The organism is Actinomadura roseirufa, assembly GCF_900659635.1.
Lineage (GTDB): Bacteria > Actinomycetota > Actinomycetes > Streptosporangiales > Streptosporangiaceae > Spirillospora > Spirillospora roseirufa.
Window position 1 is genome coordinate 1 of sequence record NZ_CAACVB010000030.1, and the last position, 52,010, is coordinate 52,010.

General features: G+C 73.5%; 50 protein-coding genes. 17 read left to right on the forward strand and 33 right to left on the reverse strand.

Annotated features, from left to right (window positions below):
* From E1291_RS09485 to E1291_RS09505, 5 genes are all read right to left on the reverse strand, one after another.
* On the reverse strand, positions 1–414 hold a 414-nt coding region (locus E1291_RS09485), incomplete at its 3' end, for an ATP-binding cassette domain-containing protein (protein WP_242614044.1).
* Positions 411–1,244: an ABC transporter permease gene (locus E1291_RS09490; protein WP_131737370.1), complete on the reverse strand. Its 834-nt coding sequence runs from the start codon at positions 1,242–1,244 to the stop codon at positions 411–413. The genes E1291_RS09490 and E1291_RS09485, both read right to left, overlap by 4 nt.
* Positions 1,245–1,257: 13 nt before the next feature.
* Complete coding sequence (gene modA, locus E1291_RS09495) at positions 1,258–2,046, reverse strand: molybdate ABC transporter substrate-binding protein (protein ID WP_207400649.1); 789 nt, start codon at positions 2,044–2,046, stop codon at positions 1,258–1,260.
* A gap of 25 nt (positions 2,047–2,071) precedes the next feature.
* The gene (locus E1291_RS09500) at positions 2,072–2,491 is read right to left on the reverse strand and encodes a TOBE domain-containing protein (protein WP_131737371.1); all 420 of its coding nucleotides are present in this window, start codon (positions 2,489–2,491) and stop codon (positions 2,072–2,074) included.
* 143 nt (positions 2,492–2,634) lie between these two features.
* Complete coding sequence (locus tag E1291_RS09505) at positions 2,635–3,795, reverse strand: nucleoside 2-deoxyribosyltransferase domain-containing protein (RefSeq protein WP_131737372.1); 1,161 nt, start codon at positions 3,793–3,795, stop codon at positions 2,635–2,637.
* A gap of 109 nt (positions 3,796–3,904) precedes the next feature.
* On the opposite strand from E1291_RS09505, the gene E1291_RS09510 reads away from it, so the two are divergent.
* Entirely contained in the window at positions 3,905–4,528 is a 624-nt protein-coding gene (locus E1291_RS09510) for a hypothetical protein (protein ID WP_131737373.1), read from the forward strand.
* A 32-nt stretch (positions 4,529–4,560) separates the two neighbouring features.
* On the opposite strand, the gene der is transcribed toward E1291_RS09510, so the two are convergent.
* The 14 genes from der to E1291_RS09580 form a co-directional block, all read right to left on the reverse strand.
* The gene (gene der, locus E1291_RS09515) at positions 4,561–5,949 is read right to left on the reverse strand and encodes a ribosome biogenesis GTPase Der (RefSeq protein ID WP_131737374.1); all 1,389 of its coding nucleotides are present in this window, start codon (positions 5,947–5,949) and stop codon (positions 4,561–4,563) included.
* A 32-nt stretch (positions 5,950–5,981) separates the two neighbouring features.
* Positions 5,982–6,644: a (d)CMP kinase gene (gene cmk, locus E1291_RS09520; RefSeq protein ID WP_242614045.1), complete on the reverse strand. Its 663-nt coding sequence runs from the start codon at positions 6,642–6,644 to the stop codon at positions 5,982–5,984.
* Positions 6,645–6,814: 170 nt separating this feature from the next.
* The gene (locus tag E1291_RS09525; RefSeq protein ID WP_242614050.1) at positions 6,815–7,873 is read right to left on the reverse strand and encodes a prephenate dehydrogenase; all 1,059 of its coding nucleotides are present in this window, start codon (positions 7,871–7,873) and stop codon (positions 6,815–6,817) included.
* A gap of 115 nt (positions 7,874–7,988) precedes the next feature.
* Positions 7,989–8,351, reverse strand: a complete 363-nt coding sequence (gene aroH, locus E1291_RS09530; protein WP_131737375.1) for a chorismate mutase — start codon at positions 8,349–8,351, stop codon at positions 7,989–7,991.
* Between the two features lie 35 nt (positions 8,352–8,386).
* Entirely contained in the window at positions 8,387–9,118 is a 732-nt protein-coding gene (locus E1291_RS09535; RefSeq protein WP_131737376.1) for a pseudouridine synthase, read from the reverse strand.
* Entirely contained in the window at positions 9,115–9,693 is a 579-nt protein-coding gene (gene scpB, locus E1291_RS09540) for an SMC-Scp complex subunit ScpB (RefSeq protein ID WP_131737377.1), read from the reverse strand. Before scpB ends, E1291_RS09535 begins: the two co-directional genes overlap by 4 nt.
* Positions 9,686–10,549: a segregation and condensation protein A gene (locus E1291_RS09545; RefSeq protein ID WP_242614051.1), complete on the reverse strand. Its 864-nt coding sequence runs from the start codon at positions 10,547–10,549 to the stop codon at positions 9,686–9,688. Before E1291_RS09545 ends, scpB begins: the two co-directional genes overlap by 8 nt.
* Positions 10,550–10,680: 131 nt before the next feature.
* Positions 10,681–11,223 (reverse strand): SecDF P1 head subdomain-containing protein, encoded by a 543-nt coding sequence (locus E1291_RS09550; RefSeq protein ID WP_131737378.1) that lies wholly within the window; start codon positions 11,221–11,223, stop codon positions 10,681–10,683.
* 192 nt (positions 11,224–11,415) lie between these two features.
* Positions 11,416–11,679, reverse strand: a complete 264-nt coding sequence (locus tag E1291_RS09555) for a hypothetical protein (protein WP_242614052.1) — start codon at positions 11,677–11,679, stop codon at positions 11,416–11,418.
* A 20-nt stretch (positions 11,680–11,699) separates the two neighbouring features.
* Positions 11,700–12,566, reverse strand: coding sequence for a ParA family protein (locus E1291_RS09560; RefSeq protein ID WP_242614053.1), 867 nt, complete (start codon positions 12,564–12,566; stop codon positions 11,700–11,702).
* Between the two features lie 146 nt (positions 12,567–12,712).
* Entirely contained in the window at positions 12,713–13,681 is a 969-nt protein-coding gene (locus E1291_RS09565) for a site-specific tyrosine recombinase XerD (RefSeq protein ID WP_242614046.1), read from the reverse strand.
* A gap of 180 nt (positions 13,682–13,861) precedes the next feature.
* Positions 13,862–14,500, reverse strand: coding sequence for an NUDIX domain-containing protein (locus E1291_RS09570; RefSeq protein WP_242614047.1), 639 nt, complete (start codon positions 14,498–14,500; stop codon positions 13,862–13,864).
* Complete coding sequence (gene pyrG / locus E1291_RS09575) at positions 14,497–16,200, reverse strand: CTP synthase (RefSeq protein WP_131737380.1); 1,704 nt, start codon at positions 16,198–16,200, stop codon at positions 14,497–14,499. Before pyrG ends, E1291_RS09570 begins: the two co-directional genes overlap by 4 nt.
* A 998-nt stretch (positions 16,201–17,198) precedes the next feature.
* A complete protein-coding gene (locus E1291_RS09580) occupies positions 17,199–18,833 on the reverse strand; it encodes a coiled-coil domain-containing protein (RefSeq protein WP_131737381.1) in 1,635 nt (544 codons plus the stop codon).
* 421 nt (positions 18,834–19,254) lie between these two features.
* On the opposite strand from E1291_RS09580, the gene pip reads away from it, so the two are divergent.
* From pip to ehuA, 9 genes are all read left to right on the forward strand, one after another.
* On the forward strand, positions 19,255–20,217 hold the full coding sequence (pip, locus tag E1291_RS09585; RefSeq protein ID WP_131737382.1) for a prolyl aminopeptidase: 963 nt from the start codon (positions 19,255–19,257) through the stop codon (positions 20,215–20,217).
* 522 nt (positions 20,218–20,739) lie between these two features.
* Positions 20,740–21,288, forward strand: coding sequence for a diaminobutyrate acetyltransferase (ectA, locus tag E1291_RS09590; RefSeq protein ID WP_131737383.1), 549 nt, complete (start codon positions 20,740–20,742; stop codon positions 21,286–21,288).
* Between the two features lie 61 nt (positions 21,289–21,349).
* Entirely contained in the window at positions 21,350–22,612 is a 1,263-nt protein-coding gene (gene ectB, locus E1291_RS09595; RefSeq protein WP_131737384.1) for a diaminobutyrate--2-oxoglutarate transaminase, read from the forward strand.
* A gap of 46 nt (positions 22,613–22,658) precedes the next feature.
* A complete protein-coding gene (locus E1291_RS09600; RefSeq protein ID WP_131737385.1) occupies positions 22,659–23,054 on the forward strand; it encodes an ectoine synthase in 396 nt (131 codons plus the stop codon).
* Positions 23,054–23,959, forward strand: a complete 906-nt coding sequence (gene thpD, locus E1291_RS09605; RefSeq protein WP_131737386.1) for an ectoine hydroxylase — start codon at positions 23,054–23,056, stop codon at positions 23,957–23,959. Before E1291_RS09600 ends, thpD begins: the two co-directional genes overlap by 1 nt.
* Positions 23,960–24,225: 266 nt before the next feature.
* Positions 24,226–25,119: an ectoine/hydroxyectoine ABC transporter substrate-binding protein EhuB gene (ehuB, locus tag E1291_RS09610; RefSeq protein ID WP_131737387.1), complete on the forward strand. Its 894-nt coding sequence runs from the start codon at positions 24,226–24,228 to the stop codon at positions 25,117–25,119.
* Positions 25,120–25,122: 3 nt separating this feature from the next.
* Positions 25,123–25,842 (forward strand): ectoine/hydroxyectoine ABC transporter permease subunit EhuC, encoded by a 720-nt coding sequence (gene ehuC, locus E1291_RS09615; RefSeq protein WP_131737388.1) that lies wholly within the window; start codon positions 25,123–25,125, stop codon positions 25,840–25,842.
* On the forward strand, positions 25,842–26,495 hold the full coding sequence (ehuD, locus tag E1291_RS09620) for an ectoine/hydroxyectoine ABC transporter permease subunit EhuD (RefSeq protein WP_131737389.1): 654 nt from the start codon (positions 25,842–25,844) through the stop codon (positions 26,493–26,495). Before ehuC ends, ehuD begins: the two co-directional genes overlap by 1 nt.
* Positions 26,482–27,306 carry an ectoine/hydroxyectoine ABC transporter ATP-binding protein EhuA gene (gene ehuA, locus E1291_RS09625; RefSeq protein WP_131737390.1) on the forward strand — a complete coding sequence of 275 codons (825 nt, stop codon included), beginning with the start codon at positions 26,482–26,484 and terminating at the stop codon, positions 27,304–27,306. The genes ehuD and ehuA overlap by 14 nt, the downstream gene beginning before the upstream one ends.
* A 54-nt stretch (positions 27,307–27,360) precedes the next feature.
* On the opposite strand, the gene E1291_RS09630 is transcribed toward ehuA, so the two are convergent.
* Complete coding sequence (locus E1291_RS09630) at positions 27,361–28,014, reverse strand: HD domain-containing protein (RefSeq protein WP_131737391.1); 654 nt, start codon at positions 28,012–28,014, stop codon at positions 27,361–27,363.
* Positions 28,015–28,111: 97 nt separating this feature from the next.
* Here E1291_RS09630 and E1291_RS09635 point away from each other — a divergent pair, with 97 nt between their 5' ends.
* Positions 28,112–29,134, forward strand: coding sequence for a GlxA family transcriptional regulator (locus tag E1291_RS09635; RefSeq protein WP_131737392.1), 1,023 nt, complete (start codon positions 28,112–28,114; stop codon positions 29,132–29,134).
* 187 nt (positions 29,135–29,321) lie between these two features.
* The gene (locus tag E1291_RS09640) at positions 29,322–32,195 is read left to right on the forward strand and encodes a type 1 periplasmic-binding domain-containing protein (RefSeq protein WP_131737393.1); all 2,874 of its coding nucleotides are present in this window, start codon (positions 29,322–29,324) and stop codon (positions 32,193–32,195) included.
* 90 nt (positions 32,196–32,285) lie between these two features.
* Here E1291_RS09640 and E1291_RS09645 read toward each other — a convergent pair whose 3' ends face one another.
* The 9 genes from E1291_RS09645 to E1291_RS09685 all read right to left on the reverse strand — a co-directional run bounded on the left by E1291_RS09645 (position 32,286) and on the right by E1291_RS09685 (position 40,532).
* Positions 32,286–33,137 carry a sugar phosphate isomerase/epimerase family protein gene (locus tag E1291_RS09645; RefSeq protein WP_131737394.1) on the reverse strand — a complete coding sequence of 284 codons (852 nt, stop codon included), beginning with the start codon at positions 33,135–33,137 and terminating at the stop codon, positions 32,286–32,288.
* A 97-nt stretch (positions 33,138–33,234) separates the two neighbouring features.
* Positions 33,235–34,362 carry a hypothetical protein gene (locus E1291_RS09650; RefSeq protein WP_131737395.1) on the reverse strand — a complete coding sequence of 376 codons (1,128 nt, stop codon included), beginning with the start codon at positions 34,360–34,362 and terminating at the stop codon, positions 33,235–33,237.
* Positions 34,359–34,847, reverse strand: a complete 489-nt coding sequence (locus E1291_RS09655) for a SigE family RNA polymerase sigma factor (RefSeq protein ID WP_131737396.1) — start codon at positions 34,845–34,847, stop codon at positions 34,359–34,361. Before E1291_RS09655 ends, E1291_RS09650 begins: the two co-directional genes overlap by 4 nt.
* A gap of 110 nt (positions 34,848–34,957) precedes the next feature.
* Positions 34,958–35,566 (reverse strand): response regulator transcription factor, encoded by a 609-nt coding sequence (locus tag E1291_RS09660; protein ID WP_131737397.1) that lies wholly within the window; start codon positions 35,564–35,566, stop codon positions 34,958–34,960.
* The gene (locus E1291_RS09665) at positions 35,563–36,738 is read right to left on the reverse strand and encodes a sensor histidine kinase (protein ID WP_131737398.1); all 1,176 of its coding nucleotides are present in this window, start codon (positions 36,736–36,738) and stop codon (positions 35,563–35,565) included. Before E1291_RS09665 ends, E1291_RS09660 begins: the two co-directional genes overlap by 4 nt.
* A gap of 38 nt (positions 36,739–36,776) precedes the next feature.
* A complete protein-coding gene (locus E1291_RS09670) occupies positions 36,777–37,190 on the reverse strand; it encodes a hypothetical protein (protein WP_131737399.1) in 414 nt (137 codons plus the stop codon).
* Between the two features lie 171 nt (positions 37,191–37,361).
* A complete protein-coding gene (locus E1291_RS09675; RefSeq protein WP_207400650.1) occupies positions 37,362–38,720 on the reverse strand; it encodes an FAD-binding oxidoreductase in 1,359 nt (452 codons plus the stop codon).
* Between the two features lie 133 nt (positions 38,721–38,853).
* Positions 38,854–39,900, reverse strand: a complete 1,047-nt coding sequence (locus E1291_RS09680; protein WP_131737401.1) for an SGNH/GDSL hydrolase family protein — start codon at positions 39,898–39,900, stop codon at positions 38,854–38,856.
* A gap of 131 nt (positions 39,901–40,031) precedes the next feature.
* On the reverse strand, positions 40,032–40,532 hold the full coding sequence (locus E1291_RS09685; RefSeq protein ID WP_131737402.1) for a GNAT family N-acetyltransferase: 501 nt from the start codon (positions 40,530–40,532) through the stop codon (positions 40,032–40,034).
* Between the two features lie 83 nt (positions 40,533–40,615).
* On the opposite strand from E1291_RS09685, the gene E1291_RS09690 reads away from it, so the two are divergent.
* The gene (locus tag E1291_RS09690; protein ID WP_131737403.1) at positions 40,616–41,518 is read left to right on the forward strand and encodes a phosphotransferase enzyme family protein; all 903 of its coding nucleotides are present in this window, start codon (positions 40,616–40,618) and stop codon (positions 41,516–41,518) included.
* Here the strand turns inward: E1291_RS09690 and E1291_RS09695 are convergent.
* From E1291_RS09695 to E1291_RS09705, 3 genes are all read right to left on the reverse strand, one after another.
* Positions 41,508–42,296: an alpha/beta fold hydrolase gene (locus E1291_RS09695; RefSeq protein ID WP_131737404.1), complete on the reverse strand. Its 789-nt coding sequence runs from the start codon at positions 42,294–42,296 to the stop codon at positions 41,508–41,510. The genes E1291_RS09690 and E1291_RS09695 overlap by 11 nt on opposite strands.
* A 392-nt stretch (positions 42,297–42,688) precedes the next feature.
* Entirely contained in the window at positions 42,689–44,806 is a 2,118-nt protein-coding gene (gene uvrB, locus E1291_RS09700; RefSeq protein ID WP_131737405.1) for an excinuclease ABC subunit UvrB, read from the reverse strand.
* 176 nt (positions 44,807–44,982) lie between these two features.
* Entirely contained in the window at positions 44,983–46,134 is a 1,152-nt protein-coding gene (locus tag E1291_RS09705; protein WP_131737406.1) for a sensor histidine kinase, read from the reverse strand.
* A 198-nt stretch (positions 46,135–46,332) separates the two neighbouring features.
* Here E1291_RS09705 and E1291_RS09710 point away from each other — a divergent pair, with 198 nt between their 5' ends.
* The 3 genes from E1291_RS09710 to E1291_RS09720 are packed head-to-tail and all read left to right on the forward strand — an operon-like array spanning position 46,333 to position 48,988.
* Positions 46,333–47,346: a hypothetical protein gene (locus tag E1291_RS09710; protein WP_131737407.1), complete on the forward strand. Its 1,014-nt coding sequence runs from the start codon at positions 46,333–46,335 to the stop codon at positions 47,344–47,346.
* Positions 47,347–47,359: 13 nt separating this feature from the next.
* Positions 47,360–48,085 carry a hypothetical protein gene (locus tag E1291_RS09715; RefSeq protein ID WP_131737408.1) on the forward strand — a complete coding sequence of 242 codons (726 nt, stop codon included), beginning with the start codon at positions 47,360–47,362 and terminating at the stop codon, positions 48,083–48,085.
* Positions 48,086–48,118: 33 nt separating this feature from the next.
* Entirely contained in the window at positions 48,119–48,988 is an 870-nt protein-coding gene (locus tag E1291_RS09720; protein ID WP_131737409.1) for an inositol monophosphatase family protein, read from the forward strand.
* Positions 48,989–49,014: 26 nt separating this feature from the next.
* On the opposite strand, the gene E1291_RS09725 is transcribed toward E1291_RS09720, so the two are convergent.
* Positions 49,015–50,400 (reverse strand): ArsB/NhaD family transporter, encoded by a 1,386-nt coding sequence (locus tag E1291_RS09725; RefSeq protein ID WP_242614049.1) that lies wholly within the window; start codon positions 50,398–50,400, stop codon positions 49,015–49,017.
* Here E1291_RS09725 and E1291_RS09730 point away from each other — a divergent pair.
* Positions 50,399–52,010 (forward strand): TIR domain-containing protein (locus tag E1291_RS09730; RefSeq protein ID WP_131737410.1); only part of this gene is annotated, 1,612 nt, incomplete at its 3' end. The genes E1291_RS09725 and E1291_RS09730 overlap by 2 nt on opposite strands.

The following is a 52,010-nucleotide window of genomic DNA, read 5'->3' on the forward strand; positions in this document are numbered from 1 at the left end:
GTGCTCGGCGAGCCCGACGCGCTCCAGCCATCCGGCGGCGGCGCGGCGGGCGGCGCGCCTGCCCGCGCCCTGGCAGCGCGGCCCGAACGCGACGTTGTCGAGCGCGCTGAGATGCGGGAAGAGCCGGTAGTCCTGGAAGACCATGCCGATGCCGCGCCGCTCGGGCGGCAGCGGGCGCAGGTCGGTTCCGTCGACCCGGACGTGCCCGCCGGCGAGCGGGACGAGGCCGGCGAGCGCCCGCAGCGCCGTGCTCTTGCCCGCGCCGTTCGGGCCGAGCAGCGCGACGACCTCGCCGGGCGCCGCGGTGAGGGTGAGATCCAGGTCGAACGCGCCGCGCCGCACGACGAGCCGCGCGTCCAGCCCCGCGTCCGGCCCCGCGTCCAATCCCGCGTCCGGGCCGCCGGTGCCGGTCACGTGGTGCTCACCCACCGGTCGCGCAGCGCGGCCAGCACGAGCACCGAGACGGCGAGCAGCACCAGGCTGAGCACGATCGCCGCCTGCGGGTCGGTCTCCAGCGCCAGGTAGACGGCCAGCGGCATGGTCTGCGTCCGGCCGGGGAAGTTGCCCGCGAACGTGATCGTCGCGCCGAACTCGCCGAGCGCGCGGGCCCAGCACAGGATCGCGCCCGCCGCGATGCCCGGCGCGACGAGCGGCAGCGTGACCCGGTGGAAGATCGTCCAGCGGCTCGCGCCGAGCGTGGCGGCGGCCTCCTCGTAGCGCAGGTCGGCCGCGCGCAGGGCGCCCTCCACGCTGATCACCAGGAAGGGCATCGCGACGAACGTCTCGGCCAGCACCACCCCGGCCGTGGTGAACGGGAACGTGATCCCGAACGTCTCGTCCAGCCAGCGGCCGGCCAGCCCGCGCCGGCCCAGCGCCAGCAGCAACGCGACGCCGCCGACGACCGGGGGAAGCACCAGCGGCACGGTGACCAGCGCCCGGACGAGGCGCGCGCCCGGGAACGGCACCCGCGCCAGCACCCACGCCAGCGGCACGCCGAACAGCAGGCACAGTCCCGTGGCGAGGGTCGCGCTGACCAGTGACAGCCGCAGCGCCTCCAGGACCTGCGGCTCCCCCAGCCGGGTCCCGAGCGTCGACCACGGCGCGCGGACGAGCAGCCCCGCGAGCGGCAGCACGAGGAAGGCGAGCCCGGCCAGGGCGGGCAGGACGAGGATCCACGGCGGCCGGCCCGGCAGCCGGTCGGCCGCCGGAGCCCGGCCCGGCGGGCGCCTCCGGAGGCTCACCATCGCCCGGACGGCCTCACGGCGACTCGAACCCCGCCCGCGTCAGCTCCGCCCTCCCCACGGGGCCCAGCACGAGCTGGACGAACTCCTTCGCCAGCGCGGCGTGCGGCGCCTTGGCCACCGTGGCGATCGGATAGTCGTTGATCGCCTTGGCGGACTCGGCGAACTCCACGCCCTTTACCTGCCCGGTCGCCGCGCGCGCGTCGGTGCGGTACACGAGCCCGGCGTCGGCCTCCCCGAGCCGCACCTTGGTGAGGACGGCCTTGACGTCCTGCTCCTGCGAGGCGGGCCGCACCGTGACACCGGCCGCGCCCAGCGCCTTCTTCGCGGCGGCGCCGCAGGGGACCTGCTCGGCGCACAGCACGACCTTCAGGCCGGGACGGGCGAGATCGCTCACCTTCGCGACCTTGCCGGGGTTGTCGCCGGGAACGGCGATGACCAGGCGGTTGCGGGTGAAGACCTGCGGCGCGGCGGCGTCGCCCGCGTCGGTCACGGTCTTCATGGTGGCGGGGCTGGCGGCGGCGAACACGTCCGCGGGCGCGCCCTGGGTGATCTGCTGGGCCAGCCCGGAGCTGCCGCCGAAGTTGAACTTGACCTTCACCCCGGGGTGGGAGCCCTCGAAGGACTTCCCGAGGGCGGTGAAGGTCTCGGTGAGCGAGGCCGCGGCGAAGACGGTGAGGGTCCCGCCGCCGCTCGGGCCGCTCGGGCGGGACTCGTCGTCCCCGCCGGTGTCGCCGCAGCCCGCCGCGCCCGCGAGCACGGCGGCCGCCAGGGCCGCGACGGCGGCCGGGATGCGCTTGAACACGTGTCCTCCTCGGGGGGAGCCGGGGTCAGCCCGGCTCGGCGACTTCGACGACGACGTTGGTGGACTTCACGACGGCCTCCGCGACCACGCCCACGCGCAGCCCGAGCTCGTCGGCGGCCTCCCGGCTCATCAGCGAGACCACGCGGAACGGGCCGGCCTGGATCTCCACCTGGGCCATCACCCCGTCCCGGACGACCTCGGTGACGATGCCGCGCAGCCGGTTGCGCGCCGAGGAGAACCGTTCGGCCTGGTCGGGCGGGCCGGCCGTGCCCGCGCCCTGGCGCGCCTGGCCGCGCACGAACGCGGCGAGCTCGGTGCCCGGGACCCGCCGGTGGCCGTGCTCGTCGCGCTCGGCCGGCAGGCGCCCGCCGTCCACCCAGCGCCGGACGGTGTCGGCGCTGACGCCGAGCAACGCCGCCGCCTCACTGATCCTGAACGTCGTCACGCGCCCAGGTTAGCGCCTCGCTTCTGCGAGCCCTGCATCGCCTCAAGGCTGGAAGATGCAAGGCCATCGGTGCGACATCTCTGGCATCTGCGCTACCCATGGACCTTCGGGACAGCGCCCGTCAGCCCTTCCCATCGGACCGGTCAGCGGGCCGTCGCGCCGTCGCTCGGATCCGGCCGGACGGCGAGCACCTGGGCGATCATTCCGATCGTCGCCCAGTCCACCAGCCCCTCCCGGACGATCCGGCCGAACGGGCGGACCTCGACGCGGGTGATCTCACCGTCGGCGGCCACGCCCTGCGGGCCCGCCGCGCGGAGCCGTGCCAGCTCGCCCGCGGTGACCTCGGCGGAGAACAGGTGCGCCCGGTGCGCGGACGTAGTGGCGGCGACCTGGCGCGCGCCGTGCGCGCGCAGCCGGTCGGGCGCGAGGACCAGCCCGGTCTCCTCGGCCACCTCCGCCACCGCCGTCCGCAGCGGCCCGCCCGGCCCGGACCCGCCGGGCAGCTCGTGCACGAACCCGTCCGCCGCGGCGCCCGGGACGCGGAACTCCCGTACGAGCGCCACCTCGGTCTCCTCCGGCGCGGCGGGCGGGCCGTGCAGCACGACGACCGAGATGTCCGGCCGCGCGATCACGATCTCGTTGTCCTTCACCCGGTCCTCCGCCGCGACGTGGACCCGCGCGTGCAGGCCCCAGTACACGCCGAAGCGGAACACCACCCGCGCGCCGACCAGGACGTTCCCCGCGCCGCGCTGCGCCGCGTACCAGCGCTGGAACGGCTCGCCGCGCCACAGCAGCAGCGGCACCTCCCGCTCGCCGCCCGTCCGCGGCGCGCCGGTCCCGATCCGGTCGAGCGCCGCCGCCACGGTGCCCGGCAGGTCGTCGGCGACGGGCACGCCGCGCTTGCGCGCGTAGTGCAGCAGATAGCGGTTGCCGGGCGCGTCCGGCGGGGCGCCGAACACCGCGCGGCCGCTGTCGTGCCACATGCCCCACTCCACGTTGGTCGTGAAGGCGGGCATGGTCACGGGCTCGCGCGGCACGTAGAACAGGACCTCGTCCGACAGGTGCAGGCAGCGCTCCTCCCACTCGACCTGACCGGTGTAGTCGGCGTACCGCCGGCGTGGGTCCTCGGGCACGAAGACCACGAGCCGCCCGCCGCGCCAGCCGCGGCGCAGCTCGGCGACCGCGTCCGGCCGCCAGGACGGGACGGCGGCGTCGCGGGGCGTGGGCCCGGCCAGGAACACCGCCGCGTCCCAGGCGTCCGGCGGCTCCTCCCGGGCGTGGACGACGTGAACGTCAGGCGCCATGAAGCCGGTTTCCTCTCAATGCGCCGTAGAGCGTCGCGCTTGGGGCGGTCCGCTCCGGGTAAAGGGGTTTCACACCAAGAATCACACAGCCGGATCAAGAGGAGCGATCATGGCTGGGACCAGACGGGCACCGCGCGCCCGGAGCATCACCGCCGGGATGCTGCTGGTGGTACTCGGGCTGTGGGGCGGGTCGCTGCCCTTCGCCGGCCCCTACCTCGACTTCGGATTCGCACCGGACGACCCGTGGGTCTTCGACACCGGCCGGCTGCAGCTCAGCATCGCGCCGGCCGCGGCCACCGTCCTCGGCGGCCTCGTCGTGCTCGCCGGGGGCCGCCGCGCCGTCGTGGCCGCCGGCGCGGCGCTCGCGGTGCTGGGCGGGGCCTGGTTCACGGTCGGCGGACCGGTCGCCGCGCTGTGGGACGTCCACGGCGTGGGCGATCCGCTCGGCGCGCAGGAGGGGCGGCGGGTCGCCGAGCAGCTGTCCGGATTCACCGCCCTCGGCGTCGTCATCGTGTTCCTCGGCGCGCTGGCGCTCGGCCGCGCCACCGGCGCCGGGGCCCGGGAGGCCGAGGCGTCCGGCGAGCCGCCCGAGGGCGACCACAAGACGACGCAGCCGCTGGTGTACGGGCGTTACGCCCGGCAGAACACCCCGCCCGGTCCGGTGCCCCGCCCGGCGCCGCCGTTCCCGGGCGACCGGCCCGTGGCGGGCGAGCGGGGCCGTCCCGACCTGTAGCCGCCCCGTCCGTGACCGGGCCGGGCGGCGGGCTACTTCCTGGCGTTCTTGCCGCGCTTCTCGCGGATCTTCATCGTGATGTCCAGCGGCGTGCCCGCGAAGCCGAACTCCTCGCGCAGCCTCCGCTCGATGAACCGCCGGTACCCCTCCTCCAGGAACCCGGAGGTGAACAGCACGAACCGCGGCGGCCGCACCCCCGCCTGCGTCGCGAACAGCACGCGCGGCTGCTTGCCGCCGCGCACCGGGTGCGGGTGGGAGTTGACCAGGTCGGCGAAGAACTGGTTGAGCTTGGACGTCGGGACGCGGGTGCTCCAGCCCTCCAGCGCCGTCTCGATACCGGGAACCAGCTTCTCCATGTGCCGGCCGGTCTTGGCGGAGACGTTCACCCGCGGCGCCCACCGCGCGTTGTGCAGCTGCCGGTCGATCTCGCGCTCCAGGTAGTGGCGGCGCTCCTCGTCCAGCAGGTCCCACTTGTTGTAGGCGACGACCAGCGCCCGGCCCGACTCCACCACCATCGTGATGATCCGCAGGTCCTGCTCGGCGAGCGGCTCGGCGGCGTCCACCAGCACGACCGCGACCTCGGCGCGTTCCAGCGCGGACTGGGTCCGCAGCGTCGCGTAGAAGTCGGCGCCCTGGTTCTCCCGGTGCCGCCGCCGGATGCCCGCCGTGTCGATGAACCGCCAGGTCCGGCCGCCGAGCTCGATCATCTCGTCGATCGGGTCGCGGGTCGTGCCCGCCACGGCGTCCACGACGGCGCGGGTCTCCCCCGCCAGCTGGTTCAGCAGGCTGGACTTGCCGACGTTCGGCCGGCCCAGCAGCGCCACCCGGCGCGGGCCGTCCGGCTCGCCGAACGTCTCGGCGGGAGCCGGGGCGGGCAGCGCCGCCAGCACCGCGTCGAGCAGGTCGCCGCTGCCGCGCCCGTGCAGGGCGCTGACCGGGTGCGGCTCGCCGATGCCGAGCGACCACAGCAGCGCCGCGTCCGCCTCGGCGCCCACGTCGTCGACCTTGTTGGCCACCAGCACCACCGGCTTGCCGGCGCGGCGCAGGATCTCCACCACGGCCTCGTCCACGTCGGTGGCGCCCACGGTCGCGTCGACCACGAACATCACGACGTCGGCGAGGTCGACCGCGAGCCGCGCCTGCTCGGCGATGGCCGCGGCCAGCCCGGACGCGTCCGGCAGCCAGCCGCCGGTGTCGACGACCGTGAACCGCCGTCCCGACCAGGTCGCGTCGTAGGCGACCCGGTCGCGGGTCACGCCCGGCACGTCCTCCACGACGGCCTCACGGCGCCCGAGGATGCGGTTGACCAGGGTGGACTTGCCGACGTTCGGGCGTCCCACGACGGCCATGACCGGCGCGGGGCCGGTGTCCTCGTCGACGTCCTCGACGACGTCGACCGTCTCGATCTCGTATTCGCTCACTGTCTCGTCCCCACGGGCCTGCGGGCGCCCGCTCACTCCTGCTCTTTGGCGAGGCGGACGACCGCCTCGATGACCTCGTCGAGCGTCAGCTCGGTCGAGTCGATCTCGTGCGCGCCCGCGGCCACGGCCAGCGGCGACGCCCGGCGGGTGGAGTCCAGCCGGTCCCGGCGGGCCTGCTCGTCCAGCGTGACGGTCACCGAGGCGCCCGGGTCGGCCGCCAGGTCCTTCGCGCGGCGCCGCGCGCGCACCTCGTCGCTGGCGGTGAGGTACACCTTGACCGGCGCGTCCGGGGCGACGACCGTGCCGATGTCGCGGCCCTCCACCACGATCCCCCCGGCCCCGATGATCTCCCGCTGCAGCTCCACCAGCCGCGCGCGGACCGCCGGGACGGCGCTGACGGCGCTGACGGCGTTGGTGACCTCGCGGGTGCGGATCGGCCCGGACACGTCCGCGCCGTCCACGGTGATCGTGGGCCCGTCGGGGTCGGTGCCGGACTCGAGCACCGGGTCCTGGGCCCGCGCCGCCACGGCGGCGGCGTCCTCCACCGGCACGCCGTTGCGCAGCATCCACCACGTCACGGCGCGGTACATCGCACCGGTGTCGAGGTAGCGCAGCCCGAGCGCGCGGGCGACGCCCTTGGACGCGCTGGACTTGCCCGACCCGGAGGGGCCGTCCATGGCGATGACGAGCGGCACGATCGCTCCTTCTCTCTGCGTGGGTGCCCGCCGGCGGCGGGCGGGCGGCGTTCAGCGCCGCGCCGGTGCGTGAGTACGTGTCCCTCGTACAGGTCCCTCGTACAGGCCCCAGCCCATCAGGCTACCGGGCCGCGGCCACCGCCACGGCCCGTCCGGGCCCCGGGAGGCCGCTACCCGGGGACCGACCAGCCGCGGCCGCGCAGCTCGGTGGCCAGCCGCTCGGCCTCGCCCGGCACGACCGAGATCTCCAGGACGCCCAGCGGGCGGCCCGGCGAGTGCTCGATCGTCACGTCCTCGATGTTGACCCCGGCGATCCCCGCCGCCTGGAAGATCATCGCCAGCTCGCCGGGGCGGTCCGGGATGACCACCTGGACGGTGGCGTAGGCGGAGGCGTCCCCGCCGTGCTTGCCGGGGATCCGGGACCGGCCCGCGTTCCCGCGCAGCAGCAGGTCGGCGACGTGCCGGGCGGCCTCCTCGCTGCCGTCGCGCAGCAGCGAGGCGGCCACGGCCAGGTCGGTGGCGACGGCCTCCAGCACGTCCGCGACGGACGCCGCGTTCGCCGACAGGATCCCGATCCACAGCCGCGGGTCGCCGGCCGCGATCCGGGTGACGTCCCGCACGCCCTGCCCGGACAGGCCGAGCGCCACGTCGTCGGCGCCGGTGAGGCGGGCCGCGACGGCGGCCGACACCACGTGCGGCGCGTGCGAGACGAGCGCGACGGCCCGGTCGTGCTCGGCCGCGTCGACCGTCACCGGCATCGCGCCGCAGTCCCGGGCGAGGGCGGTCACGGCCGCGACCGCCTCCGGCGCGGTCCGCGGCGTCGCGCACAGCGCCCACGGACGGCCGAGGAACAGGTCGGCGCGGGCCGCCGACGGCCCGGACCGCTCGCTCCCGGCCAGCGGGTGCCCCGGCACGAACGCGGACAGGTCGCAGCCCAGCTCGGCGGCCTGCTCCAGCGGCAGCCGCTTGACGCTGGCCACGTCGGTGTAGGCGGCGGCCAGGCCGCGCTTCTGCGCGTCCAGGAGGCCGACGGCGACCGCGGCGGGCGGCACGGCCAGCACCGCCAGGTCGGCGGGCCGGTCCAGGGCGCCGTCCGGCAGCGGTTCGCCCGCGCCGAGCTCCACGGCCATCGCCAGTGCCGCGGGGTCACGGTCGGCAAGCAGGACCTCGGCGCCGCGCTCGCGCACGGCCAGCGCGATCGAGGTGCCGATGAGCCCCGTCCCGATCACGACGACGCGGCCGAGCGCGCCGCCTCCGGGCTCGCCGCCCGCGCCCGCGGGCCCGGAGGCCCCCACCTGGTTCACGCTGCCCTCGTCCTCGCTGCCCTCGCTCACGGCGGCCACCCTACTGCGCGATGTCGAGGCGCAGGGCCGTCGCGCCGCGCAGGTACACGTGCTGGATCTCCGACCGCGGCCGGGCGGTCTCCACGTGCGCCATCAGCCGGATCACCCGGGGCAGCGCGTGCGGGACGCCGATCTCGGTCGCGCACAGCAGCGGCACCTCGTGGAACCCCAGCTTGCGCGCGGCGAGCGCCGGGAACTCCGCCGTCAGGTCCGGCGTCACCGTGAAGATCACGCTGATGACGTCGTCGGTGCTCAGCTCGTTGCGGGCCATCACCTCGGCGACCAGCTCCGCCGTCGCCGAGAGGATCTGGTCCCGCTCGTCGGCGTCGATCTGCGTCGCCCCACGGACCGCGCGTACCGCCACAGCTCGTTCCCCTCCTCGTCCTCGGTCCGCCCGGCCTACAGGCCGACGGCCTTGTACAGCTCGCCCACCTCGTGGACGGTCAGCGCCCGCATCGTCCCCGGCTTCAGCGAGCCGAGCTTGATCGGGCCGAACTCGATGCGCGCCAGCTGCTGCACCGGGAAGCCGACCTCCTTCAGCAGCCGCCGGACGATGTGCTTGCGCCCCTCGTGCAGGGTGATCTCCACCAGGATCCGCCTGCCGACCTGGTCGAAGATGCGGAACCGGTCGGCCTTGGCGGGGCCGTCGTCCAGCGTCACCCCGGCCCTGAGGCGCTTGCCGAGGTCGCGCGGGATCGGCCCGTGCACCTCGGCGAGGTAGGTCTTGAAGACGCCGTAGCTCGGGTGGGTCAGGCGGTGCGAGAGCTCCCCGTCGTTGGTGAGCAGGATCAGGCCCTCGGTGTCGGTGTCGAGGCGGCCGACGTGGAACAGCCGCTCGGGCACGTCCACGTAGTCGGCGAGGGACTTGCGGCCCCGCTCGTCGGCCATCGTGCTCACCACGCCGCGCGGCTTGTTGATCGCGTAGTAGCGCATCTCCGCGCGGGTCTCGACCCGCTTGCCGTCGACGTGGATGACGGCGCTGCGCGGGTCGACGCGCTCGCCGAACCGGAACACCTTCTTCCCGTCGACCGTGACGCGGCCCTCGCCGATCAGCTCCTCGCAGTGGCGGCGGCTGCCGATCCCGGCCTCGGCCAGCACCTTCTGCAGGCGCACGCCCTCGTTCTCGGTCACTTGTCCTCAACTATGTCGTCGGGCAGGTCGTCGGGCAGGTAGGGGGCGAGCTCGGGCAGCTCGTCGAGATCGCGCAGCCCCAGCCGCTCCAGGAAGTACCCGGTGGTGCGGTAGAGGTGCGCCTGCGTCTCCGGCTCCTGCCCGACGTCCTGGATCAGGCCCCGCAGCATCAGGGTCCGCATGACCCCGTCGCTGTTGACGCCCCGGATCGCCGACACGCGCGCGCGGCTCACCGGCTGCCGGTAGGCCACGACGGCGAGCGTCTCCAGCGCGGCCTGGGTGAGCCGCGCCTGCTGGCCGTCGGTGACGAACCGTTCCACCACCGGGGCGCACGCGTCCCGGGTGTAGAACCGCCATCCGCCGGCGGCCTCCCTCAGATCGAACCCCCGGCCCTGCGCGGTGTATTCCGCGGACAGCTCGCGCAGCGCGGCGCCGATCTCGGCGCGCGGCCGCTCCAGGAGCTGCGCCAGCGTGATCTCGGCCACCGGCTCGTCCACCACGAGCAGGACGGCCTCGATCGAGGCCCGCACGCCGGGTGCCTCCGCCTCGCCGGCCGGGGCGGGCTCCTCAGTCATCGTCTCCCTCGTCCTTCCGGTCCTTCTCCGGTGCCCGGGCGCCCTCGTAGTCGTCGCCGACCTCGACGTCGCCCTCGTCGGTCCCGGTCCAGGTCACGTGCAGCTCGCCGAGCGGCTCCAGCTGCTCGAACGTGACGGCCCGCTCGCGGTAGAGCTCCAGCAGCGCCAGGAACCGCGCGACGACCTCGTAGGTGCCCTCGGCGTCGGCCGCCAGCACCCGGAAGGTGGTCTTGCGGAGCCGCCGCAGCCGCGCCACCACGATCGCGGCCTGCTCCTTGACGCTGGCGCTCGGCTGGTACATGTGCTCGACCGACACCGACGGCGGCGCCTTGGGGGTGAGCGCCTTGGCCGCCAGCCGTGCGAACTGCTCGGGGCCGAGGCCGAGCAGCACCTCCGGCAGCAGCCCGGCGAAGCGCGGCTCCATCGGCACCAGCCGCGGGAACCGCCGGTCCTGCTCGGCGATCCGCCCGGCGATCACCTGCGCGACCTCCTTGTACGCGCGGTACTGCAGCAGCCGCGCGAACAGCAGGTCGCGGGCCTCCAGCAGCGCCAGGTCCTCCTCGTCGTCGACCTCGCCGGAGGGGAGCAGGCGGGCGGCCTTGAGGTCCAGCAGGGTCGCGGCGACCAGCAGGAAGTGGCTGGCCTGGTCGAGGTCCCACTCCCGGCCGTGCGACCGGATGTGCGCGATGAAGTCGTCGGTGACCTTGTGCAGCGACACCTCGGTGATGTCGAGCTTGTGCTTGGAGATCAGGCCGAGCAGCAGGTCGAAGGGGCCCTCGAAGTTGTCCAGGTGGACGCGGAACCCCTGGCCGTCCTGCTCCTGCGCGGCCTCCCGGGCGGGCGGCGTCGCGTCCACGTCGCCCACGGTAGCGGAGGCCACGCCGTCCTCCCTCTCCTGCGGCTGTGCGGTCACCGGCCACATCGTCCCACGCCCGGCGGGCGCGCGCACCGCGGACGATCACCCGGGGTGACGGCGCGCCGCCGGGGTCAGGGCGCCCGCCGCCCGCTCAGCCGGCGGGCGAGGTCCTCCAGGTAGGGCCGGGTGAACAGCCGCGATCCGCTGATCTCCAGGTCCCCGCCGGTGATCGGGCCGCCCTGGATGGCCGGCGCGGACAGCACCCGGCCGCCGGCGACCATCGCGATCCGCCGGCCGGGCGAGCCGTCGGGACGCGCCGCAGCCTGCCCGCTCATCCGGCCGAATCCGGCGGCGTCGGCCCTGGTCAGCGTCAGCGCGAGGCGCCAGCCGGACTGCCCGTGCGCGGCGTCGGGGCCCAGGATCCGCAGGCGTTCCAGCCGCCGCACCGTCATCGCGGACGCGCCCAGGCGGTAGCAGGTGGCCTCCTCGGGGTCCGGGAGCATCCCGGCCGCGCAGGGCGCCGGCGCGGTCGCGGCGACCTCCTGGAACGTCAGCGGCTCGCGCAGGTCCACGGGCCCGCCCGCGGCGGGGTCCTCGTCCTCGCCGCGCAGGACCAGGAACCCGATGACGCCCGCGATCGCCAGGACGACGGCGGCCGCCCCTGCGAGCAGCACGATCACCAGGGTCCGCGGGCCGCCCGCGCGGGGCGGCGGGAACCCCGGAGGCGGAAACCCCGGGGGCGGCGGCGGAAACCCGGGAGGCGGCGGCGGAGCGGACGGCGGGCCAGGGGGATGGGCCATGCGAATCCCTACGGCTGCTCGGCGGCGCGGAAAGATCGTTGGCAGTCTAGGACGTTCCGGCGGGGGTCAGGAACCCGCGCGCAACCGCCGCACCAGCGTGCTGTTCTCGCCGTGCACCTCGACGTCGGAGATCATCATGGCGACGGCCTCGCGGACGAGCCGCCCCCGGTCGACGGCCAGCGCGTGGTCGGCGCGCAGCGCCAGCCGGAGCTGTTCCAGCGCCAGCAGCTCGTCCGAGGACAGGTACACCGTGATCTTGGAGTCATGGCGTTGCCGGCCGGTCGGCCGGCGGACCGGGTCGGGCGGCGGCGGCGCGGTCGGGCGGAAGATCTCCTCGACACCGGGCAGCCTTACCCGACGTGAGCCCACCTCTCGAGCACCTCCCGTGCCAGGCCCCGGTACGCGTTGGCACCCATCGAGTTGGGGTCGAAGTACGTGATCGGCTCCCCCGCCACGGTGGCGTCGGGGAACCGCACCGTGCGGTTGATGACGGTGTGGAAGACCTTGTCGCCGAACGCCTCGACGATGCGGCCGAGGACCTCGCGGGTGTGCAGCGTCCGCGAGTCGTACATCGTGCCGAGGACGCCGTCGATGACGAGCTCGGGGTTGATCCGGCCCTGCACCTTGTCGATGGTCTCCATCAGCAGCGCCACCCCGCGCATGGCGAAGTACTCGCACTCCAGCGGGATCAGCACGCCCTCGCTGGCGGCCAGCGCGTTGACCGTCAGCAGGCCGAGCGACGGCTGGCAGTCGATGAGGATGTAGTCGTAGTGCGGCACGGCCGACTTCAGCGCCTGCTGCAGGATGTACTCGCGGCCCACCTCGTGGACGAGCTGCACCTCCGCGCCGGACAGGTCGATGTTGCTCGGCAGCAGGTCCATCCCGTCGACGCCGGTCTCGATGACGACGTCCTCCCACTCGGTGTCGGCCTCGAGCAGCAGGTTGTGGATCGTGATGTCGAGCTGGCGCGGGTCGCCCTTGCCGAGACCGACCGACAGGGCGCCCTGCGGGTCGAAGTCGACGAGCAGGACGCGGCGGCCGTACTCGGCGAGCGCGGCGCCCAGGTTGATCGTCGTGGTGGTCTTGCCGACGCCGCCCTTCTGGTTGCAGATCGCGACGATCCGCGCCGGCCCGTGCTCGGCCAGCGGCTCCGGCTCCGGGAACACGGGCACGGGTCGCTGGGTGGGCCCGAGGGCTCGGCTCGGGTCGGTCTCTATGGTGGCGGAGGAGAGAACCCCCTCCGCTGCCTTCGTGCTGGTCACCAGATTCCTCCGCGGCGGGCCCGGAATTGCCATCCAGAACGGGGACTCTAGGCCCCCTCTCTCCGCCTCACAAGCCGACGCGCGCCGATCGTCGGGATTTGTCAGCTCCTCGCGCGCGGATGGGACGTGGCATAGACCTCGCGCAGCACCTGCACGGTGACCAGGGTGTAAACCTGCGTCGTCGTCACGGAGGCGTGCCCGAGCAACTCCTGCACCACCCGCACGTCCGCTCCCCCGTCCAGCAGATGCGTGGCGAAGGAATGACGGAGCGTGTGCGGGGAGACCTCGCTCAGCCCGGCCCGGTCGGCAGCGGCGCGCAGCACCATCCACGCGCCCTGCCGGGACAGCCGCCCGCCGCGGGCGTTGAGGAACAGCGCCGGCCCGCCGCGGCCCGCGCGGGCGAGCTCGGGGCGGGCCCGCACGAGGTAGGCGTCCACCGCCGCGCGGGCGTAGTCGCCGATGGGGACGACCCGCGCCTTGCCGCCCTTGCCGGCGACGCGCGCGAACCCCTCGCGCAGGTCGAGGTCGTCGACGTCCAGGCCGACCGCCTCGGAGATGCGGGCGCCCGACCCGTACAACAGCTCCAGCAGGGCGCGGTCGCGCAGCCCGCGCGCGGTGCCCGCCTCACCCTCGGCAGGTCCCGCGGCGACGGCGAGCAGCCGTTCCACCTCGTCCAGGCCGATGGCCTTGGGCAGCCGCCGCGGCGGGGTGGGCGGCTTGACGTCGTGGGCGGGGTCGCCCGCGGCCAGGCCCTCGCGCAGCGCGAAGCGGTGCAGGCCCCGCACGGCGACCAGCGCGCGCGCCGCCGAGCCCGCCGACAGCGGCGGGTGCTCCTCGTCACCCTCGCGCAGTCCGACGAGGAACGCGCGGACGTCGTCCTCGGTGATCTCACCGATGGCGGTGCGGCCCCTCGCCTCCTGGACGAGCACGTATCGGCGCAGGTCACGCCGGTAGGAGCTGAGGGTGTTGGCGGCGAGCCCCCGCTCGACGGCGAGGTGTCCCAGGTAGGTGCCGACGGCGGAGCCGAGGGCCGAGCCCGTGCCGGCGTCGTCTGCGGGGGGCCGTGCCACGCTGCGGCCGGTCGTGCTCGGGGACAGTGCGGCACCTCTTCCGGCGGTGGGCGTCCGGCGGCCCGGGCTGGGGCCGGCCGTCGGGGACGTGCCCATCATGCCGCGTCCCGGGGTGCGGGGAGACCCTCATCCGGGGCGAGTCGGACGCCCCCGCCCGCGGCGGGCGGGCGGGGGGCGCGGTCAGTCCTCGGGGGCGTCCACGGGCCGCAGGCCGCCGTACCCGGAGGCCCGCGCGGCGTGCGCGGCGAGGATCCCCGTCGCGGCCACCATGTTGTGCACCTCGCCCGCGAGGACCTTGCGGACGGCCTCGTCCAGCGGCACCCACACGACGGGCATGTCGGCCTCCTCGTGGACCCGCTCGAAGTCGATCTGGTCGGCGGGCACCTCGGTGAGACCGCGGGCCAGGAAGATCCGCACCCGCTCGTCGGACATGCCGGACGAGGGGAACACGTCGACCAGCGTGTCCCACCGCTCGGCGCGGTATCCGGCCTCCTCCAGCAGCTCGCGCTCGGCGAGCTTGTGCGGGGGCTCGCCGGCCACGTCCCGCAGGCCCGCGGGCGCCTCCCACAGCAGCCGCGCGACGGGGTGCCGGTACTGGCGCAGCAGCAGGACGCGCTCGCGGTCGTCGAGGGCGAGGACGCCCACCGAGCCGGGATGCACGATGACGTCCCGCCCGACGATCTCGACGCCGTCGCCGCGGGGCATCTCGACCCGGTCGCGGCGGACGTCGAACACGTGCCCCTCGAACGCGGTGGACTCCTCGGTGACCGTCCAGCGCTCGGGCCGGTCGCGGACGTCGCCGGGGCCGAGGCCGCTCACGGCGCGGTCACCCGGCCGAGGCCGCTCTCGCCGCTGCGGGCCTCGGCGTAGTCGATCGCGGCCGACACCAGGCCGCTGAACAGCGGATGCGGCCGTGTCGGCCGGGACCGGAACTCCGGGTGCGCCTGGGTGCCCACGAAGAAGGGGTGCTGGTCGCGGGGCAGCTCGACGTACTCCACGAGCCGCCCGTCGGGCGACAGGCCGCTGAAGCGCAAGCCCGCCCGCTCGAGCCGGTCGCGGTAGGCGTTGTTGACCTCGTACCGGTGCCGGTGCCGCTCGGAGACCTCGGCCGCGCCGTACAGCGCCCGGACGACCGACCCTTCGGCGAGGTCGGCCCGGTAGAGGCCGAGCCGCATCGTGCCGCCCATGTCGCGCTCGCCGGCGACCACGTCGACCTGGTCGGCCATGGTCGCCACGACGGGGTTTCCGGTGGCGGCGTCGAACTCGGCGCTGCCGGCGTCGGCGAGCCCGCCGAGCGTGCGGGCCGCCTCGATGACCATGCACTGCAGGCCGAGGCAGATGCCGAGCAGCGGCACCCGGTTCTCCCGGGCGTACCGGACGGCACCGAGCTTGCCCTCGATGCCGCGCACCCCGAACCCGCCGGGGACGAGCACGCCGTCGACGCCGTCAAGCTCGCGCTTGGCGCCGTCGGAGGTCTCGCAGTCGTCGCTCTTGACCCAGCGGATGTGGACCTTGGCGTCGTTGCCGAACCCGCCGTGCCGCAGCGCCTCGGTGACCGACAGGTAGGCGTCGGGCAGGTCGATGTACTTGCCGACGAGCGCGATGGTGACCTCGCGGGCGGGCCGGTGCACGCGGCGCAGCAGCTCGTCCCAGGCGCCCCAGTCGACGTCGCGGAACGGCAGGCCGAGCCGCCGGACGACGTAGGCGTCCAGCCCCTCGGCGTGCAGCACCTTGGGGATGTCGTAGATGCTGGCGGCGTCCACGGCCGACACCACGGCCTCGCGGTCGACGTCGCACATCAGGCTGATCTTGTGCTTGAGCCCGTCGGTGATCGGCCGGTCGGACCGGCACACGATCGCGTCGGGCTGGATGCCGATGGAGCGCAGCGCGGCGACCGAGTGCTGCGTCGGCTTGGTCTTCAGCTCTCCGGACGGGCCGATGTAGGGCAGCAGCGACACGTGCAGGAAGAAGCAGTTCTCCCGGCCGATCTCGTGCCGGATCTGCCGGACCGACTCCAGGAACGGCAGCGACTCGATGTCGCCGACGGTCCCGCCGACCTCGGTGATGACCAGGTCGACGGGGGCGCCGTCCCGGGTGGTCGCCATCCCCCGGATCCGGTCCTTGATCTCGTTGGTGATGTGCGGGATCACCTGGACGGTGTCGCCCAGGTACTCCCCGCGCCGCTCCTTGGCGATCACGTTGGAGTACACCTGGCCGGTGGTGACGTTCGCGGACCCGTGCAGCTCGGTGTCGAGGAACCGCTCGTAGTGCCCGATGTCCAGGTCCGTCTCGGCGCCGTCGTCGGTGACGAACACCTCGCCGTGCTGGAACGGGTTCATCGTGCCGGGATCGACGTTGAGGTAGGGGTCGAGCTTCTGCATGGTGACCCGGAGGCCGCGAAGCGCGAGAAGCCGCCCGAGGCTCGACGCCGTCAGTCCCTTGCCGAGGCTGGAGGCGACACCGCCGGTGACGAACAGATGCTTGGTAGGACGTGACCTACCAGTGGCTGCCGAAGGCAAGAAGACACTCCCGTGGTCGTTACGAGGCGGACGGTACCGCACTGTCCACGGGCCACCAGGATAACAGCCGCCCACGGGTGCACCGTCCCGGGACGCGCCTCCCCACCGCGCCCCTCCCCTGGTCAGAAGCCACAAGCCCCCACAAACCCCGCCCCGCCCCCACCCCACAGACCCCCAACAAAAGGGTGCCGAGCGCCCCTTCCCCCCAGATAAGACGCCCCCCAAAGAGCCACCCCAAACGCCCCCACCACCCCAAAAATCACACAAGAACCCGGCACCGCCCGCGCAGCGATCCGAGCCCGAACCCGCAACCTGATCACCCAGCGCGGCACCTCGAGCCCGAGCCCGCCCGCCCCTCGCGGCGACCCGCTCCGACCAGGTGCGAAGCAAAACGAGAACCCGATCGCACACCGCCCCCCAGACGAGCCGAAGCGACGCAGCAACCCCCGCGGCGCCGACCGACGAAGGACGCCCAGCCCCAACACCGCAACACGCCCAAGGATCACGGGCGGAGCCCCGTCCAAGCGGAGCAAGAACCGATCGCGTGGCGAACCCTCACACGAACCGAAAGCACACAACGGTCGCCCCGCCCCTCAGCGAAGGACGCGCCCACCACCCAACGCCGCCAAACGGCGCCCCCGAAGCCCCAGTTTGCCCCCGGCCCGCAACGACCCAACGCCGCGATCGCGTGCGAAACCAGGTTCAAGCGAAGCGAGAACCTGATCGCGCAGCGAGCCCCCCAAGCAAGCCGAAGCGATGCCAACGATCACCGCAGCGTCCACACAAAAAGGACGCCCGACGCCAAGAACACCGCGACAAACGACCCGGCCTGAAGCTCAGCCCGCAACGACGCACCGCTGCGATCGCGTGCGAAGCCAGGTTCGAGCGTGCGAGAACCTGATCGCGCAGCGAGCCCCCAGGCGAGCCGGAGCGATGCCAGCGATCGCGCAGGTCCCGTTGAAGGAGGGCGCCCCAGCGCCCGACGCCGAGGGTCCTGCTTAGATTCTGGGAGCCGCCGTGGGCATGATCGTGCGTAGTTGTCGGGTGAGTTCGTCGATGAGCGAGCGGGCCTGGTCGGCGGCGGTGCGGGCGGCGTCGCGTTCCTGGGACAGTTCGGCGATCGAGGCGCGCTGTTCGGTGACGGCCTGGGCGAGCTGGTCGACCCATTGGTCGCGTTCGGCGAGCTTCTCGGCGATGGCGTCGCGTTCGGCGGCCATCTGGCGCATGCCGGCGACGGCCTTGTCGCGTTCGCGTCCGGCCTGGTCGGCGCGGCCGCGGGCGAGGGTCAGCTCGGACTCGGTGCGGGCCTGGGCCTGGACGGCGGCTTCGCGACCGCGTTCGGCGGCCTCTCTGGCCTTGGCGTTGGTGTCGCGTTCGCGTTCGGCCTTCTTGGCGGCTTCGAGCGAGTGCGCGGCGGTGTCGAGGGCCTGCTGGCGTTCGGACTCGGCGACGTCCGCGCGGCGTTCGGCGTCCTGGGCACGGCGTTCGGACTCCTGGGCGCGGCGCTCGGACTCTTGGGCGCGGCGCTCGGATTCGGCGGCGCGGCGTTCGGCGGCGTCGGCGCGGCGGCGCGTCTCGTCGGCCTCCTTGCCGGCGGCGACGACGGCGTGCTGGAGGTTCTGAGAGGTCATCTCCGCGTCGGTGACCTTGGCGCGGAGCGCGGCGAGCTCGGCGTGGGCCGATTCCAGGGCGCGGGACAGTTCGGACGCCTGGTCGGTGACGCGGTCGCGTTCGGCTTCGGCGGAGCGGCGGCCGGTGACGGCGTCCTCGACGGCGCGGAGCGCGTCGTCGCGGGCTTCGCTCATCGCGTCGCGCTGCTGGATCGCCTGGCGGACGGTGGCCTCGGCCTCGGCGACGCGGCGTTCGGCCTGCTCGGCCTGGGCCTGCGCCTGTTCCATCTGGGCGCGTGCCGCGTCGGCCTGCGCGCGCGCCTGGTCGGCCTGGACGCGCGCCTGCTCGGCCTGGCCACGGGCCTGGTCGGCCTGGGCGCGGCCCTGCTGGGCCTGGTTCCAGGCAGAGGCCGCGTCGCGCTGGGCCGTCTCCTTCTCGCCCTGGATCGCGGCGATCTGGGCGACGGCCTCGTTCTGGACCTCGGCGGCGCGGCGCTCGGCGTCGGCGACCTGGCGTTCGGCGTCGACGGCACGGCGGTCGGCCTGCTCGGCCTGACCACGGGCGCGCTGCACCTCACCCCACGCCGCCGCCGCGTCCCGCTGCGCCGACTCCTTCTCCGCCTGGACGGCCGCGATCTGCGAGGCGGACTCGGTCTGCGCCTCGGCGACACGGCGTTCGGCGTCGACGGCACGGCGGTCGGCCTGCTCGGCCTGACCACGGGCGCGCTGCACCTCACCCCACGCCGCCGCCGCGTCCCGCTGCGCCGACTCCTTCTCCGCCTGGACCGCGGCGATCTGCGAGGCGGCGTCGGTCTGCGCCTCGCTGACCTTGCGCTCCCCGGCGGCGAGCGCGTCGCCGATGAGGTCGGCCATCTGGCGGAGCCGCTCGACGATGTCCCAGGGCTGGGCCTCGGGCTGCTCGACCTCGGGGCGCGCGGGCTCCGGTTTCGGCTTGGCCATCTGTATCGGCTGCTGGGCGGCCGGCACGGGCACGTCGGACCCGCGGCCGGGGTCGAGTCCCATCGCGGGCCAAGGGGAGCCCGCGTCCGGGACTCCGCGCGAACCACCCGATCCGTTCAGCTCACTCACTGTGTTCCTCGCCTGGCGGCTCGGAGCCGCGTTCGCGGGGCCGTCATGGTCATGGTGCTCGCTTCACTCCTCGCCCTACGGCTCGTCGCTTCGCTCACGAAAGGCACTCTAGTGCCGAGCCGCGGAACGTTTGCCCAGTTTGGGGTTTGCTTTCGTGATCCTCGTGACGAGTTCGCGCACGCCGGGGGCCTGATCAAGGCCCGTGGGCGCCCGTGGACAGGGCGCTACGGTGCCGCGCGTCACATCGGGTGGGCGCGGCGACACGCGACCGGAAATTCACGGCGCGGCGGCGCCGGACACGGCCCGGGAGGGAGAAACGCGGGTCGTGGGGGACCCGGTGGGAGAATCGCGCACCATGGAGCTTCGCACCCTGTATCCGCCGATCGAGCCGTACGACTCCGGGCTGCTCGACGTCGGCGACGGCAATCAGATCTACTGGGAGGTCTGCGGGAACCCGGGCGGCAAGCCCGCGGTCATGCTGCACGGCGGCCCCGGCGGCGGGTGCACTCCGGCGCATCGCCGCCAGTTCGACCCCGAGGCGTACCGGATCGTTCTGTTCGACCAGCGCAACTGCGGGCGAAGCCTGCCGCACGCCAAGGATCCGGAGGTGTCGCTCGAGGCGAACACCACCTGGCACCTGGTGGCGGACATGGAGCGGCTGCGCGAGCACCTGGGGATCGAGCGCTGGCTGGTGTTCGGCGGGAGCTGGGGCAGCGCGCTGTCGCTGGCGTACGCGCAGAAGCACCCGGAGCGGGTGACGGAGCTGGTGCTGCGCGGCATCTTCACGCTGCGGCCGTTCGAGCTGTACTGGTTCTACCAGGAGGGCGCCTCGCTGCTGTTCCCCGACCTGTGGGAGAAGTACGTCGAGCCGATCCCCGAGGACGAGCGCGAGGACCTTCTCTCCGCCTTCCGGGAGCGGCTCGACTCGCCGGACGGCGAGGTGCGGGTCGCGGCGGCCCGGGCGTGGTCGACGTGGGAGGGGTCGACCCTCACGCTGCGGCCGGACCCGGAGCTGGCGGCGGAGTTCGCGGAGCCGGACTACGCGGTGGCGTTCGCGCGCATCGAGAACCACTACTTCGTCAACGAGGGCTTCTTCGAGGACGAGCAGCTCATCCGTGACGTGGACCTGATCCGCCACATCCCCGCGGTCATCGTGCAGGGTCGCTACGACGTGTGCACGCCGGCCGCGACGGCCTGGGACCTGCACCGCGCCTGGCCCGAGGCGGAGTTCCACATGGTGGACGACGCGGGGCACGCGTTCAGCGAGCCGGGCATCCTGCACCGTCTCATCGAGGCGACGGACCGCTTCGCCCGCTGAGGCACGGCGGGGTCCCGCGCCCGCGCGAGGCCCCGCACCCGCTTACTCCGCGGCAAGCCGAGCCTTACTAAAGGTTGAATGACGCCTGCGCTCGGCGGCACGCTTCAGGGGTACCAAACAGGGATGATGAGGACGCATCGTTTCTCACCCGGCCCGGTGACACCGGGTTCGGCGGGTGAGCCGGACGACCTCAGCGGACACAGCGCGACGCCCGTGGCCGGTCCGGCGTTGACCGCGAATCCACGTGATTCACCTCACACAACCGATACATAAATTCTCTCGCCAATCGGCGGCAGAACACTAAAGTGACGCGCAGACCGGCCGCACGCGGTTCCGGACGCCTTTTCGGCAGTCCCGCCTGCGTAGCAGGGAGAAAAGGTCATCCCGTCGGCGCGTTAACACCGCTAAGAAATCCTCGGAACGAGCCAAGCGTATTGCCATACCCACTTCCGGATGCCGCCAAACATCACCTAGATAACAATCAAGAGCAGCATCCACGGGATTTCGCTAAGTTTCCTGGATATGGCAGCGCAACCCCTGGAAACACCGACCCGACGCCCCGACCGTGACGAGACGAACGTGGACGTGCAACTCCAGGAGCCGAGCCTCTCCGATGGCCCCGCGCTCTGGCGCCTCGCCCGGGACTCACGAGTCCTGGACGTGAACTCGCCCTACAGCTACACCCTTTGGTGCCGCGATTTCGCCGACACTTCGGTGGTGGCTCGGGTGGACGGGGTGCCGCGCGGGTTCATCACCGGTTACGTCCGTCCGGCCGAGCCCGACACGTTCTTCGTCTGGCAGGTGGCCGTGGACGCCTCGCACCGCGGCCGGGGCCTGGCCCGCGACATGCTCGACCGGCTCGGCGACCGGCTCGCCGCCCGTGGCCACCGTTTCCTGGAGGCGACGGTGACCCCTGGCAACAAGGCTTCCACCGCGATGTTCGAGTCGTTCGCCCGGGACCGCGGCTGCCCGCTGGAGCGCGGCCCCCTGTTCGGTGCGGAGCACTTCCCCGGCGGGGCGCACGAGCCCGAGGCACTGTTCCGGATCGGCCCGTTCAGCGCCGCCGGGTGACCGCGGCCTCCCCGACCATCCTGTCCGTTCCTCTTCACTCCCCACCTGCCGGAGGCAGATCATGGACGTTTTCGCCCGAATGGAATCGGAAGTACGCGGCTACTGCAGAAGTTGGCCGGCGGTGTTCACCACCGCCCAGGGCAGCCACATCACCGACGAGAACGGACGGACCTACCTCGATTTCTTCGCCGGCGCGGGAACGCTCAACTACGGGCACAACGACCCGCAGCTGAAACGCCGCCTGATGGACTATCTGGCCAGGGACGCGATCGTGCACAGCCTGGACATGTACACGACCGCGAAACGGGAGTTCTTGGAACGGTTCAACGAGTATGTGCTGAGCCCTCGCGGGCTCGACTACAAGGTTCAGTTCCCCGGTCCGGCGGGCAACCACTCGGTCGAGGCGGCGCTGAAACTGGCGCGCAAGTACACCGGCCGCGAGACGATCGTCGGCTTCACCAACGCCTTTCACGGCATGACGCTCGGCGCGCTCGCCGTCACCGGGAACTCGATGAAGCGGACCGGCGCGGGGGTACCGCTGGGCCATGGCGTGGCCATGCCCTACGACAACTACCTCGACGGCCGCACGCCCGACTTCCTGCTGTTCGAGACGATGCTGGACGACAGCGGCAGCGGGCTGGACAAGCCCGCCGCGGTGATCGTGGAGACCGTGCAGGGCGAGGGCGGCATCAACGTGGCCACCGCCGAGTGGCTGCGCGGCCTGCAGGACCTGTGCCGCCGGCACGACATCCTGCTCATCGTCGACGACGTGCAGATGGGCTGCGGCCGCACCGGGCCGTTCTTCAGTTTCGAAGAGGCCGGGATCACGCCCGACATCGTCTGCCTGTCCAAGTCGCTGAGCGGCTACGGGCTGCCGTTCGCGGTCACGCTGATGCGGCGCGAGCTGGACGTGTGGGAGCCGGGCGAGCACAACGGCACCTTCCGCGGGTTCAACCCGGCGTTCGTCACCGCGGTCGGCGCGCTGGAGGACCACTGGACCGGCGCCGGGATGGAGAAGCAGACCCTCGCCAAGGGCCAGCAGGTGGAGACGGCGCTGAACGAGATCGCGCTGGCGCACGCCGGGGCGGTCGACGCGGTCCGCGGCCGCGGCCTCGCCTGGGGCCTGGTCATGAGCGACGCCGCGCTCGCGCCGCGGGTGTGCGCGGAGGCGTTCGAGCGCGGGCTGCTGATGGAGACCTCCGGGCCGGAGGGCGAGGTGGTCAAGCTGCTGCCGCCGCTCACCACCACCGAGACGGAGCTGTCCCGCGGGCTGGAGATCATCGCCGACTCGGTGGAGGCCGTCCGGGCGAAGGTGGCCGTCTGAGCGCGACGCCCGTGCCGGACGACGACGCACACGAAAGAGGAGATTCATGATCGTTCGTTCCCTCGCCGAGACCGTCGGCACCGACCGCGAAGTCCGGGCCGAGACCTGGTCCAGCCGCAGGCTCGTGCTGGCCAAGGAGGGTGTCGGGTTCTCGCTGCACGACACGGTGCTGTACGCGGGCACCGAGACGCGGATGTGGTACGCGAACCACATCGAGGCCGTCTACTGCATCGAGGGCCAGGGCGAGCTGATCAACGAGGAGACCGGCGAGAAGCACCACATCGAGCCCGGGGTGATGTACCTGCTGGACGGGCACGAGCACCACACCCTGCGGGCCCACACCGACGTGCGGACCGTCTGCGTCTTCAACCCGCCCTGTACGGGCCGGGAGGTCCATGACGAGAACGGGGTCTATCCCCTGCTCACCGAGGAGGACGCCTGATGAGCATCATCGAGTCGCACCCGTCCATCGACGACGCCTACCCCACCCGCAAGGCCGCCGAGGCCGCGCTGCTGTACCGGCAGGACCCGGTCGTGTACGGCGGACCGCAGGACGGTCCCATCGACGCCGCGACGCTGGAGTCGTTCGACGCGAACGGGTTCCTGTCGGTGGACGCGCTGCTCGCGCCGGAGGAGGTCGAGGACTACCGGGCCGAGCTGCGCCGGCTGGCCTCGGACCCGGTGATCCTGGCCGACGAGCGCACGGTGACCGAGCGCGGCTCGGACGAGGTCCGCTCCATCTTCGAGGTGCACCGGATCAGCGAGGTGTTCGCCGCGCTCGTCCGCGACCCGCGGGTGGTCGGCCGGGCCCGGCAGCTGCTCGGCTCGGACGTGTACGTCCACCAGAGCCGCGTCAACTACAAGCCGGGGTTCACCGGCAAGGACTTCTACTGGCACTCCGACTTCGAGACCTGGCACGCCGAGGACGGCATGCCGCGGATGCGCGCGGTGAGCATCTCCATCGCGCTGACCGAGAACTTCGTGCACAACGGCGGCTTGATGATCATGCCGGGGTCGCACCGGACGTTCGTGGCGTGCGTCGGTGAGACGCCCTCCGACCACTACAAGGAGTCGCTGCGCGGGCAGGAGATCGGCACGCCCGATCCCAACAGCCTGTCGATCCTGGCCGACAAGCACGGCATCGAGCTGTTCACCGGCCCCGCCGGGTCGGCGACCATGTTCGACTGCAACTGCATGCACGGCTCCAACGGGAACATCACGCCGTTCCCGCGGTCCAACGTGTTCGTCGTGTTCAACAGCGTGGAGAACACCTGCGTCGAGCCGTTCTCGGCGCCGTCGCCGCGCCCCTCGTTCATCGGGGCCAGGGACTTCACTCCCGTCCACTGACCGGACGGTCCCGCCGGGCCCGGCCGGTCTGACACCGCCGGCCGGGCCCGGCGCCGGCACTCGCACCTCCCGCTCCTCCGCTCCCCACACCTCCGCTCCCCACCTCTGCTCCCCACCTCTGCTCCCCACCTCCCGCTCCCCTCCTCCCGCCCCGGTTTCCGCTCCCGCCCCGGTCTCCGCCCCCCGACCCCACCCCCGGTCCCGCGCCCGCGGGGGAACTCCCGCCCTTCGCGGGGCGCGGTGCCACAGCATCCAGGAGTTCAACGATGACTTCCTCCAGACGCGACTTCCTGCGCGGCGCCGTCCTGCTGTCGGCCGCGGTCCCGCTGGCCGCCGCGGGCTGCTCCACGACGGACCCCGGCGAGGAGCGCTCGGGCGGCGGCACCCTGGAGCGCGCCCGCTCGTCCGGCAAGATCACCGTCGGGTTCGCCAACGAGGCGCCCTACGGCTTCACCGACAAGTCGGGGAAGCTGACCGGCGAGGCGCCGGAGCTGGCCCGGGTCGTGTTCAAGGAGCTCGGCATCGGCAAGGTGGAGGGCGTGCAGGTCGACTTCGGCGGCCTGATCGGCGGGCTCAGCGCCCGCCGGTTCGACGTCATCGCGGCCGGCATGTTCATCACCCCCGAGCGCTGCGAGACGGTCGCCTTCTCCGACCCCGAGTACGTCGCCAAGAGCGCCTTTCTCGTCCGCAAGGGCAACCCGAAGGGGCTGCTCAAGCCGGAGGACCCGGGGAAGAAGGGGGTCAGGGTCGGGGTGCTGACCGGCGCCGTCGAGGGCGGATACGCGGAGAAGCACGGCGTGAAGAAGAGCAACATCAAGACGTTCGCCGACCAGGCCAGCGCCTTCGAGGGCCTCAAGGCGGGACGGGTCGACTGCGTCTGGCTGACCCGCATCTCGCTGGCGGACGTGCTGTCCAAGCATCAGGGCGAGCCGTACGAGGTCACCGCGCCGTTCGTCCCGGTCATCGACGGCAAGGAGCAGCTAGGCGCGGGGGCGTTCGCGTTCCGCAAGGCGGACGCGGACCTGCTCGCCGCCTTCAACGGCAAGCTGGCCGAGCTGAAGACGGGCAACCGGCTGCTGCCGGTGCTGCGGCCGTTCGGCTTCACCCAGGCGGAGGTCCCCGGCCCGGGCGACACCGCCGCCAAGTTCTGCAAGGGCTGAGCCGTGTCCGAGGTCCTCGACAGCTACCCCCAGTTGCTGAGGGGCGCGTGGGTCACCGTCCAGCTCACCGTCTGCGGCGCGGCACTGGCCTTGGTGCTCGCGCTGCTGTTCGGCCTGGCGGGCGCCTCGCGGCACGCCTGGGTGCGCGGGCTGAACCGCGTGTACGTGGAGTTCTTCCGCGGCACCGCGACACTGGTGCTGCTGTACTGGTTCTTCTACGCGCTGCCCCTCGTCGGCGTCCGGATCGACTCGACGATGGTCGCGGCGGTGCTCGCCCTCGGCCTGAACGTCGGCGCCTACGGCGCGGAGGTGGTGCGCGGCTCTCTGAAGGCCGTGCCCGCGGCGCAGTACGAGGCGACGGTCGCGCTGAACTTCTCGCCCTACCAGCGGATGCGCCGCGTGGTGCTCCCGCAGGGGTTCGCGCTGATGCTGCCCCCGTTCGGCAACCTTCTCATCGAGCTGATGAAGGGGACGGCCATCGTCTACACCGTCGGGCTCGCCGACCTGGCGCGCGTCTCCAAGGACGTCCAGGGCAGCACCGGTGAGACCGTCGCGGTCTTCTCGGTGATCCCGGTCCTCTACTTCGTGATCGCGCAGGTGCTGCTGCTGTTCGTGCGGTACGCCGAGCGCCGCGTCGACCGCATGCTCGGCCGCCGCCCGTCCCGCGGGCCGTCGCTCGGGACGATCGCGGCGGGCGCGCCCGGGACGGAGGCGGCGGGCTGATGGAATGGGACTGGCAGTACTCCTCCGACGTGCTCCCCGACCTGCTGCGCGGCCTGCGCTACACGCTGACGGCGACGCTGCTCGGGTACGTCATCGCGGTGACCCTCGGTCTGGTGTGGGCGCTGCTGCGCCGGACGCCGAACGTGGTCGTCGCGCAGGCGGTGCGGTGGGCGACCGAGTTCATCCGGTGCACCCCGCTGATCCCGCAGCTGTTCTTCGTCTACTACGTCCTGCCCGCCTGGGGGCTGACGATCGGGTCGCTGACCGCCGGGATCATCACGCTCGGGGTGCACTACTCGACCTACACCGCCGAGGTGTACCGGGCGGGGATCGCCGACGTCCCGCGCGGGCAGTGGGAGGCGGCGACCGCGCTGAACCTGCCCCGGTCGCGGGTGTGGCTGGACGTCATCCTGCCGCAGGCGGTCCGGCGGGTGATCCCGACGCTCGGCAACTACCTGATCGCGATGTTCAAGGACTCGCCGCTGCTGCTGGTCATCAACGTGACCGAGCTGCTCAACACCGCCTACCGGGAGGGCGCGGAGAGCCTGCGCTTCCTGGAGCCGATCACCATGGTCGGGTTGCTGTTCGTACTGATCAGCGTGCCGGCCTCGATCTTCGTCCGCCGCTTGGAGAAGCGCTATGCCGCCCACTGACACCGAACCCGGCAGCCCCACCGCGGACCCGCGGGTCTGCGAGGCGCCCGGCGTCCGCTTCGAGAAGGTCGTCAAGCGGTTCGGCTCCACCACCGTCCTGCGCGAGCTGGACTTCACCGTGGCGCCGGGCGAGCGCGTGACGCTGATCGGGCCGAGCGGGTCGGGCAAGACGACCATCCTGCGGCTGCTGATGACGCTGGAGAGGCCCGACGGCGGGCTCATCTGGGTCGGCGACGACACGCTGTGGCACATGGAGCGCGGCGGCGGGCGCGTCCCGGCGAACCAGAAGCACCTGCACGAGATGCGCAAGCGGATCGGCATGGTGTTCCAGCAGTTCAACCTGTTCCCCAACATGAACGTGCTGCGCAACCTGACCGAGGGGCCCATGCGGGTGCTGGGGCTGCCGAAGGACGAGGCGGTCGAGCGCGCCCGCGGGCTGCTGGACATGGTCGGGCTCGCCGACCGGATCGACGCCCACCCGTCGCGGCTGTCGGGCGGCCAGCAGCAGCGGGTGGCGATCGCGCGGGCACTGGCGATGGAACCGAAGGTTCTGCTGCTGGACGAGGTCACCTCGGCGCTGGACCCCGAGCTGGTCGTCGGCGTGCAGGACCTGCTGCGCGACATCGCACGGGAGAGCGACCTGACCCTGCTGTGCGTGACCCACGAGATGACCTTCGCGAAGGACATCTCCGACCGCGTCATGATGTTCGACCAGGGCCAGATCGTCGAGGAGGGCCCGCCGGAGCAGATCTTCGGCGAGCCGTCCGAGCAGCGCACCCGGGACTTCCTGCAGGCGGTCCTCGCGAGCTGACGCGACGCCCCGGGGGGTCGCCCGCACCCGGCTCATCCTGGAGGTGCCGGAGACTCAGGCGACGCCGGGCCAGGCGCGCGCGGTCTCCTCCTTCCACAGCGGAATCGTCAGGTCCACGCCGAACTGCCGCGCGACCTCGAAGGGCAGCGACCCGATCGGCGCCTTGCCCGGGTCGCGGGCGATCTGCCCGGTGATCGCCGCGCCGAGCCCGCAGTCCTGGTCCAGGCGGGGGAACGCCGCGTGGACGCGCTCGGCGAGACCGGCGGGGAGCGTGTCCGCCTCCACGGCGGCGACATCGGTCCCGATGCCCGCGTGCACCAGCGCGGTCACGGGCCCGAAGCGGTGGGCGAGCCCGCGGCTGGTGTGCAGGGCGATCGCCTCCCAGACCGACTGGATGTCCGACTCGTCCACGCCGCTCGCGCGCAGGAAGTCGGCGGCCAGGTCCGCTCCGTCCAGCTCGAAGCGCTGGTCTCCGTCGCCGTCCTCCGTCAGCCCGATGTCGTGCATGACGGCGGCGAGGAACAGCATCTCGTCGTTGTAGTCGGCCCCGGGATGGAGCCCTCGCAGCTCGCCGAGGGCCCGCCCGAACAGGTAGGCCCGCACGCTGTGGTGGGCGAGGGCGGTCGTCTCGGTCTCGAAGACCAGGGCGTACGCCTTCCGCGTCAGGTCGGTGTCGGGAATGGCGAACTCGGCGAACTGGTCGGCCATCGGGTCTCTCCTCGCTCGTGGTGATGCCTCCGATCGTCCGGCCCCGTCCGGTACCCCCGCCAGTGTCCCGAATGCCGATGTGCGCTACGTTCTGGCCATGCACATCGTCGCGGTGCTCGCCCTGGACGAGGTCATCGCCTTCGACCTCGCCGTCCCGGGCCAGGTATTCGGCAGCGCCACCACGGAGGCCGGCGTCCCCCTTTACGAGGTCCGGGTGTGCGCCCCGCCGGGCGGGGTGGCCACCTCGTCGAAGCTGGGGCGGATGCGGGTGGAGACCCCTTATGGCCTGGACGCCCTGGCCGGGGCGGACACCGTCATCGTCCCCGGGCACGAGGAGCACGGGGAGCCGCCCGGCGAGGTGCTGGACGCGCTGCGCGCCGCCGGGGGCCGGGGCGCGCGCGTCGCCTCCATCTGCGTGGGCGCGTTCGTGCTGGCCGCGGCCGGCCTGCTGGACGGGCGCCGGGCCACGACCCACTGGATCCACGCGTCCGCGCTGGCCCGGCGGTACCCGCGGGTGTCGGTCGACCCGGACGTGCTGTTCGTCGACGAGGGGCGGGTGCTCACCTCCGCCGGGGTCGCCGCCGGGATCGACCTGTGCCTGCACCTCGTCCGGCGCGACCACGGCGCCGCGACCGCCGCGCGGACCGCGCGCCGCATCATCATGCCGCCGCAGCGGGACGGCGGGCAGGCGCAGTTCATCCGGCACGAGGACCCGCCGGACGGCACGGCGGCGCTGCAGCCGACCCTCGCCTGGCTGGAGGCGAACCTGCACCGCCCGCTGGCGCTGGAGGACATCGCCCGGCACGCGTCGGTCAGCGTCCGGACCCTGACCCGGCGGTTCCAGGAGCAGGCGGGCACCACGCCGCGGCAGTGGCTGTCGCGGGCGCGCGTGCGCCGGGCGCAGCAGCTCCTGGAGAGCACGGACCTGCCGGTGGAGCGGATCGCGACCGAGACGGGCTACGGGTCGGCGGTGACGCTGCGTGCCCATTTCGCACGCCGCGTCGGCGCGTCCCCGCAGGCGTACCGGACCGCCTTCCGCGCCCGCCCGCCCGCTCGGGCGGCCGAGTCCGGACCGGTGCCAGGTGCGCGCGCCCGCGTCCTACCGGCCGAAACCCGGTGAAGCGCCGGGCGGACGACGCCACCGGCGGCCTCCAACGCCCCGCCGCCATCACTGGAACGGCCGAGACGACCGGTTCCGGCCGTGCGGGACGTGGTTCTCCGGTCACGGCCTGACGTCGGCTCGCCCGCCGTCTTACGCTTCCCTGCGAGTCACACGACCAGCCCCTCACCGTAAGGGAAGGCCGACCGTGGGGAACCCCCGAGCGCCCGAGCACGGACGCGGGCTCTTCGCGCTCTTCGCCTGGCTGACCGGCGGCCTGCCCTGGCGGCTCGACTCCCGTCCCTATCCCGCGATCGTCCTCGAACCCGCCGGGGACGGCGACGCCGACCCGCACCTCGACGAGCTCAAGCACGTCGCCGGCGAGATGGGCCTGACCTTCATCGCGCCCGACCTCCCGGACCGCGGCTCCGACGCCGCCGCCGCGCTCGCCCTCATCGACACCCTCTCCCACCCGCTGACCTGGAGCCGCGCCCGCTCCCCCTTCGGCAGGCTGCGCTTCCCCCGCTCCGATCTCGTCCGGACGATCCAGGCCGCCGCGGCCGAGCGGCCGCCGGGCCCCGACGGCACCCACCCGCCGCCGCCCTACCGGCGCTCCCCGCTCGCGTCCGCCGCCCGCTGGAACGAGCACGCCGGCCTGTTCCGCTGGCAGGGCGGCACCGTCCACGCGCCCGCCTGGTGGTCCACCATCGGCGCGTCCGTCGTCGCCGTCATCGCCGTCCTCGCCGGCGGCATCGCCGAGCAGACCCCGCGCCGGCTGCTGGTCACCGCGGCCGCCGTCCTGGCCGCCGCGCTGCTGCTGGTCGCCGCGCTCAGCGCCCGGCGCATCTGGCTGCCGGTGCTGTCGCGCGCCGGGTTCGGCGGCCGCTACCGCTGGTTCGCCCGCACCTCCTTCTTCGCCGTCCTCGGCGAGGGCGACGAGGACGGCGACGCCCTCGGCTTCGAGGGCCGCCTGCACCGCGTCCTCGAAGGGCTCTGCAAGCCCGACGCCGCCCGCTTCCTCCTCCAGATCAAGACGTTCGCGCTGCTGGAGGACATGCGCGACCAGCACCGCAAGCTCGCGCCCAGCCTCCGCGGCTTCAAGCGCCCGGCCCCGCCCGTGGTGTTCCTGGCCCGCGCCGGGCGGCGCAACGGCGGCCTGGCCGTGCTGTCGGCGATGAGCGACATCCGCACCCGGCGCAGCGAGTTCCACCCGCTGATCATCATCGCCTCCGTGGACGCCGCCACCCGCGACGCCCTCGGTCCCGCCGCGGCGCCCGAGGGCGGCGGCGCCCCCCGCGACCGCTACGAGCACTGGCGCTCCTCACTCGGCCTCGCCCAGGGCCCGAGCGAGGCCGTCCCGCTGCCCTGGCTCCTGCGCATCCCCGTCGACGGCGACCCCGCCGCCGAGCGCACCGGCGACGACACCCCCGACCTCAGCGTCCGGCGCCGCCCGCGCTGGACGTGGCTGTGGTCGCGGCGCAGCCTCCTGGCCGCCGTCGTCCTCGCCGCGATCGCGCTGACGTTCGCCCAGACCAACCTGCGCGCCACCTACTGCAGCGTCGGCCTGCCCGTCTCCTGGAACGCCGACACCCACCTGCAGACCAACGACGACGGCAGCCGCGAGTGCGTCGGCGTGTCCACCGGCGGCGTCCGGTTCGAGCGCGGCGCCGACAGCATCGGCCTGGACGGCGACCGCCGCCGCCCCTCCCCCGCCAACACCGGCGCCCACCTCACCCTCGCCGACCTGCAACGCCGCATCGAGGACGAGAACCGCGCGGTCGTCCACAGCGGCAAGCCCTACGTCACGATCGTCTACGTCGGCGTGTTCACCGCCGGGGCCGGACAGAGCGAGCTGACCGTCTCCAGCGTCCAGGAGCTGGCGGGGGCCTACCTCGCGCAGACCCGCAACAACCGGCGCGGCCAGCCCGGCGAGATCGGCAACCCGCTCCGGGTGCGCCTCCTGCCCGCCAACGCCGGGCAGGACATGGCGTTCGCCCCCGAGACCGCGGGCCGCATCCTGCGCATCGCCCGGCGTGACCCGTCCGTGGTCGGCGTGGTCGGCATCGGCCGCAACACCGCGCCGTCCAGGGCCGCCATCGAACGGCTGACCCGCTCCGGCCTGCCCGTCGTCAACACCGTCAACTCCTCCGACCTCCTCCCGGACCTCCCCCACTACTACGGCCTCGCCTCCACCGACCACGACGAGGCCGCCGCGATCGCCGCCACCGCCCGCGCCGAGCTGGGCGGCCGGCCGGTCGAGAGCGCGATGCTCGTCCACCGCGCGCCCGGCCCGTCCGGCGACGCCTACAGCCGCGAGATCGCCGACGACGTCACCCGCGCCCTGCGGTCCCGCCGCACCGAGGACGTCGAGTACGTCGGCATCGACGACGTGTCCCTCAAGGTGCGGACGGCCTGCGACAAGTCCGGCTCCTACACCCTCGTCTTCTTCGCCGGGCGCGCCGAGGACATGCCCGGCCTGATGAACGGCCTCACCCAGGGCGGCTGCACCAAGAGGCGCCTCCTGCTGTTCGCGGGCGACGACATCACCAAGTCCCAGTTCGGCACCGGCCCCCACCAGGTGCCGCTGCCGGCGAACATGACCGTCTACCACACCGCGTTCGTCCACCTGCCGAGTCTCATCGCCGACAACGGCGACCAGACCAGCGACTTCTTCCTGCTCGCCCGCAACCGCTTCGGCATCGGCGCCCCCCGCGTCCGCCCCGACGAGCCGCTGCTGGTCAACGGGCAGATGGCCCTCGGCTTCGACGCCGCCGTCGCGGTCGGCCAGGCCGCGCAGAGCGCCTTCGGCGCCCTCGGCCCCCATCTGGTCACCGGCGGCCGGGCCGTCACCTCCGGCGCCGTCCTCCTCGAACTGCGTCACCTGCACGTCCTGCAGGGCGGCAGCGCCACCGGCGACATCGACTTCCGCCCCGACTCCGCCCACGAGGTCAACGGCCCCGGCAACCGCGGCCTCACCATGATCAAGGTGACGGCGCGGCAGGGCAGTCCCGTGTCGACCCCCGTCTGCGGCCGCCTCAACGGCGCCCGCCCCGCCCCGCACCTGCCGCCCTGCCCCCACTGACCGGCACGGCGCCGCACCCGGACTCCTCCGGCGGTCCCCGTCCTGCTCAGCCCACCGGAATGGTCGGCGCGGTTCCGGTGGGACGTTCCGTCACACGGCGGACGGACTCGTCGATGCGGCGGCGGTCAGCCTGTCGCGCATCAGAATCGTCTCGGAGAGGGTGTCGCACTCGTCGCAGCGGGCCTGGTCGATCCACAGGTACTCGGTGATCAGAAAACCGTCGAAGCCGGCGTCGGCGAGGCCGCCGACGACGTGCTCGTAGTCGATCTCGTTCTCCTTCATCCCGACCTGGAGCCGCTCAGGCCGGGCCCCTCGGGCGTGCAGGCGCCGGACCCGGCCGAACACCGGGTCGAGCTCGGGTACGGCGTACCCCTGCATGACGAAGTGCGAGTGGTCCAGCGTCAGCCCCAGTCCCGGGCAGAGTTCGACCAGCCGCCTCGTGTCGCCGGGAGAGGCCACGATCGAACCGACGTGCGGCTCGACCGAGACCTCCAGCCCGGCCTCCCGCGCCGCCTGGACCCGGACGGCCAGTTCCTCCGCCGCCCGGGCGAGCGAGTCCTCGTGAGCGACGCCCTCGAAGTCCAGACCGGGCAAGATCGTGAGGCCGTCGGCACCTGCGGCGCCGGCGAACTCGACCCATTGCTTGAAGCGCTCCCGGGAACGTTCCCTCTCCTGCGAACCCGGATGGTTCACCGCGAGGACCGAGAAATCCGGATCGGCCATCAGGAACACGTCGGCGGCCACCAGGCCGTGACGGGCGAGCCGCTCGGCCACCTCGCGCCCACGCGCACCCGGGTCGGCCGCGACCTCCTCGGCCCGCAGCCGGGTCCCCGAACCCCACACACCGACGTTGACCCCGGCGAAACCAAGACTCGCGATGAGGGCACAGGCCTCCTCGTGACCGAGAAGCGGAAAGGTGTAGTCCGAGCACGCGAGCTTCATGCCTTGTCCCCTTTGTCTCCGGGTAGAGATCGATGGTCGATCAACTTAGCCCAGCCGGTTCGGCCTCGATCCGGTCCGGAGCACCGGCCTTCGCGGGTCACCAGGCGAAGTGGCTCGTCTGGTTCGCGGAACCGTCCAGCCTGGTGGGGGTGCGTTGGCCGGTGGTCAGGTTCGCCAGCGTCCGCACGCCGTTGCGCTGGTAGAGCACGTGGGTCCCATCGGCGCTGACCGCCCAGTCACGATCGAGCACCGTGGTGACCCACGTGTCCAGGATGATGTTGGGCAGGTCCGGGCGGTCGGTCAGCTTCAACAGGCGTCCCGAGGTCGGGGTGGTGCGCACGACGACGCGGTCGCCGTCGGGGAGCAGCTCGAAGCGGCCGGCGTCATCGCGCTGGGAGAGAGTCCGCGTGGCCCGCAGGACGGAGGGAGGCTCCTTCGGGTCCAGCCGACCCGCCCAGCGGGCGGACGCCCACAGCAGTGAACCGTCGCGGGCCCAGGCGAGGGAGGACACCGAGACCGAGCTGCCCCACGTCGCGGTGCGTCCGGTGCGCAGGTCCCAGAACGAGATGCCCCAGGCCCTCTTGCCGCCGACCCTCATGGCCAGCCGGGTCGCGTCGGGTGAGACCGACAGGCCGTCGACGCTCGCCCAGTGTGACGGCTCCGAGGTGGTCAGGGTCTCGTCGACCGGCGCGACCGCCTCCAGGTCACGGGCGGACGGGGCCTGGGCGACGAGGACCGCGCGGCCCTCGGGGCGGCCGGAGTCGCCGGTGTGGACCCGGGCCACCATCCACCGGCCGGCCGGCGACTTGCGCACGGTGAAGAAGAAGGTGCGGTTGTCCGCGGCGGCGGCGAGGCTCGACATCGCCATCTCGTCGTAGCCGGACGGCGGCCGGACGGTGCCCCTGACCGCGCCGGTGGCGAGGTCCACGATCTGCGGCCGCGACCCGCCCCGCTGCCGCATCGCGAAGACGGGCGACGCGGCCGGTCGCACCGGCGTGGCGGTCGCGGCGCCGGGCGTGAAGGCGTCCTCGGCGACGTCGGCGCCCCGGACGAGGCCGACGGTGAGCGCCAGGACGAGCGTCGCGGCCACCGCGGCGACGGCCGCCGGGACCGCGGAGACGCGGCGGGGCCGGAGCCGGTCCCAGTCGGGTTCCGGCGGGGCCTGGACGCCGGCGGTCGCGGCCTCGAAGGCGCGGCGCAGGCGGGTCTCCGGATCGGTGGTCATCCTCGGCCTCCCAGCAGATCCTCAAGAGCGCGCAGGGCACGCGAGACCGTCGAGGAGACGGTCCCGCGGCTCACCCCGAGCGTGGCGGCGATGGCCTGGTCGTCGAGGTCCAGGAAGAAGCGCAGGACGAGGACCTCGCGCTGGCGGCGGCTGAGCCCGTCCAGCGCCGCGAACACCTCGGCCCGCTCCTCGCGCAGCAGCACGGCCGCCTCCGCGGAGCCGTCCGGGACGAGCCGCGGGACCGCGGCGCGCTCGGCGACCTTCCTGCGTCGCAGGGCCGAGCGGCAGGCGTTGACCACCGACGTGCGAAGGTAGGCCTCCGGGCTCTCCGGCGGGCCCTTGCGTCTCCAGCGGCGATGCAGGCCCAGAAAGGCGTCCTGGACCAGCTCTTCGGACAGTTCCTCATCGTTGGTCAGGAGCACCGCTGTGCGCACCAGCGTTCTCGCGTGCTCGTGGAACAACGCGGAGAGAGCTTCTCTCGACACTCCAGGGTCCGCCCTTTCTCGAGCTTCTACCTAGAAAGACGTCCCGCGGCGCCGATTGCTGAAGGGCTCGGGGAGTCGGTGCCGATTTCTCGGGCGGACCGCCGCGCGGCTCACAGCCAGCCGCGCTCCTCGGCGACGCGCACCGCCTCCATCCTGTTGCGGGTGGCGGTCTTGGCGATCGCGGCCGACAGGTAGTTGCGGACGGTGCCCTCCGACAGGTGGAGCGCGGTCGCGATCCCGGCGACCGCCGCGCCGTGGCGCGCCGCGTCCAGCACGTCGCGCTCGCGCGGGGTCAGCGGCGACTCGCCCACCGCGAGCGTCGCGGCCGCCAGCGCGGGATCGACGACCCGCTCGCCCGCCATCACCCGGCGGATCGCGTCCGCCAGCGCCTCGGCCGGCGCGTCCTTCACGACGAAGCCGGACGCGCCGGCCTCCATCGCCCGCCGCAGGTAGCCCACCCGTCCGAACGTCGTGAGGATCACCACGCGGACGTCCGGCGCCCGCGCGGCGAGCAGCGCCGCCGCGGTGAGCCCGTCCATGCCCGGCATCTCGATGTCGAGCAGCGCCACGTCGGGACGGTGCGCGCGGACGGCGTCGGCCACCTCGTCGCCGCGGCCGACGGACGCGACGACGGTGAAGTCGTCCTCCAGGTCCAGGAGGGCCGTGAGCGCGGTGCGGATCAGCTCCTGGTCGTCGGCGAGCAGCAGGCGGATCGTCATGCCGCGTCCCCGCCCGGGGCCGTGGACGGGGACGGGGACAGAGACGGGGACGGGGACGCTCCGAGCGTCACGGTCAGCCGCCAGCCGCGCGGGGCCACCGGCCCGGCCTCCACGGTGCCGCCCGCCGCCGCGACGCGCTCGCGCAGGCCGGTGAGCCCGTGCCCGGCGGGGGACGGGCCGCCGGCGCCGTCGTCGCGGATCTGTACCTGGGTCGCGGTGACCGTGACCGTGCAGCGGGTGGCGCGCGCGTGCCGGACGACGTTCGTGAGCCCCTCGCGCACGACCCAGCCGAAGAGCTCCTGGTGCTCGGCGGCCACCACGTCGGCGGCGGCGGGCAGGTCGGCGGCGACGCCGGAGGCCCGCAGCAGCTCCCGGCCGCGGGCCAGCTCGCCCGCCAGCGTCACGGTCCGGTACCCCGACACGGCCGCGCGCACGTCGCCGAGCGCCTGCCGCGACAGGTGCTCGACCTCGGTGATCTCCGCCAGCGAGCGGGCGGGGTCGTCGCCGGCCAGCCGCCGCGCGAGGCCGCTCTTGACCGTGATCACGGTGAGCGAGTGGCCGAGCAGGTCGTGCAGGTCGCGGGCGATCCGGGCCCGCTCGGCGTCGGAGGCGAGCCGGGCGACCTCGGCGCGCGCCTCCACCAGCGCCACGTTGGCCTGCGCCGTCTCCAGGAAGGCGTAGACCGCCAGGGCGGTGAAGACGATCGCCAGCGCCTCGAACAGGGCGGGGTCCTGGTGCCAGGGCCGCACCGCCCACGGCACCAGCAGCGCGGCCAGCGCCCCCGCGCCGATCAGCAGCGGGACGTGCCGTTTCAGCACCACGATCGTGAACGACACCACGACCGCGGTCAGGTAGAAGGCGATCTCGCGGGCGAACGGGACCGCGCCCGCGGCGAGCACGGCCATGGCGGCGAGGAGGCCGCGGGTCCGGCCCTTGGACCCGCCCGCGAACGACAGGGCCGCGAGTGCGTAGCAGCAGCAGAAGGCGACGACGACCGCGTATCCGGCGGCGGCCGCCCCGCCTCGCGAGTACTGCGCCACCCCGGCCAGGGCGATGGCGGGGTAGACGAACATCCCGGCCGCCAGGAGAGCGCGCCGCCAACCGCCCGTCCAGCGCGGCGGGTCGCCGTCCGCGCCGGCCCCGGCGGGTCCGCTCCCTCCGGCGTCCCTCATGCCGGGAACGCTAACACCGCCGCCGCGCGCCCGGCCGGTCACCGCGCGTCGAACAGCGTGCGCAGGCGCCGGCCGTTCACGAGCGCGACCACGCCGAGCAGGAGCAGCCCGCAGCCGGCCTGTTCGACCCGCACCCACGCCGGGAACGCGGGCAGCGTGATGATCACCGTGATCACCAGGACGAGCACGCCCGAGACGACCCGCAGCCGCCGGTACGCCCGGGACGACCCGTCCGCCGCGCGTCGCGCGAGCCACAGGAGCACGGGCGAGGTCGCCGCGACGATCGTGCACCGGCTCCACACCGAGTCGTTCACCATCCCATGATGGCCGCGCAGCAGGTAGACGGCCCCGAGCATGAGGACGCTCACGGCCGTGTAGGCGCCCAGCAGCAGCTTGACGGCGCGGAAGGTCCTGGTGGTGTGCGGATGCCCGATGTCATGGGTGGCGTTCATGCCGCCATCCTGCGCGCGACGCCCCTGCCACGCACAGTGAGATCGCGCATGGATCGCCCATGACATCTGTCATGGACGCCTCGGTGCGGGGCGAGGCGAGCGGGCCCCGGGCCCGCTGGGGTGCGCCTCGCCGAGCACCTGGGACACCGAGCACCTGGGACACCGGGCGGGCTACTCCCGCGGCGGGATGTTGAAGTTGATCCGGAACATGTTGCCCGGGTCGTACACCGTCTTGATCGCCCTGAGGCGTTCGAAGTCCGCCGGGGCGTAGGCCGTCCGGACGCGGTCCAGGCCGGCGTCCTCGACGCCCGCGAAGTTGAGGAGGGATCCTCCGGTGCTCCACGGGTCCAGCTTCGCCAGCAGCTCGTCGCGCTGCCGGAAGGCCGCGGCGTCCGACTCGGAGTTCGTGGGCACGAGGCCCGTGAAGACGGAGAAGAGCGCGTCGCGCCCGCCGACGCAGTTGGGGACCTCCGGCGTGCGGGCGTAGGCGCCGCCGAAGTGGCGCAGCTCGGTGATGAACGGCGCGCCCGCGTCGGGTCCGGCCAGTTCGAGGAGGGCGTCGACCGTGCCGAAGTCCAGCTCGCGCAGGAACATGCTCCGGTCATAGGCGACGTAAGGGGCGTCCGTCGGCTCGTGGTGGATCGTGCCGACCTGGGCGTAGGGCATGTCCTGGACGGTGTCGAGGAGGGCGGGGCCGAACTGGCGCAGGGACCGCACCAGGCGCTCGCCCTCGGCCGCGCCGCCCTCACCGCTGTAGGCGACCCGGACATGGGCGATGAACCGCCCGCGCAGCGGATCGGGAACGCCGGGCAGGTCCGGCATGGTGGCGAGAAGTACCGAGGAGGCCATCACCTCCGGCACGTGGCGCACCCACTCGGCGTAGGCGTGCAACACCTCCGTGGTCGCCTCACCCGAGAAGTAGAGCCCGCCCCCGTACAGCCGCGCGACCGGGAACAGGTCGATCTCCATTCCGACGACCAGGCCGAAGTTGTCCTTGCCGCCGCGGACGGCCCAGAACAGGTCGGGGTCGGAGGCCGCCGTCACGTCGCGCAGCCGGCCGTCGGCGGTGACCAGGCGCAGCCGCCGGACATGGTCGGCGGCGAAGCCGAACCGGCGCCCCAGCAGCCCCGCGCCGCCGCCCACCAGGTAGCCGACCGCGCCGACACTGGGGCTCGATCCGTTCAGCGGGGCGAGACCATGCGGGGTGGTGTGCTCCAGGACGGTCCGCCACGGGGCCCCGGCCTCGATCCATGCCGTCGCGCGCTCGGGGTCCACGCGGACGCCGTCCATCCGGCGCGTGGAGACCAGCACGGCGTCGTCCGCGGGCACGACCGGGCTATGGCCGGTGGCCTGCACGCCCACCGCGCGCTTCTGCTCGCCCGCCAGCCGCACCGCGGCCACGACGTCCTGCTCGCCGGACGCCGCGACCACGCAGGCCGGCCGTGACTCTATCGCCCGGTTGAGGCCGAGCCGCTCATCGTCATATCCCGATTCCCCCGGAAGAAGGAAGTGTTCAGCGTTCGTGTTCACAGGTCCACCGTATTGACGCAGGCGAGGCCATGGCTTGCAGGAAACGGTCATGCCTCGGTCCGTACACGTCCCGGCGGCTCGCGATGTCCGGAACGAGAACGCCGCGGCGCCGCCCGTTCACAGGACGGCCCGTTCACAGGACGGCGCGGCCGGGCCCCTTCTTGATCTGGTCGATGAACAGGCCCGCCAGGGCGTGCTGGCCGCGCACGGTGGGGTGGTAACTGCGCGGCTCCGCCTCCAGCGCCGCCAGGTTCACCGTCAGGCCGTTCATGTACGGGTCGGCGCTGCCGACCTCGTGGCCGGCGAACGCGCTGTAGGCGTCGATGAACTCCACGCTGCCCTGCCCGTGCCGGGCCACGATGCGCTGGTCCGCCTCCGCCGCGGCCTGCCGGATCAGCTGGCCGAGATCGTAGGTCCGCGCGTTCAGCCACTGCTGCTCGTCCACGCTGATGTTGTCCCCGTCGGTGCCCCGCACCTCCGAGAACGCCTTCGGGTAGCCCATCAGGACGATCCGCGCGCGCGGCGCGCGGGCGTGCACCTGGTCGATCAGGACGGGAAGGGTGCGGCGCAGGTCGGCCATCCGCTGGGCGATCGGCTCGCCCTGGCGGGTACAGCTCCTGCTCCACGGCAGCTTCACCACGCACGCGGCGATGATCCGGGAGAACCCGATGTCGTTGCCGCCGACGCTCATCGTGACGAGGCTCGTGCCGGCGCCGATCCGGCCGAGCTGGGCGGGCTCGCCGTGCCGCCCGTTGCGGACGTCGGCCGTGGTGGCGCCCGAGCAGGCGAAGAACGACGTGTCCTTGAACGGGAACGCCTTGGAGACCTCGTTGTAGTACGCCTTCGACGTCCGGTGGCAGGCCGCGAGGGGGTTCTGGTCACCGACCGTCGCCTCGGCGCCGACGCCGGAGGAGTACGAGTCGCCCAGGGCCACATAGGAGCCCCGGACGGCGATCTCGGCCGGCGCGAGGGGCTTGCCGGGCGCCGCGACGGGGTCGGCGCGCACCTCCTGCGGGCGGGGGCGGGGACAGCCGGCGCCGAAGACCTCGCAGCGCGCCGCGGGCAGCGCCACCAGGGGCACCACGGCGGCCAGGACGAGGCCGGCCAGGACGGCGGCGGCGAGCCCGCGCTCCCCGAGACGGTTCCGGACCCGTCCCATCCACGTACTCGGGCCTGTCATCGTCCTCCTCCGGCATCACGAGGGCTGGTCCATGAGGGCAGACGTCCACGCGGCGTCACGGGTTCCAGCCTTTACATTGTAGATCTCTCCAGGACAGGGAAGTGTCACCCGGCGTGCGCCGCGGCGAGCGGTCACGGGCCCAGGGGCGCCCACATGACCAGCCGCGGCCCCAGCTCGTGCAGGCCCGCCTCGATCTCGGCGTCCCAGTAGGACCGGAGCCCCGGCCCCCACCGTTCCTCCGGCAGCTCCGAGAAGCCGTGCCGGGCGTACCACGGGCCGTTCCAGGGGACGTCGCGGAACGTCAGCAGGCTGACGCCCGGCGACCCGGCCGCCGCGGCGCGGTCCAGGACCGTCCGCAGCAGGCTCGCGCCGATGCCCCGGCCGACCAGGTCGGCTCGCACCGAGATCTGCTCCAGGTGCGCGGCGCCGTCCACCCGCTCGACCGCGGCGAACCCGACCGGCGGGTCACCGGCCACGACGATCTCGGCGTCCCGGGCCGCCACCTGCTCGACCACCGTCGGCCCCGGCGGGAACACGATCCCGAGCGGGGCGAACAGCGGATCGGCCGAGTTCTCGATCTCCGGCAGCCCGGCCAGATCACCGGGCTCGGCGAGACGCACGCGGTACTCCATCCGGCGATGGTAGGACGGCCGCGCGGCCGGGGCAGAATGATCGCCACAGGCCGACCGTCCGCCACCGCCCCGGAGCACCCCTGATGATCTACGTCGAGACGCCGCTGACGGACCGCATGCGGCGGGCGGTCCGGGACGCCTGGGGACGGGACGCCTGCGGGCCCGCGGAGCGGCTGTTCGGCGGGGAGGAGTCGGCCGCGTACCGGATCGGCGACCTCGTCGTGCGGGTGGGACCCGCCTGGCGCGGCGACGCCGAGATCGAATGGTGTCACGCCGTCGCCGCGCGCGCCGCCGGCGGCCTGCCCGAGGCCGTCGCGCCGCTGCGCACCGCGGCGGGCGGCACGATCGTCCGCGTGGACGGCCGTCCCCTGTCGCTGTGGCCGCGCGTCGCGGGCGGATGGCCCGACGAGGACCGGCCGGACGTCCGCGTCCAGGGAGCCGAGCTCCTCGCCCGGCTGCACCGGGCGCTGGCCGGGTACAGGCCGCCGCCCCGTCCCGTCCGCTCCTTCGCGGAGATCGGCCTCTACGGGGACGCCACCGCCGAGCCCGCGTTGGCCGACCCTGACCTTGACCGGTGGCTGGCCGCCTTCCACCGCGACGCCTCCGCCCGGCAGGTCGTGCACGGCGACTACTACGCGGGCAACACCCTCGCCCGTGACGGGCGTCTCGTGGCCGTCCTGGACTGGGACGAGGCGTTCGTCGCGGCCCCCGAGTTCGAGGTGGCCTCCGCCGCCCTGGAATGGACGGACGAGGCCGGCACGCCGGACGCCGCGGCCGCCCGGCGCCGGTTCGTCGCCGACTACCACCGCGCGGGCGGCACCGCGGGCCCGATGGACGACGTCACGCTGAACCAGCTCATCCGGCATCGCCTGCGCCGCGAGGCCGCCTACTTCGACCTCGCCGCCGGACGCGGCGTCCGGCACGACGAGGACGACGTCGCCTACCACAAGCGGCGCGTGGAGCTCTTCTACTCCCTCAGGCCCTGACGGCTAGCCTCTCCCACCCGGCGGACAGGAAGGGGCGGGCCAAAGGCAGGGTGAGATCGGTCCGGAGGAACGTGTCCAGGTGGCCGCATCCGGGCAGCTCCGCGAGGACGGCGCCCGGCACCCGGGCGGCCGTCCGCCGGATCGCGGGCAGCCGGGGGTCGTTCGCGCCGGCGAGCAGGAGCAGCGGGACGCCCGACCGGGCGAGCACGTCCTCGACGCCCTCCCGGTCGGCCAAGGCGAGAGAGAGCGCCGCCAGCGCGGCGGGGTCGCCCTTGAGCATCACCGTGCGCATCCAGTCAGGGAGCCGGCCCCGGCGCTCCATCTCGGCGACGAACGGGGCGGCGCCCTCGGCGCGCAGGAGCCGGGCCTCGCGGGCGGCCTCGCCGGGGTCCGTGGCGACGGGCCCGGCGTGGGCACCGCCCGCGACGACGCGGGTGATCCGCCCGGGATGGGCGGCCGCCAGGTGCAGGCCGACGATCCCGCCCATCGACGCGCCCCAGACGGCGGCCTCGGGCACGTCCAGGGCGTCCATCACGGCGATCACGTCCGCCGCCTGCCCGCCGGCGGCGTACGCGGCTGCCTCGTGCGGGGCGTCGCTGCGGCCGTGCCCCCTGGCGTCGATGAGCACGAGCCGGAACCGGTCCGCCAGCCCGTCCACGTGCCCGGAGGACCGCCAGGTGGTCCGGTCCCCGAAGAACCCGTGCAGCAGGACGACCGGCCGCCCGTGTCCCGCGACCTCGAAGGCGATCCGGGTTCCGTCGGGGGCGGCGGTCCACATGACCTGATCGTCCTGGAGGGCCCGCCGCCGCGCAACGGGATTCACCCACCCGCCGGCCCGGCCGGAGGACCCGCGAGGAGATCAGTGGGCAGGCCAGGCGGATAGGGCCGCTCGGCAGGTAGAGCGGGTGAGAGACCGTGATACGTCATCGGAGGGAGGTCGAGACTCGGGACGGCCTGCAACGTGGACGGCTCCGGGCTCCGGGTGCGCGCCGGGTAGGGGGACGTGCGCCTCCCACGGTTCCCGGCGCGCACGGTCGTCGACCAGGACGAGGACGGTCGCGAAGGCCGCGCCGAGCATCGTGACCCGCCCGACGCCGCTTCGCCCTCGCCTGCCCCCAGCTCGTCGGCGCGCCGCCAACGGCGCCGGAGGACGGCCTTTCCGGCCGCGCGCTACTTGACGCCGGCCTCCTTCATCTCGCGGAGTTCGCGCTTGAGCTCCTTGATCTCGTCGCGGAGCCGGGCGGCGAGCTCGAACTGCAGGTCGGCGGCGGCCTGGTGCATCTGGGCGGCCATCTGCTCGATGAGCCCCTCGAGCTCCTCGCGGGGGCGCTCGCCGACGAGGTCGGCGGCGTGCCGGCCGGCCTCCCGGGTGCGGGAGGCGAGGCCCGGGACGGGCGCCTTGCCGCGGCTCTGCTGGCGGCCGGCGCCGCCGATGAGGGTCTCGGTGTCGGCGTCCTCGCGGGCGAGGGAGTCGAGGATGTCGGCGATGCGCTTGCGCAGGGCCCGCGGCTCGATGCCGTGCTCGGCGTTGTAGGCCTGCTGCTTGGCGCGGCGCCGGGTGGTCTCGTCGATCGCCCGCTCCATCGACGGGGTGACGGTGTCGGCGTACATGTGGACCTGGCCGGACACGTTGCGGGCGGCGCGGCCGATCGTCTGGATCAGGGAGGTCTCCGAGCGCAGGAAGCCCTCCTTGTCGGCGTCCAGGATCGCGACGAGGGACACCTCGGGCAGGTCGAGGCCCTCGCGGAGCAGGTTGATGCCGACCAGCACGTCGAACTCGCCGGCGCGCAGCTCGCGCAGCAGCTCGATGCGGCGCAGGGTGTCGACCTCGCTGTGCAGGTAGCGGACCTGGATGCCGAGTTCGAGCAGGTAGTCGGTGAGGTCCTCGGCCATCTTCTTGGTGAGGGTGGTGACGAGGACCCGCTCGTCGCGGTCGGTGCGCAGCCGGATCTCGTGGATGAGGTCGTCGATCTGGCCCTTGGTGGGCTTCACGACGATCTCGGGGTCGATCAGCCCGGTGGGCCGGATGACCTGCTCCACGACGTCGCCCTTGACCCGGTTCATCTCGTAGGAGCCGGGGGTGGCGGACAGGTAGACGGTCTGGCCGATGCGGTCGAGGAACTCCTCCCACTTCAGGGGGCGGTTGTCCATCGCCGAGGGCAGCCGGAAGCCGTGCTCGACGAGCATCCGCTTGCGGGAGGCGTCGCCCTCGTACATCGCGCCGATCTGCGGGACGGTCTGGTGGGACTCGTCGATCACCAGGAGGAAGTCCTCGGGGAAGAAGTCGAGGAGGGTGTTGGGGGCGGTGCCGGCGCCGCGGCCGTCGATGTGCCGGGAGTAGTTCTCGATGCCCGAGCAGGTGCCGACCTGGCGCATCATCTCGATGTCGTAGGTGGTGCGCATCCGCAGCCGCTGCGCCTCGAGCATCTTGCCCTGCCGCTCCATGGCGGCGAGGGTCTCCTCCAGCTCCGCCTCGATGTCGCCGATGGCGCGCTCCATCCGCTCGGGACCGGCGACGTAGTGCGAGGCGGGGAAGACGTAGAGCTCGTCGTCCTCGGTGATGAGCTCGCCGGTGAGCGGGTGCAGGGTGGCGAGCTTCTCGATCTCGTCGCCGAACATCTCGATGCGGACGGCGAGCTCCTCGTACTGCGGAATGATCTCGATGGTGTCGCCGCGGACGCGGAAGGTGCCGCGGGTGAAGGCGAGGTCGTTGCGGGTGTACTGCATCCCGACCAGCTGCCGGAGCAGGTCGTCCCGCTCGATCTCCTGCCCGACCCGCAGCCGGACCATGCGGTCGACGTACTCCTGCGGGGTGCCGAGGCCGTAGATGCAGGACACCGACGCGACGACGACGGTGTCGCGGCGGGTGAGCAGCGAGGTGGTCGCCGAGTGGCGCAGCCGGTCGACCTCGTCGTTGATCGAGGAGTCCTTCTCGATGTAGGTGTCGGTCTGCGGGATGTACGCCTCGGGCTGGTAGTAGTCGTAGTAGGAGACGAAGTACTCGACGGCGTTGCCGGGCATCATCTCGCGCAGCTCGTTGGCGAACTGGGCCGCGAGGGTCTTGTTCGGCTGCATGACGAGCAGGGGCCGCTGGAGCTTCTCGACCAGCCACGCGACGGTGGCGGTCTTGCCGGTGCCGGTGGCGCCGAGCAGCACCGCGTCCTTGTCGCCGCGGCCGATCCGCTCGGCCAGCCCGGCGATCGCCTGCGGCTGGTCGCCCGACGGCGTCATCTCGGTGACGACCTCGAACGGCGCCACGCTGCGCCGCAGGTCCGTGATCGGCCGCATCGTCGCCCTCTTCCTGGTCGTGCCGCTGGTCCATTGCCGGTCGCATCGCCGGTCGCAGTGCCGGTCGTGCTGCTGATCATGCGGGTGCGGGCGGGTCGGCCCCGCCGCTGTCCCCAACTGTATGCAGCGCGTCCGACAAACGGGTATTCCCGCAGGTCAGGAAGTATCAGGCGAGGTCAGGAGGTGGGCAGCGGGAGCCTGGCGCGGACCGCGTAGCCGTCCCCGCGGGGACCGGCCTCGAAGCTGCCGCCGAGCGCGGTGACCCGCTCGCGCAGGCCGAGCAGGCCGTTGCCGCCGCTCGGCAGCTCGTGGTCGGGCGGCGCGGTGGGCGCGCCGTTGGCGATCTCGACCTCGACGGCCTCGGGGAGCAGGCCGAGGTCGATGCGGGTGTCGGCGGTGCCGGCGTGCTTGTGCACGTTGGTCAGCGCCTCCTGGACGAGCCGGTAGACGGTGCGCCCGACGGCGACGGGGATCGGGCGCTCCTCGCCGCGCACCGACAGCTCGACGCGGAGCCCGGCGGCGCCGGACTGGCCGACCAGCTCGCGGACGTGCGCGAGGGTGACGGCCTCCTGCGGGAGGACCTCCTCGCCCTGGCGCAGGACCCCGATGACGTGGCGGAGCTCCTCCAGTGCCTGCCGTCCCATGTCGCCGATCACGGTGGCGGTCTCGGCGGCGCGGTGCGGGTCGCGGACGGCGATCGCCTTGAGGGCGCCGGCGTGGACGACCATGACGCTGATCCGGTTGGCGACGACGTCGTGCATCTCGCGGGCGATGCGGGTGCGCTCCTCGCCCCGCGCGCGCTCTGCGAGCAGGTGCTGCTCCCGCTCCAGCCTGGCCGCGCGCTCCTGAAGGGACGCCACGAGCTGTTTGCGCGCCCCCATGTAGAGGCCCAGCAGGACGGGGACGCCGATGAGCGCCACGTTGGAGATCGCGGTGACGATGAGGCCGGTGTCGTTCTTCCACGGGGTGGGCAGGGCGATCGCGTCGACGTAGCCGGCCGCGGCGATGATCCACACGTTCCTGCGGCTGTTGTGGTAGGCCGCCAGGGAGTACAGCATGACCAGGGTGCTGAACACCCCGCCGCCCAGGATGTTGCCGGCCACCAGCGTGAAGAGGCTGAGGGCGACGGGGTGCGTGCGGCGGACGACCAGGGCCAGCCCGAAGACGACGCTGCTCGCCGACGTGACGGCCGGCGGGAACCAGAAGTCCTGCGGGGTGAAGTAGGCGTAGGCGCCGTCGACGGCGGCCAGGCACACGGCCAGTGCGACGTCGAGCGCTCGTGAACGCCGTGTCGGCCACGCCGCCGACCACCAGCCCCGCAGGTGCATGCGCTGAGCCTATAGCCCGGAACGCGAGCAAGGTCGAGTTGATGACGAAGGTCCTTCCGGGCACCGGCAGGACCCGCTTCGCGCCGGTCGACCGGAACGTCCCAACCGCCCTACCTGCAGGGCTTTCCCGCCGGTGGCCGCCCCGCGGGGGCAGTGGTTACCATGACGGCGCCGACAAGGACGGGAACGCCGCATACAATGACCCGCTTCGCCCTCTGGCTCGGGAAGAACGCCGACGCCTTCATCGCGCTCATCCTCGCCGTCACCGTCGCCGTGCTCGGTCTCGGGGTGAACCTGCCGAACGAGGACGAGATCACCAACAGCGCGATCCTCGCCGTGATCGGCCTGCTGGCGACGTCGGTGCTGCGCGACCGGCAGCGGCGGATCCCGGTGGAGGCCGAGGTCCGCGACACGCTGCGGGAGTCCTCGGCCACCCTGGGCGAGCTGAGCGACAGGCTGAGCCGCATCGAGGCGTTCGAGGACGTCCTCTCCGACACCAGGCGCGCGCTCGACGAGACCACGGTCGTGCGCGTCATCAGCGGCGCGCAGGTCGCGCAGGTGCTCCAGGAGGCGCGCCGCGACACCGACCGCTGGTTCTTCAAGGGCGGCACCGGCACCTACATCCGCGCCAAGACGCTGCCGGAGACCGTGGCGGCGGCGCGCCGCGAGCGCCGCACGCTGCTGTTCCGCCTGGAGATCCTCGACCCCACGAACGTGGAGGTCTGCGAGGCGTACGCGCGGCACCGCCGCTCGGTGTCGGACGGGCCGGACGCGACCGGCGAGCCGTGGACGCTGGAGCGCACCCGCAAGGAGGCGTACGCGACGATCCTCGCGGCCTGCTGGCACAAGCAGCGGTTCGGGATGCTCGACATCGACATCGGCCTCGCGCGGACGATGACGACGCTGCGCTACGACCTGGCGTCCTCGCGAGTGGTGGTCACCCGCGACGACCCGCGCGGCGAGGCGCTCGTCGTGGACAGCACCAAGTTCTACTACGGCTGGGTGAGCGCGGAGCTGCAGACCAGCCTGGACCAGGCCCGCCGCGTCCCGGTCGAGCAGGCGCGGCTGGCGCCGCTGGACGACGAGCCGACCGTCGAGGAGGTCCGCAAGCTGTTCGAGGTGATCGGCGTCGACCTCGCGCACGGCTACACCGACCGGGACGTCATCGAGATCATCCGTAAGGCGCTGCGCGCGAAGGACCCGTACGAGTGAGCGGGCGGCGGCGATGAGGTACGAGGAGATCCGCGGGGAGATCGCCGCCGGGACCGCGGCGCGGACGCTGCCGGCGTGGGCGGAGGGCGTCGTCCGGGACGTCATCGCGGGCCGCTCCCCCGTCCCCGCCATCCGGCACCCCCTGGGCTTCCTGTGCCTGCCCGTGGAGCGGACCGGTGAGCTCGGGGTGTGCCTGCACATCTGGACGCCCGAGGTGCGGGCCGTCCCGTCCACCACCTCCGCGGTGCACTGCCACAGCTGGGACCTGCTCAGCTTCGTGCTGTACGGGACGGTGCGCAACGTCCGCATGGAGGTGGACGAGACCGGTCCGGGCGGCGCGCCGAGCCCTTCCGCGGCCCCGGAGGGCACGGGCCCCGGGCAGCAGATCTTCGAGGTCGTCAGCAGGGGCGACGTCGACGAGCTGCGGGCCACGGGCCGCGCCGTCCGCTGCGTCCCGGCCCGTTCGCGCACCCACCGGACGGGCGAGTCGTACACTCTGCCCGCGGGCGTGTTCCACAGCACGCTGATAGAGGACGGCTTGGACGCGGCCACCGTCGCCCTGGGCCGGCAAACGCCGGGCGGTGGCGACCTGTCGCTCGGCCCGCTGGACGTCCCGACGCACCGGGTGCACCGTTCGCGTACCGAACCCGAGGACGCGGCGCGCGCGCTCCGCCGCTCGGCTCGCGCGATCGCCGGCGCCCACCCGCGCCCTCGGCACCACTGGGAGGCCCGGCGGTAGGCCGGGCCCGACTCGACCGACTGGAGAGTCCCGATGAGATCCGGAACCCCGTCACCGGCCCTCCCGGTCGATCTCGCCGAGGCACGCCGCGTCGCGGTGGAGGCCGCGGAGGCGGCGGGGGCGCTGCTGCGCGCGGGCGTGGGAGGGCCGCTGGAGGTCCATCTCAAGGGCACCGGCGGCGACGTGGTGACCGAGCTGGACACGGCCGCGGAGGAGCTGATCCTCGGGCGGCTGCGGGCGGCGTATCCCGGGCACCGCGTCATCGCGGAGGAGTCGGGTGTGCTCGACGGCGCGCCCGGCGAGGAGATGGTCTGGCTGGTCGATCCGCTGGACGGCACGAACAACGTCGCGATCGGGATGCCGGTGTACGCGGTGGGGCTCGCCCTGTGCGCGCGCGCCACCCCTGTCTTGGGCGTCGTCCACGACCCGGTGACGGGGCGGACGTGGTCGGCGGTGCGCGGGGAGGGCGCGCGCGGCCCGGACGGGGCGCCGCTCACGCTGGCCGAGCGGCCGCGGCCGGGCCGGGACCGCAACCCCGTGCTGGCCTGGACGCAGGGTCACCAGGTGACGGCCGGCGATCCGGTGGCGAGCGGGCTGCGCTCGGCGCTGGAGCTGCGCTGTGCCCGGATGCTGCAGCTGTGGGCGCCGCTGGTGGCGTGGACGATGCTGGCGCGCGGCGACATCGACGGGATCGTCGGCTATCTGCCCGAGATCGTGGACCTGCCGCCGGGCGCGCTGCTCGCGGCGGAGGCCGGCGTGCGGCTGCGCCGCCTGGACGGCGAGCCGTACGAGCTGGGCATCGACCGCCCGCCGTCCGAGCTGGGGTTCGTGGCCGCGCGTCCCGAACTGCTCGGCGGCCTCCTGGAGACCACGGGACGAGTGCTCGGCGGGATCGCGCCCTAGCCGCGGCCTCCGCGGGCCCGCGGGCGTCAGGGGGCCAGGAGAAGGGCCGCGACGGTGACGGCGCAGCCGAGGACGGCCAGGATCGTCCCGGTCAGGACGAACTTCAGGAGCGGCACCCGGACGTCCCACCGGCGGCACCACTCGAACCACAGGAGCGTGGCGAGCGACCCCCACGGGGTGATGACGGGACCCACGTTCGTCCCGATGAGCAGGGAGAGCAGCTGGTCCTTGTTGGAGGCGGGGACGGCGGACTCGCCCGCGACGTAGGCGGGCAGGTTGTTCAGGACGTTCGACAGCCCCCCACCGGCGAACGCGGCCCGCAGCGCCCCGGCCGTCCCGTCGTCGTCGCCGACGAGCGATCGCATGACGTCGTCCAGGCCGTAGCGCTCCAGGGTGGGGACGACGAGGAACAGGCCCGTGACGAACACCAGGAGCTGCCAGGGGATCAGCGCGGGCCGCAGCGCCGTCCGGTCGCGCAGGGAGAAGGCGGCCACCGCCACGACCGCGGGGACGGCGGCCGCGACGCCCAGCTGGACGCCGGTGTGGACGCCGGCGAGGATCGCGCCGATGAACAGCAGGCAGGCGAGGCCCGTCGCGAAGAACAGCACCCGGTCGCGGACGGGGGCGATCTCGGGCGGATCGTAGGCGTCCGCCCCGCGCATCCCCCGGCGCCAGTAGAACGTCCACAGCAGCGCCATCGTGACGGCGAGGACGGCCAGTTGCGGCGCCCACATGCGGGCGGCGAACGCGGGGGTCTCCAGCGCCACCCGGTCGGCGGCGAGCAGGTTGGTCAGGTTCGATACGGGCAGCAGCAGGCTCGCGGTGTTGGCCAGCCACACGGTGGTCATGGCGAGCGGCAGTGCGGCGATCCGCGCGCGCGCCGCCAGGGCGAGCATGACCGGTGTGAGCAGTACGGCCGTCGTGTCGAGGTTCAGGAAGACGGTGTTGACCGATGCGAAGGCCACGCAGAGCAGGAACAGCGCGGCGTAGTTCCCGCCGCCCGCGCGCGCCATCCGCTGGGCGATCGCGTCGAAGACGCCCGCCTCCTTGGTCAGCTCCGCCAGGACGATGACGGCGAACAGGAAGAGGAGCAGGGGCGCGATGCGCCCGACGCTCGACCGCGCGGTGTCGGCCGGGAGCATGCCGGTGGCGACGAAGACCAACCCGAGCACGAGCACCCCGATGCGGATCCAGTCCAGGACGCCCAGCGACCTGAGCAGGCCGGACACCCGGCTCGGCGGCTCGCCGGACAGGGCGCGGGGCGGAGCGGCACCGGCCTCGGGCGGACCGGCCGGACCGGGCGCGGCCGGTTCGGCCGGGGAGGGCTCGGACGGGGACGGCACGCGCGACATGATCCCATAGGCGGCACGGCGCGCCGCCCAGGACGCCCGGGCGCGCGATACTGGCGGCATGACTCCCCCCGGCGACCTTTCCAGGCAGGAGCGCCCGACCGACTTCTTCATCAGCTACTCCCCCGCGGACGAGCGGTGGGCGTCGTGGATCGCCTGGCAGCTGGAGGCCGCGGGGCACCGGACGATGATGCAGGCGTGGGACTTCGTGCCCGGCACCAACTTCATCGACTTCATGGACCGCGGCCTCTCCGAGGCGAAGGCGGTCGTCGCCGTGCTGTCGAGCCGCTACCTGCGCTCGCGGTACGGGCGGCTGGAGTGGATGGCCGCGCTGCGCGCCGACCCCGACGACCCGGCGCGCAAGCTGGTCACGGTGCGGATCGAGGACTGCCCGATCGACGGGCTGCTGTCCACGATCACCTACGTGGACCTGGTCGGCGTGGCGGACGAGGAGGCCGCGCGCGGCCTGCTCATGCGGCGCATCCAGGAGGCCCTGGCGGGCCACGCGCGGCCTCGGAACGGGCCGGGGTTCCCCGGCGGCGGGCCGTCCCGTCCGGGCGGCTCCGCGCCGCTCCTGGGTCGCCTGGAGCATGGCGAAGCGGAGGGCGGCGGGGCCGGAGGTCCGGGCCTGCCCGCGCAGACCGGGGAGCGGGCGGTGCGGCGCGCCCCGGTGGCCCCGCCCGCCTTCCCCGCCGGGGACGGGACGTCCCCGGCGGCGCGCGAGCACGTGAGCGTGCTGCACGTGTCGGGGCCGCGGTTCGGCCGGACGCTCGCCGAGCCGGGCGAGCCCACCACGGCGACCGAGCTCCAGGACCGCATCTGGAGCGACGTGACGCGGCTGGCCGACGCCGGGGTCCCGCGGCCGGACCTGCTCGTCGTGACCGGCAACCTCACCCACTCGGGCAGCCGCAAGGAGTTCACCGAGGCGCTGTCGTTCCTGACGAGCCTGCGCGCGCTGCTCGGCCTGGAGGCACAGCGGGTGGTGATCGTCCCCGGCACCCGCGACGTCACGCGCGCCGCGTGCCAGGCCTACTTCTCCAGCTGTGAGGCCGACGACATCGAGCCGCAGCCGCCGTACTGGCCGAAGTGGCGGCATTTCGCCGGGCTGTTCAAGGAGTTCTACCAGGGCCTGGACTCGCTGGTCTTCGACAGCGCCCAGCCCTGGACGCTGTTCCCCGTCCCGGACCTGCGGGTCGTCGTGGCGGGACTCAACTCGACGCTGCCGCAGACGCACCGCGAGGAGGACCGCTACGGCCGGGTCGGGCAGGCCCAGGCCGCGTGGTTCAACGAGCGGCTGCGGCACTTCGAGGACGAGGGCTGGCTGCGGCTCGGCGCGCTGGAGCACGCGCCGCTGACCGGCGAGCCCGGCGCGCTCCGCGACCCCGAGACGGTGGAGACGCTGCTGGGCGGGCACGTCAACGTGTTCTTCCAGGGCACGCCGTCGGAGCTCGGGGCCGTGCCACTGCTGGACTCCGGCGCGCCGTCCGTCCCGGCGCTCGGGCCCGGCCGCCACCAGAGCGTCGTCGTGCGGCGGGAGGGCCTGGAGCGGTGGATCCCCGAGGACGCGGCGCGGCGCGGCCCCGAGCGGCTGGCGGCGTCCTGGGCCCGCGTCCACGGAGCGTTCCCGCCGCCGAGCGGGCCGCAACTTCTTCACCCTGTTCTTCATCCCGGTC

Coding starts and splice junctions, on each gene's coding strand:
- ehuB (WP_131737387.1), top strand. CDS start 24,226: ATGACTTCCTCCAGACGCGACTTCCTGCGCGGCGCCGTCCTGCTGTCG.
- E1291_RS09650 (WP_131737395.1), bottom strand. CDS start 34,362: ATGACCACCGATCCGGAGACCCGCCTGCGCCGCGCCTTCGAGGCCGCG.
- E1291_RS09510 (WP_131737373.1), top strand. CDS start 3,905: ATGGCTGGGACCAGACGGGCACCGCGCGCCCGGAGCATCACCGCCGGG.
- E1291_RS09670 (WP_131737399.1), bottom strand. CDS start 37,190: ATGAACGCCACCCATGACATCGGGCATCCGCACACCACCAGGACCTTC.
- E1291_RS09685 (WP_131737402.1), bottom strand. CDS start 40,532: ATGGAGTACCGCGTGCGTCTCGCCGAGCCCGGTGATCTGGCCGGGCTG.
- E1291_RS09690 (WP_131737403.1), top strand. CDS start 40,616: ATGATCTACGTCGAGACGCCGCTGACGGACCGCATGCGGCGGGCGGTC.
- E1291_RS09705 (WP_131737406.1), bottom strand. CDS start 46,134: ATGCACCTGCGGGGCTGGTGGTCGGCGGCGTGGCCGACACGGCGTTCA.
- E1291_RS09710 (WP_131737407.1), top strand. CDS start 46,333: ATGACCCGCTTCGCCCTCTGGCTCGGGAAGAACGCCGACGCCTTCATC.
- E1291_RS09725 (WP_242614049.1), bottom strand. CDS start 50,400: ATGCCGCCAGTATCGCGCGCCCGGGCGTCCTGGGCGGCGCGCCGTGCC.
- E1291_RS09715 (WP_131737408.1), top strand. CDS start 47,360: ATGAGGTACGAGGAGATCCGCGGGGAGATCGCCGCCGGGACCGCGGCG.
- E1291_RS09660 (WP_131737397.1), bottom strand. CDS start 35,566: ATGACGATCCGCCTGCTGCTCGCCGACGACCAGGAGCTGATCCGCACC.
- E1291_RS09630 (WP_131737391.1), bottom strand. CDS start 28,014: ATGGCCGACCAGTTCGCCGAGTTCGCCATTCCCGACACCGACCTGACG.
- ehuA (WP_131737390.1), top strand. CDS start 26,482: ATGCCGCCCACTGACACCGAACCCGGCAGCCCCACCGCGGACCCGCGG.
- E1291_RS09505 (WP_131737372.1), bottom strand. CDS start 3,795: ATGGCGCCTGACGTTCACGTCGTCCACGCCCGGGAGGAGCCGCCGGAC.
- E1291_RS09645 (WP_131737394.1), bottom strand. CDS start 33,137: ATGAAGCTCGCGTGCTCGGACTACACCTTTCCGCTTCTCGGTCACGAG.
- E1291_RS09680 (WP_131737401.1), bottom strand. CDS start 39,900: ATGACAGGCCCGAGTACGTGGATGGGACGGGTCCGGAACCGTCTCGGG.
- E1291_RS09600 (WP_131737385.1), top strand. CDS start 22,659: ATGATCGTTCGTTCCCTCGCCGAGACCGTCGGCACCGACCGCGAAGTC.
- E1291_RS09695 (WP_131737404.1), bottom strand. CDS start 42,296: ATGTGGACCGCCGCCCCCGACGGAACCCGGATCGCCTTCGAGGTCGCG.
- ectA (WP_131737383.1), top strand. CDS start 20,740: ATGGCAGCGCAACCCCTGGAAACACCGACCCGACGCCCCGACCGTGAC.
- E1291_RS09665 (WP_131737398.1), bottom strand. CDS start 36,738: ATGAGGGACGCCGGAGGGAGCGGACCCGCCGGGGCCGGCGCGGACGGC.
- E1291_RS09635 (WP_131737392.1), top strand. CDS start 28,112: ATGCACATCGTCGCGGTGCTCGCCCTGGACGAGGTCATCGCCTTCGAC.
- E1291_RS09490 (WP_131737370.1), bottom strand. CDS start 1,244: ATGGTGAGCCTCCGGAGGCGCCCGCCGGGCCGGGCTCCGGCGGCCGAC.
- thpD (WP_131737386.1), top strand. CDS start 23,054: ATGAGCATCATCGAGTCGCACCCGTCCATCGACGACGCCTACCCCACC.
- ectB (WP_131737384.1), top strand. CDS start 21,350: ATGGACGTTTTCGCCCGAATGGAATCGGAAGTACGCGGCTACTGCAGA.
- E1291_RS09580 (WP_131737381.1), bottom strand. CDS start 18,833: ATGGGACTCGACCCCGGCCGCGGGTCCGACGTGCCCGTGCCGGCCGCC.
- E1291_RS09720 (WP_131737409.1), top strand. CDS start 48,119: ATGAGATCCGGAACCCCGTCACCGGCCCTCCCGGTCGATCTCGCCGAG.
- ehuD (WP_131737389.1), top strand. CDS start 25,842: ATGGAATGGGACTGGCAGTACTCCTCCGACGTGCTCCCCGACCTGCTG.
- pip (WP_131737382.1), top strand. CDS start 19,255: ATGGAGCTTCGCACCCTGTATCCGCCGATCGAGCCGTACGACTCCGGG.
- uvrB (WP_131737405.1), bottom strand. CDS start 44,806: ATGCGGCCGATCACGGACCTGCGGCGCAGCGTGGCGCCGTTCGAGGTC.
- scpB (WP_131737377.1), bottom strand. CDS start 9,693: ATGACTGAGGAGCCCGCCCCGGCCGGCGAGGCGGAGGCACCCGGCGTG.